This window comes from Zobellella aerophila (assembly GCF_039539325.1).
GTDB lineage: Bacteria > Pseudomonadota > Gammaproteobacteria > Enterobacterales > Aeromonadaceae > Oceanimonas > Oceanimonas aerophila.
Genome location: NZ_BAABCX010000004.1, coordinates 115,344 through 173,014 on the forward strand (window position 1 = coordinate 115,344; position 57,671 = coordinate 173,014).

48 protein-coding genes (1 of these 48 only partly in view) are annotated in these 57,671 nt (G+C 61.0%); 19 read left to right on the forward strand and 29 right to left on the reverse strand.

What is annotated here, in order from left to right; genetic code table 11:
• Nucleotides 1-92: 92 nt before the first annotated feature.
• Nucleotides 93-698 carry a glycerol-3-phosphate 1-O-acyltransferase PlsY gene (plsY, locus tag ABD806_RS14155; RefSeq protein WP_344959125.1) on the reverse strand — a complete coding sequence of 202 codons (606 nt, stop codon included), beginning with the start codon at nucleotides 696-698 and terminating at the stop codon, nucleotides 93-95.
• A gap of 110 nt (nucleotides 699-808) precedes the next feature.
• Here plsY and folB point away from each other — a divergent pair, with 110 nt between their 5' ends.
• Both folB and ABD806_RS14165 read left to right on the forward strand, forming a co-directional pair.
• Entirely contained in the window at nucleotides 809-1,177 is a 369-nt protein-coding gene (gene folB / locus ABD806_RS14160) for a dihydroneopterin aldolase (RefSeq protein WP_344959390.1), read from the forward strand.
• A 70-nt stretch (nucleotides 1,178-1,247) separates the two neighbouring features.
• The gene (locus ABD806_RS14165) at nucleotides 1,248-2,051 is read left to right on the forward strand and encodes an undecaprenyl-diphosphate phosphatase (RefSeq protein WP_344959127.1); all 804 of its coding nucleotides are present in this window, start codon (nucleotides 1,248-1,250) and stop codon (nucleotides 2,049-2,051) included.
• Here the strand turns inward: ABD806_RS14165 and ABD806_RS14170 are convergent.
• Together ABD806_RS14170 and putA are read right to left on the reverse strand one after the other, a co-directional pair.
• On the reverse strand, nucleotides 2,023-3,282 hold the full coding sequence (locus ABD806_RS14170) for a multifunctional CCA addition/repair protein (protein WP_344959129.1): 1,260 nt from the start codon (nucleotides 3,280-3,282) through the stop codon (nucleotides 2,023-2,025). The genes ABD806_RS14165 and ABD806_RS14170 overlap by 29 nt on opposite strands.
• Before the next feature lie 96 nt (nucleotides 3,283-3,378).
• Entirely contained in the window at nucleotides 3,379-6,549 is a 3,171-nt protein-coding gene (gene putA / locus ABD806_RS14175) for a bifunctional proline dehydrogenase/L-glutamate gamma-semialdehyde dehydrogenase PutA (RefSeq protein ID WP_344959131.1), read from the reverse strand.
• A 550-nt stretch (nucleotides 6,550-7,099) separates the two neighbouring features.
• On the opposite strand from putA, the gene ABD806_RS14180 reads away from it, so the two are divergent.
• Entirely contained in the window at nucleotides 7,100-7,237 is a 138-nt protein-coding gene (locus ABD806_RS14180) for a hypothetical protein (RefSeq protein ID WP_344959133.1), read from the forward strand.
• 158 nt (nucleotides 7,238-7,395) lie between these two features.
• Here the strand turns inward: ABD806_RS14180 and ABD806_RS14185 are convergent, their stop codons facing one another.
• The 3 genes from ABD806_RS14185 to ABD806_RS14195 form a co-directional block, all read right to left on the reverse strand.
• Nucleotides 7,396-8,010 (reverse strand): TIGR04211 family SH3 domain-containing protein, encoded by a 615-nt coding sequence (locus ABD806_RS14185; protein WP_344959135.1) that lies wholly within the window; start codon nucleotides 8,008-8,010, stop codon nucleotides 7,396-7,398.
• A 91-nt stretch (nucleotides 8,011-8,101) separates the two neighbouring features.
• Entirely contained in the window at nucleotides 8,102-9,367 is a 1,266-nt protein-coding gene (locus ABD806_RS14190; RefSeq protein ID WP_344959137.1) for an inorganic phosphate transporter, read from the reverse strand.
• Between the two features lie 25 nt (nucleotides 9,368-9,392).
• A complete protein-coding gene (locus ABD806_RS14195) occupies nucleotides 9,393-10,073 on the reverse strand; it encodes a TIGR00153 family protein (protein WP_344959139.1) in 681 nt (226 codons plus the stop codon).
• Nucleotides 10,074-10,240: 167 nt separating this feature from the next.
• Between ABD806_RS14195 and ABD806_RS14200 the strand changes: the two genes are divergently transcribed.
• Entirely contained in the window at nucleotides 10,241-11,764 is a 1,524-nt protein-coding gene (locus ABD806_RS14200) for a CYTH and CHAD domain-containing protein (protein ID WP_344959141.1), read from the forward strand.
• Nucleotides 11,765-11,872: 108 nt separating this feature from the next.
• Here ABD806_RS14200 and ABD806_RS14205 read toward each other — a convergent pair whose 3' ends face one another.
• The 3 genes from ABD806_RS14205 to ABD806_RS14215 are packed head-to-tail and all read right to left on the reverse strand — an operon-like array spanning nucleotide 11,873 to nucleotide 13,261.
• The gene (locus tag ABD806_RS14205; protein WP_344959143.1) at nucleotides 11,873-12,211 is read right to left on the reverse strand and encodes a hypothetical protein; all 339 of its coding nucleotides are present in this window, start codon (nucleotides 12,209-12,211) and stop codon (nucleotides 11,873-11,875) included.
• Nucleotides 12,208-12,837 carry a hypothetical protein gene (locus tag ABD806_RS14210; RefSeq protein WP_344959145.1) on the reverse strand — a complete coding sequence of 210 codons (630 nt, stop codon included), beginning with the start codon at nucleotides 12,835-12,837 and terminating at the stop codon, nucleotides 12,208-12,210. The genes ABD806_RS14205 and ABD806_RS14210 overlap by 4 nt, the downstream gene beginning before the upstream one ends.
• 10 nt (nucleotides 12,838-12,847) lie before the next feature.
• Nucleotides 12,848-13,261, reverse strand: coding sequence for a YjfI family protein (locus tag ABD806_RS14215; protein WP_344959147.1), 414 nt, complete (start codon nucleotides 13,259-13,261; stop codon nucleotides 12,848-12,850).
• 183 nt (nucleotides 13,262-13,444) lie between these two features.
• Between ABD806_RS14215 and glnE the strand changes: the two genes are divergently transcribed.
• Nucleotides 13,445-16,312, forward strand: a complete 2,868-nt coding sequence (gene glnE, locus ABD806_RS14220) for a bifunctional [glutamate--ammonia ligase]-adenylyl-L-tyrosine phosphorylase/[glutamate--ammonia-ligase] adenylyltransferase (protein ID WP_344959149.1) — start codon at nucleotides 13,445-13,447, stop codon at nucleotides 16,310-16,312.
• Between the two features lie 92 nt (nucleotides 16,313-16,404).
• Here glnE and lpxL read toward each other — a convergent pair whose 3' ends face one another.
• Entirely contained in the window at nucleotides 16,405-17,328 is a 924-nt protein-coding gene (gene lpxL, locus ABD806_RS14225) for an LpxL/LpxP family Kdo(2)-lipid IV(A) lauroyl/palmitoleoyl acyltransferase (protein WP_344959151.1), read from the reverse strand.
• A gap of 136 nt (nucleotides 17,329-17,464) precedes the next feature.
• On the opposite strand from lpxL, the gene hldE reads away from it, so the two are divergent.
• Entirely contained in the window at nucleotides 17,465-18,889 is a 1,425-nt protein-coding gene (hldE, locus tag ABD806_RS14230) for a bifunctional D-glycero-beta-D-manno-heptose-7-phosphate kinase/D-glycero-beta-D-manno-heptose 1-phosphate adenylyltransferase HldE (RefSeq protein ID WP_344959153.1), read from the forward strand.
• Between the two features lie 471 nt (nucleotides 18,890-19,360).
• Here the strand turns inward: hldE and nirD are convergent, their stop codons facing one another.
• The 9 genes from nirD to tolC all read right to left on the reverse strand — a co-directional run bounded on the left by nirD (nucleotide 19,361) and on the right by tolC (nucleotide 32,473).
• Nucleotides 19,361-19,681: a nitrite reductase small subunit NirD gene (gene nirD, locus ABD806_RS14235; RefSeq protein ID WP_344959155.1), complete on the reverse strand. Its 321-nt coding sequence runs from the start codon at nucleotides 19,679-19,681 to the stop codon at nucleotides 19,361-19,363.
• A complete protein-coding gene (gene nirB, locus ABD806_RS14240; protein WP_344959157.1) occupies nucleotides 19,678-22,194 on the reverse strand; it encodes a nitrite reductase large subunit NirB in 2,517 nt (838 codons plus the stop codon). Before nirB ends, nirD begins: the two co-directional genes overlap by 4 nt.
• A 356-nt stretch (nucleotides 22,195-22,550) precedes the next feature.
• The gene (gene cobA, locus ABD806_RS14245; RefSeq protein WP_344959159.1) at nucleotides 22,551-23,312 is read right to left on the reverse strand and encodes a uroporphyrinogen-III C-methyltransferase; all 762 of its coding nucleotides are present in this window, start codon (nucleotides 23,310-23,312) and stop codon (nucleotides 22,551-22,553) included.
• Nucleotides 23,313-23,583: 271 nt separating this feature from the next.
• Nucleotides 23,584-24,399, reverse strand: a complete 816-nt coding sequence (locus ABD806_RS14250) for an ABC transporter ATP-binding protein (RefSeq protein ID WP_344959161.1) — start codon at nucleotides 24,397-24,399, stop codon at nucleotides 23,584-23,586.
• Between the two features lie 10 nt (nucleotides 24,400-24,409).
• Nucleotides 24,410-25,378 carry an ABC transporter permease gene (locus tag ABD806_RS14255; protein ID WP_344959163.1) on the reverse strand — a complete coding sequence of 323 codons (969 nt, stop codon included), beginning with the start codon at nucleotides 25,376-25,378 and terminating at the stop codon, nucleotides 24,410-24,412.
• Nucleotides 25,379-25,387: 9 nt separating this feature from the next.
• Entirely contained in the window at nucleotides 25,388-26,755 is a 1,368-nt protein-coding gene (locus tag ABD806_RS14260; protein ID WP_344959165.1) for a CmpA/NrtA family ABC transporter substrate-binding protein, read from the reverse strand.
• Between the two features lie 402 nt (nucleotides 26,756-27,157).
• Nucleotides 27,158-29,770 (reverse strand): nitrate reductase, encoded by a 2,613-nt coding sequence (locus tag ABD806_RS14265; RefSeq protein ID WP_344959167.1) that lies wholly within the window; start codon nucleotides 29,768-29,770, stop codon nucleotides 27,158-27,160.
• A gap of 220 nt (nucleotides 29,771-29,990) precedes the next feature.
• Nucleotides 29,991-30,854 carry an MBL fold metallo-hydrolase gene (locus ABD806_RS14270; RefSeq protein WP_344959169.1) on the reverse strand — a complete coding sequence of 288 codons (864 nt, stop codon included), beginning with the start codon at nucleotides 30,852-30,854 and terminating at the stop codon, nucleotides 29,991-29,993.
• Nucleotides 30,855-31,162: 308 nt separating this feature from the next.
• Nucleotides 31,163-32,473: an outer membrane channel protein TolC gene (gene tolC / locus ABD806_RS14275; RefSeq protein ID WP_344959171.1), complete on the reverse strand. Its 1,311-nt coding sequence runs from the start codon at nucleotides 32,471-32,473 to the stop codon at nucleotides 31,163-31,165.
• Nucleotides 32,474-32,669: 196 nt separating this feature from the next.
• Here tolC and nudF point away from each other — a divergent pair, with 196 nt between their 5' ends.
• From nudF to parC, 6 genes are all read left to right on the forward strand, one after another.
• Complete coding sequence (nudF, locus tag ABD806_RS14280; protein ID WP_344959173.1) at nucleotides 32,670-33,320, forward strand: ADP-ribose diphosphatase; 651 nt, start codon at nucleotides 32,670-32,672, stop codon at nucleotides 33,318-33,320.
• Nucleotides 33,321-33,372: 52 nt separating this feature from the next.
• Nucleotides 33,373-33,816: a DUF1249 domain-containing protein gene (locus ABD806_RS14285; RefSeq protein WP_344959174.1), complete on the forward strand. Its 444-nt coding sequence runs from the start codon at nucleotides 33,373-33,375 to the stop codon at nucleotides 33,814-33,816.
• A 56-nt stretch (nucleotides 33,817-33,872) separates the two neighbouring features.
• Complete coding sequence (gene cpdA, locus ABD806_RS14290) at nucleotides 33,873-34,655, forward strand: 3',5'-cyclic-AMP phosphodiesterase (protein ID WP_344959392.1); 783 nt, start codon at nucleotides 33,873-33,875, stop codon at nucleotides 34,653-34,655.
• A complete protein-coding gene (locus ABD806_RS14295) occupies nucleotides 34,655-35,224 on the forward strand; it encodes a YqiA/YcfP family alpha/beta fold hydrolase (RefSeq protein WP_344959176.1) in 570 nt (189 codons plus the stop codon). Before cpdA ends, ABD806_RS14295 begins: the two co-directional genes overlap by 1 nt.
• 130 nt (nucleotides 35,225-35,354) lie before the next feature.
• Nucleotides 35,355-37,250: a DNA topoisomerase IV subunit B gene (gene parE, locus ABD806_RS14300; protein ID WP_344959178.1), complete on the forward strand. Its 1,896-nt coding sequence runs from the start codon at nucleotides 35,355-35,357 to the stop codon at nucleotides 37,248-37,250.
• A gap of 9 nt (nucleotides 37,251-37,259) precedes the next feature.
• Nucleotides 37,260-39,509, forward strand: coding sequence for a DNA topoisomerase IV subunit A (gene parC / locus ABD806_RS14305; protein ID WP_344959180.1), 2,250 nt, complete (start codon nucleotides 37,260-37,262; stop codon nucleotides 39,507-39,509).
• A 77-nt stretch (nucleotides 39,510-39,586) separates the two neighbouring features.
• On the opposite strand, the gene mutT is transcribed toward parC, so the two are convergent.
• From mutT to ampD, 9 genes are all read right to left on the reverse strand, one after another.
• A complete protein-coding gene (gene mutT / locus ABD806_RS14310; protein ID WP_344959182.1) occupies nucleotides 39,587-40,003 on the reverse strand; it encodes an 8-oxo-dGTP diphosphatase MutT in 417 nt (138 codons plus the stop codon).
• Entirely contained in the window at nucleotides 39,993-40,184 is a 192-nt protein-coding gene (gene yacG, locus ABD806_RS14315; RefSeq protein WP_344959184.1) for a DNA gyrase inhibitor YacG, read from the reverse strand. The genes mutT and yacG overlap by 11 nt, the downstream gene beginning before the upstream one ends.
• Nucleotides 40,181-40,915 carry a cell division protein ZapD gene (gene zapD / locus ABD806_RS14320; protein WP_344959186.1) on the reverse strand — a complete coding sequence of 245 codons (735 nt, stop codon included), beginning with the start codon at nucleotides 40,913-40,915 and terminating at the stop codon, nucleotides 40,181-40,183. The genes yacG and zapD overlap by 4 nt, the downstream gene beginning before the upstream one ends.
• 50 nt (nucleotides 40,916-40,965) lie before the next feature.
• Entirely contained in the window at nucleotides 40,966-41,580 is a 615-nt protein-coding gene (gene coaE / locus ABD806_RS14325) for a dephospho-CoA kinase (protein WP_344959188.1), read from the reverse strand.
• Entirely contained in the window at nucleotides 41,577-42,443 is an 867-nt protein-coding gene (locus ABD806_RS14330) for a prepilin peptidase (protein ID WP_344959190.1), read from the reverse strand. Before ABD806_RS14330 ends, coaE begins: the two co-directional genes overlap by 4 nt.
• A 33-nt stretch (nucleotides 42,444-42,476) precedes the next feature.
• Nucleotides 42,477-43,715 (reverse strand): type II secretion system F family protein, encoded by a 1,239-nt coding sequence (locus tag ABD806_RS14335; protein ID WP_344959192.1) that lies wholly within the window; start codon nucleotides 43,713-43,715, stop codon nucleotides 42,477-42,479.
• A 66-nt stretch (nucleotides 43,716-43,781) separates the two neighbouring features.
• Nucleotides 43,782-45,497 carry a type IV-A pilus assembly ATPase PilB gene (pilB, locus tag ABD806_RS14340; protein WP_344959194.1) on the reverse strand — a complete coding sequence of 572 codons (1,716 nt, stop codon included), beginning with the start codon at nucleotides 45,495-45,497 and terminating at the stop codon, nucleotides 43,782-43,784.
• 12 nt (nucleotides 45,498-45,509) lie between these two features.
• Complete coding sequence (locus ABD806_RS14345) at nucleotides 45,510-45,944, reverse strand: pilin (protein WP_344959196.1); 435 nt, start codon at nucleotides 45,942-45,944, stop codon at nucleotides 45,510-45,512.
• Nucleotides 45,945-46,184: 240 nt separating this feature from the next.
• Nucleotides 46,185-46,739 (reverse strand): 1,6-anhydro-N-acetylmuramyl-L-alanine amidase AmpD, encoded by a 555-nt coding sequence (gene ampD / locus ABD806_RS14350; protein ID WP_344959198.1) that lies wholly within the window; start codon nucleotides 46,737-46,739, stop codon nucleotides 46,185-46,187.
• Between the two features lie 78 nt (nucleotides 46,740-46,817).
• Between ampD and ABD806_RS14355 the strand changes: the two genes are divergently transcribed.
• From ABD806_RS14355 to lpdA, 6 genes are all read left to right on the forward strand, one after another.
• Complete coding sequence (locus ABD806_RS14355) at nucleotides 46,818-47,324, forward strand: retropepsin-like aspartic protease family protein (RefSeq protein WP_344959200.1); 507 nt, start codon at nucleotides 46,818-46,820, stop codon at nucleotides 47,322-47,324.
• A gap of 412 nt (nucleotides 47,325-47,736) precedes the next feature.
• Nucleotides 47,737-48,579, forward strand: a complete 843-nt coding sequence (gene nadC, locus ABD806_RS14360) for a carboxylating nicotinate-nucleotide diphosphorylase (RefSeq protein WP_344959394.1) — start codon at nucleotides 47,737-47,739, stop codon at nucleotides 48,577-48,579.
• Between the two features lie 284 nt (nucleotides 48,580-48,863).
• Entirely contained in the window at nucleotides 48,864-49,625 is a 762-nt protein-coding gene (gene pdhR / locus ABD806_RS14365; protein WP_344959203.1) for a pyruvate dehydrogenase complex transcriptional repressor PdhR, read from the forward strand.
• Nucleotides 49,626-49,687: 62 nt separating this feature from the next.
• A complete protein-coding gene (aceE, locus tag ABD806_RS14370; RefSeq protein WP_344959205.1) occupies nucleotides 49,688-52,348 on the forward strand; it encodes a pyruvate dehydrogenase (acetyl-transferring), homodimeric type in 2,661 nt (886 codons plus the stop codon).
• Nucleotides 52,349-52,358: 10 nt separating this feature from the next.
• Nucleotides 52,359-54,266, forward strand: a complete 1,908-nt coding sequence (gene aceF, locus ABD806_RS14375) for a pyruvate dehydrogenase complex dihydrolipoyllysine-residue acetyltransferase (RefSeq protein WP_344959207.1) — start codon at nucleotides 52,359-52,361, stop codon at nucleotides 54,264-54,266.
• Nucleotides 54,267-54,420: 154 nt separating this feature from the next.
• On the forward strand, nucleotides 54,421-55,848 hold the full coding sequence (gene lpdA, locus ABD806_RS14380; protein WP_344959209.1) for a dihydrolipoyl dehydrogenase: 1,428 nt from the start codon (nucleotides 54,421-54,423) through the stop codon (nucleotides 55,846-55,848).
• Nucleotides 55,849-55,929: 81 nt separating this feature from the next.
• On the opposite strand, the gene ABD806_RS14385 is transcribed toward lpdA, so the two are convergent.
• Nucleotides 55,930-56,118 (reverse strand): hypothetical protein, encoded by a 189-nt coding sequence (locus ABD806_RS14385; RefSeq protein WP_344959211.1) that lies wholly within the window; start codon nucleotides 56,116-56,118, stop codon nucleotides 55,930-55,932.
• A 300-nt stretch (nucleotides 56,119-56,418) separates the two neighbouring features.
• Between ABD806_RS14385 and ABD806_RS14390 the strand changes: the two genes are divergently transcribed.
• A protein-coding gene (locus ABD806_RS14390; RefSeq protein ID WP_344959213.1) for a patatin-like phospholipase family protein crosses the window boundary here: on the forward strand, nucleotides 56,419-57,671 show its 5' portion. 991 nt of this gene lie beyond the right edge of the window; the window shows 1,253 of its 2,244 coding nt (coding positions 1-1,253); the start codon lies at nucleotides 56,419-56,421; its stop codon lies beyond the right edge, outside the window.

Below are 57,671 nucleotides of genomic sequence, written 5' to 3' on the forward strand. Positions count from 1 at the left end.
CATCCATGGCGGTCAGTGACGCCGCCGAGCCCCAGGGACGGCGGCATGTGGAGGAAGACTTCCCTTTTCATCTTAAGTGAACGGCATTGGGCTCAGGGCCCCGGTTTTTTTAATTTGTGCAGCAGCCGCTTTTCCTCATGGTGGTAAAGCCGGCTGATATTCTGATGGTGGCGCAAGACGATCAGGCAGGACAGCAATGCCACCGCCAGTGTGTATTCGGGCTTGATAAAATAGACATAGAGTGGGGCCAGCAGGGCGGTGATGATTGACGCCAGCGAAGAATAGCCGAATAACCCCAGGCTGAGCAGCCAGCTCAGCAGCAGCAACCCGGCCATGTCCATCCCCAGGGGCAGCAGTGTACCCAGTGCCGTGGCCACTCCCTTGCCGCCTTTAAAGTGAAAAAACAGCGGAAACATATGGCCCAGGCATGCAGCCATGCCGATCAGGGCCAGATACAGGGGGCTGATATCCAGAAACCAGGCGAGGTAAACCGGCAGGGTGCCCTTGAATATATCCAGCAACAGTACCCAGGCGGCGGCGCTGCGGTTGCCGGTACGCAACACATTGGTCGCGCCCGGATTGCCTGAGCCATGCCGACGCGGGTCGGGCAGGAGATAGAGACGGGATATCAATACGGCGCTGGAGACAGAGCCGCCTAAATAGGCAAAGATGATCATCAAGACTGTGATGGCCGTCATCTAATCGGTTTATACCCCTGGGTCATTCGGTTATTATGACGGCCAAGTTCAGGACACTGTAACAGTGCCACGCGCCGCAGCTCGCCACAGCTTAACAGAAGATATTGATGATGGATAAAGTGTTTGTACAAGGTCTGGAAGTGCTGACCACCATAGGTGTCTATGAGTGGGAAAAGGGAATTCGCCAGAAAATCCGGTTTGATTTGGAGATGGGATTTGATAACCGTCCAGCTGCTGCCGATGATGATATCCACAAGACGCTCGACTATGCGGCCCTGTCCCAGAAGGTCTCGAGCTATAGCGAGCAAAACCATGTGGAACTGGTGGAAACCATGGCCGAGCGCATTGCCCAGCTGATCCTCAATGAATTCCCGGTATTATGGGTCAAGGTGCGGCTGACCAAGCCGTCCGCCGTGGCCAATGCGGCTGGGGTCGGTGTTGAAATCGAGCGTTTCGCTGCCCGCGTGAGCAAATTGTAACGCCGGTCATTAAAGTGTCATCCCCCGCCATTAGCATCCTGATTTCGCAGGGGCTTGGAGTATTGATATCATGGAAGTACACGCGGTGCTGCTGGCCCTGATCCAGGGCATAACCGAGTTTTTGCCGATTTCCAGCTCGGCACACCTTATCTTGCCCTCGGTCTTGCTCGGCTGGCCGGATCAGGGCTTGGCCTTCGATGTGGCCGTGCATCTGGGCAGCCTGCTGGCGGTCATCTATTACTTCCGGGGGGAAGTGATGGCCATGGCCTCGGCCTGGTGGGCTTCGCTGCGGGGAAAAGGGCTCAATGCGGAAGGCCGGCTGGCCTGGTGTATCCTGCTGGCCACCATTCCCGCCTGCGTGGTCGGCCTGTTGTTCGGGGAGCTCATCGGTCTTTATTTGCGCTCCGGCTGGGTGATTGCGGTCGCCACCATCATCTTTGGCATCCTGCTGTGGTGGGCCGATCGCATGGCCCGTTTACAGAAGGATGAATATCAGTCCGGTTGGCGTGGTGCCTTTATCCTCGGTTGTGCCCAGGCGCTGGCGCTGATCCCCGGCACCTCGCGCAGCGGCATCACCCTGACCGCCGGCCTGATGCTGGGACTGACCCGGCAGGCCGCCGCCCGTTTTTCCTTCCTGATGTCGATTCCCATCATCTTCCTGGCGGGCAGCCATCAGGCCAAGGGGCTGTCCGCCGTGGATATGACCATGGCCTGGTCTGCGGTGGGGTTGGGGGTGCTGGTTTCCTTTATCAGCGCCTTGGCCTGTATTCATCTGTTCCTTTCGCTACTGGCCCGTATCGGTGTGCTGCCCTTTGTGCTTTACCGCTTGGGCCTGGGGGCGCTACTTATCTGGGTGATGTCGACCCAGGCCTAACGGAACAAGCCAACAACTCGGCCAGTTTCTGCCTGCGGGCCGCCTCAATGGCCGCGCCGATGGCGGGGCCTTTCAGTCCCTGGGCGACGAACGGACGGGCCACAATGGTTCTTAACTGGGTCAACAGCTGCCATAAGCGTTCGCGCTGGGGAAAGGGCAATTGCCTGAACCCGGTACGGCCCTGCCAATCCGATTGCACACAGATCAACAGCTCGGCAAAGCGCGTCGGCTTGCGCCAGGCATCGGTGCCGTTGAACAGTTGCAGGATAAGCTCAACCTGGGCCGGGCCGGGTTCGGTCAGTTGATGGAACAGGATATGCCAGCGGCTCATCAGGACCGCCAGCTCCCGGTATTCGTTGGGCACTTTCAGCCGGTCGCACAGGCCATGGATGGGAACCAGTCCCAGTTCCCCATGCTGATGGTGGCTGGGCCATTTTTCCGGAGGTGTCAGGGCCTTGCCGAAATCATGGCAGAGCGCGGCAAAGCGGCAGGCCAGGCTGGCCCCCAGCTCTACACTGCGCTTGAGTACCATCAGAGTGTGCAGCCCGGTATCGATTTCCGGGTGCCATTTCTTCGGGCCCGGCACCCCAAACAGGGCATCCAGTTCGGGAAACAGCGGCTTGAGGGCTCCGCATTGACGCAGGATATCGAAATAGACTTGCGGGTCGTCGCTGGCCAGGGCTTTTTCGGTCTCCCGCCATACCCGCTCGGGAGTGAGCAGCTCGAGTTCTCCGCCGGCGGCGATCTGGCCCATCAGTGCCAGGGTTTCATCTGCAACTACAAAACCTAGGCTGGCAAAACGGGCGGCAAAGCGGGCGACCCGCAGGACCCGCAGCGGATCTTCGGCGAAGGCGACAGACACATGGCGCAATACCCGGGCTTCAAGGTCGGCTTGGCCGCCATAGGGGTCATGCAGTTTACCTTGCCGATCCCGGGCGATGGCATTGATGGTCAGATCCCGGCGGAGCAGGTCGTCCTCCAGGGTGACATCGGGGCCGAAGTCGCAGATAAAGCCGGTATAGCCCCGGCCCGACTTGCGTTCGGTGCGGGCCAGGGCATATTCCTCCCGGCTTTGGGGGTGCAGGAATACCGGAAAATCCCTGCCCACCTGGGTATAACCCAGCTCAAGCAGTTGTTCCGGGGTGGCGCCCACCACCATATAATCCCGTTCCTTGACCTCCAGGCCCAGCAAGTCATCTCTTACCGCACCACCGACCAGATAGATCTCCACGCCGCTCTCCCCGGGTTATAAAGGGAGACATTATAGCGGTTCCGCACACAAAAAGGCGGCGAAGCGCCTTTTTGTGTATCGTTGCAAAATAAACCCTTAACCTTCGCCCAGTGACAGCAGGGTGGCGTTGCCGCCGATCGCCGTGGTGTTGTTGGTGATGGCCTTTTCGGTGATAAAACGGGTCAGGTAGTGGGGACCGCCCGCTTTGGGACCGGTGCCGGACAGGCCTTGGCCACCGAACGGCTGGACGCCGACCATGGCACCGATCTGATCCCGGTTGATATAGGCGTTACCCGCATCTATGCCCTGGGCCACATACTCGGCAAAGGACTCGTTACGGCTGTGGATCCCCAAGGTCAGGCCGTAGCCGGTGCCATTGATATCATCGATCACCTTGTCGATGTCTTTGGCCTTGAAGCGTACCACGTGCAGTATGGGACCGAACTGCTCCTTTTCCAGCTCGCTGATGGCGCCGATTTCCAGCGCCGTGGGCTTAATATAGAAGCCCTTGTCGCAGCCCTTGCCGAGCCTGGCCTGGGCGATAACCTTTTTGCCGGCGGCGATCAGCTTGGCTAGGTGGGCCTCCAGGCCAGCCTTGGCGTCCTGGTCGATCACCGGACCTACATCGGTAGACCAGAGTGCGGGATCGGCCACACTCAGCTCATTCATGGCCCCCTGCAGTATTTCCAGAACCCGTTCGGCGATATCTTCCTGCAGGTAGAGCACCCGCAAAGCGGAGCAACGCTGGCCGGCGCTCTGGAAGGCGGCACGCACCACGTCCCGCACCACCTGCTCGGGCAGGGCGGTGGAGTCGACTATCATGGCGTTCTGGCCGCCGGTTTCGGCGATCAGCGGTATGATGGCGCCCTGCCGTTTAGCCAAGGTCTGGTTTATAAGCATGGCGGTTTCGGTTGAGCCGGTAAAGCAGACGCCACCGATGCGCGGATCCGCGGTCAGCGTCGCCCCGACGGTGGCGCCGTCGCCGGGCAGCAGCTGCAGCACATCGGCAGGAATGCCGGCCTTGTGGGCCAGGGTGACCGCCAGGTGGGCAATTAGGCTGGTTTGTTCGGCAGGCTTGGCCAGCACCGTATTGCCGGTGGCGATGGCGGCGGCCACCTGACCGAGGAAGATTGCCAGCGGGAAGTTCCAGGGGCTGATACAGACGAAGGGGCCGCGCCCCTGGGCGAACAACAGGTTCAGTTCGCCGGTATATCCGGGCAGTTTCTGGGGGTCGGCCATCAGTCTGCGGGCCTCGACGGCATAATAGCGACAGAAATCCACCGCTTCACGTACTTCGTCGATACCGTCCTGCAGCAGCTTGCCAGCCTCCCGGGTACAGAGAGAAATAAACTGGGTATGGTTTTCTTCCAGCAGATCCGCCAGTTTTTCCAGTGCCTGGGCACGCGCCTCCACCGGGGTATTGCGCCAGCCTTTAAAGGCGGCCTGCGCCTTGCCGACGGCCAGCTCGACCGTGGCCTGGTCGGCAAAATAAATCTGACCGACCCGTTGGCCTTGATCCTGCGGGCTGAGCACCGTATTGGCGTTCCCCGTGGTCAGGAACCGGCCGCCGACGATGGGGCCGCCCTGCCAGGTTTTGGTGGCTAATTCCTTCAATTCATCAAAGAAAGGTGCACGAATGCCCTCGATGTTCATATTCAGGCCCCGCGAGTTGATTCTGTCCGGGAAAATGGCCAGGGGCAGGGGGATCTTGTCGTTGGCCAGGCGGTCATATTCCGCCAGGCTGGTCAGCGGATGGGTGATCAGGGTATCGATCGGTGTTTTGGGATCCACCAGCTTGTGCACGAATGAGGTATTGGCGCCGTTTTCCAGCAGGCGGCGCACCAGATAGGGCAGTAGATCCTTATGGGCGCCGACGGGGGCATAGATGCGGCATACCAGCCCCGGGTTTTCGTTCAGCACCGCGTTGTACAGCTCTTCGCCCATGCCGTGCAGACGCTGAAATTCGAAGTTCCGCTCACCGGCCATGGCCATGACCGATACCACGGTATGGGCGTTATGGGTGGCGAACTGGGGATAGATGGCCCCCTTGGTGGCATCGCTCAACAGGTAGCGGGCGCAGGCCAGGTAAGATACATCGGTACCGGCCTTGCGGGTATAGACGGGGTAGCCATCGATACCCCCCTGCTGACAGTGTTTGATCTCGCTGTCCCAATAGGCGCCCTTCACCAGCCGTACCGGAATTTCATCGCCCTGGCTGCGGGACAGCGCGGTCAACCAGCACAGCACTGGCAGGGCGCGCTTGGAGTAGGCCTGGATCACCAGCCCCAGGCCGCCCCAGCCATTGTTCACGTCCGAGCGGTAAAGGGATTCGAACAGATCGAGTGACAGCTCCAGCCGATCCATTTCTTCCGCATCTATGGTGATAAACACATCTAGCTTACGGGCTTGCTCCAGCAGGCCGAGTACGGTGCCGTGCAGCTCGTTTAGTACCCGCTCCCGGTTGGCTTCTTCGTAGCGGGGATGCAGGGCCGACAGTTTGATGGAGATGGAGGGCCGGGGCACCTTGGGGTTGTTGAGCTGCTCGGCCCCGACGGTATCAATCGCGTTGGCGTAGTCGCCGCGGTATTTTTCCGCATCTTTGGCGGTCATCGCCGCTTCGCCCAGCATGTCGTAGGAATGGGTATAACCGAGTTCACGGGACTTGCGGCTGGCCTTGAGCGCCTCCTTGATATCCCGGCCCAATACAAACTGCTTGCCCATGATCTTCATGGCGGCATACATGGCCGAACGCACCATGGGCTCGCCCAGGCGATTGATCATGCGGTTCAACACATTGGCCGGGTTGCCATCCAGCTTCTTGTCCATCCGCACTATCTTGCCGGTCAGCATCAGGCCCCAGGTGGAGGCATTGACCAGGGTGGAGTCACTCTGGCGGAAATGCTTGGCCCAGTCGGCACCGGAGAGTTTGTCTTTAATCAGTTCATCGGCGGTATGGCTGTCGGGGATGCGCAGCAGGGCCTCGGCCAGGCACATCAGGATAATACCCTCCTGGGTATCCAGGCTGTATTGCTGCAAAAAGGCATCTATGCCGTCACCACCACCGCTTTCTTCACGTACCTTGGCCACCAGGCGGCGGGCCTTTGCATTGAGCTGTGCCAGATCCTGGCCGGTGGCGGGCACCTGCTCCAGGAGCGAAGCCAGATAGGCATTCTCGTCGACGATATAGTTATGGGTAATGTCCCGGCGCAGAGCCTGGAGATCCTTGGGTGCATAACCCGGAGCAAAGACGGTAGCGGCAGTAAACATAACGATACTTCCTGATGTTGCTTGGGATGATGGCAGCCCAGGCGGGCAGGCCGTTCAAGAACTGGAAATGTATACGATATTAATGACTTAAAAAGCCAATCTGGCTTTTTAAGTCATTAACGCCGATTTTTACGCAAAAACCCATTATTTCTGGTTTTTATGAGATGCATAGGCTGATTTCACATACCCTTCATATCTTGTAATTCATTATCAATATAGTCGAACTATCGGCCCGGGGCGGCGACATCATCATTGTTACTGGGTGTTCCCGTTCGGGGAGCCGGTATTCACCGCTACGTATCTCAAACGGGGCTCAATGGATAGGGGAGCCCGCTTTACTTCGGTCATAAATGGCCCGGTTCGCTGCAAGAACCACCAGACGACCCTCATCGCCTTGCCAGCGGATCCCGCCTCCCTGTAATGCCCGCTCATTCCTGTCTGTGGTGAACAAGCAAAGTGCACTATCAACGCCTTCCAAGGGCCCGTTTGCCCTGACCGTGGTTTACCTGATCACCGGCGCCTCCACCGCCGCTTCCATGGTTTTTCCCTGTTGCTGTTCCGTGCCAAGGAAGCCGTCGCCGGCCTGCTGGAAAGGCCGTTACATGAAATGGAAGAGAGCTTTCACTGGCTGCAACAGGACGGCATCGTCTATCGCAAGCCGAACCGGCATTTCGCCCTGAATCAGTAAGGTTAAGGGCGGGGATTGGGGAGCGGGGATTGGAACAATATCAAGAGCGTCATGTTTGCGGATACTGTCTCGCCGACGGTAATAATTTGGCGTCGGCATAACAAGGCCAGGAAATGGGGAGGGACTAAGCCAATCCCCAATCCCTGTTGTTAGGGGTCTTAGTTCATCCAGCGATCCCTGCCGCGCCTGCGGCGCAGGGGGATCAGCGGCAGCAGCAGGCCGAACAGGGCGCCGGCACCGGCCACCAGGCCACCGCGCAGCAGCCAGTCCATGCGCATGTTGTGTTCGCGGTCATCTACATGGCTGGCAAGCCGGCGATTTTCCTCAACCAGTCGCTCACTGTCCTGGCGCAATTCACCCAGTCGGGCGCGCAACTCGTTCAGCTCGGTCCGTTGTTGTTCGATCAGGTTGAGCTTGTCGGCCACATCCTGGCGATGGCTTTCATCCAGGCCTGCCAGCTGCTGTTTCAATACGCTCAGCTCTTGTTCCAGCCTGGGGGTGCGGGATTTGAAGCTCTCCTCTGCCTGGATGAAGTCGGCGTCGATCCAGCCGGTGCGACCGTCCTGATCGCGGATCTGAACATACTGGCTATCGGCGTCCTGGGTTAGGAAGGTCACGGCTTCACCGGCGTTGATGGAGCCCATGATCCGGTATTTATTGCTGGGGCCGGTATGCATATAGGTATACACATTGTCGGAGATATAACGAGTTTCGGCGATGGCGTTGAGCCAGGGCAGACTGCACAGCAGCGCCAGCAGGAGTTTTAATTTCACCTGGATTTCCTTCGAAGCGGGTCAGATTGTCGATGGTAATGGCGTCCGCTGCGCAGGACAAGAAGCAGGAAGGGGGCCTAAGCCCCCTTTATCAGCTGAACGACCACTGAATAATATAGAAGAAGACAATGGCCAGTATGGCACCGGCGGGCAGGGTGACTATCCAGGACACGGCGATATTACGCAGCACATTCAGGTTCAGGGCGGCGATACCGCGCGCCAGGCCTACCCCAATTACGGCACCCACCAGGGTCTGGGTGGTAGAGATGGGCAGGCCGGTGCCGGAGGCGATCACCACTGTCGCAGCGGTAGCCAGTTGGGCGGCGAAACCACGGCTGGGAGTCAGGTGGGTAATACCGGTGCCGACCGTGGCCATCACTTTATGGCCTAGGGAGGCCAGGCCGATCACGATGCCGACGCCACCCAGCGGCAATATCCACCAGGCGATGGCCGACTTGCTGGCGATCTGGCCGGCGCTTTCCACCGTGTTGACCACGGCGGACAGGGGGCCGATGGCATTGGCCACGTCGTTGGAGCCGTGGGCAAAGGCCATGGCACAGGCGGTGATGACCATCAGGATGCCGAATACCTTCTCCACGTTGGAAAAGTGCATGTCGGCATCATCTTGAGGATTATATTGTTGCCGCTTGATATAGACGGCGCTCAATGCGGCCAGCGCTATGGAAACAAGCACCGACAGGCCCCAGCTCTCCATATCGGTCATTTCCAGGCCTACATGCTTGAGTCCCTTCTTCATGGTAACCAGGCAGACCACCATGGCGGTAAAGAAGATATACAGGGGCACATAGCGTTTGGCGGCTTCCAGCGGATTGTCGGCATTGAAGATCAGCCGCTGAACGCTGATAAAGGTAAAGTAGGCCAGCACACCGGACAGGGCCGGGGTGATTATCCAGGAGCCGATGATGCCGAGCACCATATTCCAGTGGATGGCTTCCGCTCCCAGGGCCACCAGGGCAAAGCCGACGATGGCACCGACGATGGAGTGGGTGGTGGATACCGGCCAGCCGAAGCAGGAGGCCAGCAGCAGCCAGGTGCCGGCCGCCAGCAGGGAGGCGATCATGCCGAACACCAGCAGGTCTGGATGACCGTTAAAGGCCTCCGCGTCTATGATGCCGCTGCGGATGGTGGAGGTGACCTCGCCTCCGGCCAGATAGGCACCGGCGAATTCGAAGATCATGGCGATGATAATCGCCTGTTTGATGGTCAGTGAGCGGGTGCCCACCGAGGTGCCCATGGCATTGGCGACGTCGTTGGCGCCGATACCCCAGGCCATGAACAGGCCGAAAACGGCGGCGACCAGGATCAGCGAGGTGCCGTAGTTAGCGATGATATCCATTATTAATAGTTGCCTTGTTTTTCGCTTAGGAACGGGACAGCATCAGCTCTAAACGGGAACCAACCCGCTCGGCCTGATCTGCCAGGTCACCCACCCATTCAAGGATGTTATACAAGAAGATGACATCAATCGGGTTATAGCTGCCCTCGATGGCCTGCAGCTGTTTGCGCAGTTTGGCCTGCATCACATCGGTATCGTCTTCGATCAGATCGAGCTGATGGATCATTTCGCCGACCAGATCCATCTCCCGGCCCTTGAAGCCGGTTTCCAGCAGCTCGTCCAGCTCGTCGATGGCCTTGGTCGCCTGGGCGGTGGCGTCGATGCAGCGGTTGAGGTAAGCCATAAAGGCGGTTTTCAGCTCGGTGGGGATTTCCATCTGGCGACCAATGATACGGCCGGCGATGTCTTTGGCCTTATTGGCAATCTTGTCCTGCTGGGTGAGCAATTCCAGCATATCGGTCCTGGCCACCGGCATAAACAGGCCCCGGGGCAACTTGAGGCGGATTTCGCGCTTGAGGGTATCGGCTTCCTTTTCCAGGTGCGAGATACGCAGCTGGATCTGTTCGGCTTTTTCCCAATCCTTCTCCCACATGGCGTCGAAGAAGGGGACTAATTGCTGGGCCGCTTCATGCACTTTCATAACATGCTTCTGCAGCGGTTTGATCGGGGACTTGGCAAAGAGTCCCAAAATAGTATTTACTGGCATAGCCAATCCTGTGTCGGTGAAAAAACACTCGATACTTCAATGTGGCGCGAATGGTAACTTAACTACCAAGGCAAGAAAACCGCATTTTCATCAAACTGCCATATATGCCTGTTGCTAATTTCGGCATTTACTATTAAATCAAAAGGTTGGTAACATCGGATACCCTTATGGATACAGAAATAGAGATCAAGTTTCTTGCCGTAGATGATATATCGGGCCGCCTGCCCGTGCTGTTGAAAAATTACAATATCCTTAAGCAGGATCAGTTTCACCTGTCCAATACCTACTATGACACCGCCGATCTTGCCCTGCGCCGGGCCGATGCCGGCCTGCGCATCCGCAGCAAGGATGGGGTACTGGAGCAAACCGTCAAGCTGGCGGGCAGCCAGATCGGCGGCCTGCATCAGCGGCCCGAGTATAATGTGGGGCTGGCCGATCACAGCCCTGATTTAGGCCTGTTTCCCGCCCATATCTGGCCCGAGGGGCTGGCACTCGATGCGCTGCAGCAGGCGCTGTTGCCCCAGTTTTGCACCGATTTTGTGCGCCGCCGCTGGCTGTTGAGTTGCGATGACGGCAGCGAAATCGAGCTGGCCTTCGACATCGGCGAAGTGCGCGCCGGCGAGGCCAGTGAGCCGATTGCCGAGCTGGAGCTGGAGCTGTGCCGCGGAGATGCCTCGCAACTGTTCGAACTGGCGGAAGTCCTGATCGCCCAGGGCGGGTTGCGCCTGGGGGCCGTGTCCAAGGCACAGCGAGGCTATCAGTTGGCGGGCTTGAGTCCACTGCCCGGCCTGCGACCGCTGGAGCATGTACCGCTGGCGGCGGCGGACTCCTGCGAGCAGGCCATGGCGCGCATGCTGCATCAGGGGATGGCACACTGGCAGTATCATGAAGAATCCTGGCTGGCCCAGCCCGCCATCGAATTGCTGGTGCAGTTGCGGGAGGGGGTCTCCCTGGTGCACCAGATCCTGTTGATGTTCGGCCCTCTTATCTCGCACAAGGTCAACAGTAGCTGGATAGACGACTTGTTGTGGCTACAGCAACAGTTGTCCTGGCTGGACCGGGCCCAGATGCTGGCCCAGCTGAGCCTGGAGAAGGGCCATTACCTGCGCAAGCTGGACTGCCAGAAGGAGGTGTTGCGTCGGCTGCAGGAGCAGGGCAACTTTCTGCCCGATGAGGATAAGCTGCAGCAGCTGTTTTACAGCGCCCGTTATGCCCGGCTGGTGTTGAGACTGACCCACTGGCTGTATCGCCAGGACTGGCGGGCAGGGGTAAGTCAGCAGCAACAGGTCGGGCTGGCCGCGCCGGTTCAGGGGCTGGCCGATCGGTTGGTCGATGACAGCTGGCAGACCCTGCGCCAAAGCGCCCTGGGCAACCCCGAGCTGAGCCGGGCCGAGTATATTCAGCAGAAAGGCAAACTCAGGCGCAACCTGATGGTGGGCCTGTGCTTCGGCGATCTGTATCCGGAGGCAGAGCGACTGGCGTTCCGCATGCCCTGGCTGGATATACTGCGCGGCATCGAGGATCTGGACATGCTTACTCCCCTGGAAGAGGCATACGACCAGCTGGATCCCGAACAACAGCAGGAACTGACGCTCTGGCTGGACCGTAAACAGAATTTCCTGCTGGAGGCGCTGGAACAGTCCCGGGACCAGGCGTTGCAACAGCAGCCCTATTGGTTGGCGACCGAGTGACATCCATAAGGCCGGGATCCTATCGGTCGGTTGCTTGTCGAGGCGCGTCCTGGCGCCGAAAATTCATGCTCGACCCGGGGGCCGAGGCCCGCCGTCGGGTGGTGACGCTCACTGCCCGCGCTTGCCGGCTTGCCGGCTGTGGGCAAGCAGCTCGTCCATCACCCTGTGCTTGATTTCCAGCTGTTGGCCTGGCTCAAGGCCGTAGCGCTCAGCCAGGTAGACATAGTCCTGCGGGCTTAAGGACACCGTCAACCTGGGCCGCTTGGGCTTGGTGGGGGTGGGCAGGGTAAGGATATGGCGGATCTGATCCGAGGGGCTCAGACCATTATCCAGGGCTTGTCGCCGAATATGGTACTGCAGCGCTTCGTCCATATCGAACGCCACCTGCACCGCCTTGGCTGCCCTTACCGAACTCTGCCATTTTTCCGGCAACTTGCGCTGAGTCATGAGCGGGCGTCCAGTTGTCGCCGCAGGCGATCCAGTACCTGCTCGACACTATGGGAGTGGACCGGCGCATTGTCGCATCGCTCTTCGGCCTCCTGCGCCAGGGCTTGCTCCCGGGCCCGTATCTGCCGCACCGCCTGCCTGGCGTTGAGCAGTTTCACCTGGGGATGGCGGCGGATGGCGGCCATGGTTTTCTGTACACAGGAGGTTGCCTTGGCCATCGACAGCTGGCGGCAGAGATCGTGGTAATGGCGTTCGGCCTGCAACCGGCGGCGTTGATAATAATCGAGTTGCCGCTGGCTAGTGGTCTGCTCGGCCCGGCCGTTGGCCAGCCGGTCTTCCAGCTCTGCCACCCGGGCCGCCAGTTGCCTGGCCTGCTCCTGGGCTTGGGCATTCAGGGCGGCGAGTACAGCCTGTTCCTGCCGGCTGATCGCTTGTTGCAGCTCCGCCCGGCCGGTGTCCAGCGCCGCCTGCTCCCGGCGTAGCTGCCGGCACTGACGCTCCAGGCCCGCCAAGTGCTGTTCCGCATGGCGGCAGGCGCGTACCAGTTGCACGCACACCTTGTCCGGGTCCAGGCGACCATCCTGTGAGTCCTGCAGGCTGCGCAGTATCTGGCCCAATACGCTCATATCCCCATCCTCACAGTAAAAACTCGACCATGTCCTCGATCACCTCGAGGCAGTTATCGCTCAGCACCACCAGCTCATGCTCGATATCGGCGAGGCTGGCGTGGCGCGACAGGGCGCCGAACACCACGTACCAGTCATCCAGTCGGGCAAAGGCCGACAAGGGCATGGGAATATTCATATCCAGCATGGCTTCCAGCATGCCTTGTCGCAGCCCGGGATTGACCTGGCTTTCATCCCACAGGTAGCTGATGCAGAGGATCTGATCATCGGAGATGGACACGAACAGCGGCAGCTCTTCGCGACCGCCCACGGTGACCCTTAATACCTCTACGTCACCGGGGATTGGCAGGCACTGAAAGGCAAAACCGGTACTGGTATTGTCCCCCAGCTGTTCAAGATGGCGGCCAATAACGGATAGTTCCATAAAAATATCCTGACATAATAAGTCATACAGACTAATCAGCCGCCGCCGCCAGTGCAAGTGCTCACTGGCCGACGATGGCTCAAACCCTCGGGCCGAAGGGGGGCGAACTGTGCGAATCCCCTCTGTTCAAGCGCGTTAACAGTGGTAGTCTGAAGCCAAGCAATTACCGATAAGGATATGTAGATGGTCGAGATGCCCGCCCTGTTGAGTGCCGAAGCCGATAAACACTGGATCCGCTTTGAGGAAAGAGCGGCCGAGCTGCTGCCGCGGCTGTCCGCCGGCCGTTGTGTGCAACTGAAAGCCCTGTTTGCCTGCAGCGATTTTGCCGCCGACAGCCTGTGCCAGCAGCCGGAGCTGGCGCTGACCCTGGAGCAGGAGGCGGATCTCAACTGCAGCGACAGGGCCGGTCGTTATCGTCCGACCCTCGCCGGTCAGCTGGCCGGGGTTACCGACGAACCCGGCATGATGCGGACCCTGCGCCGGTTCCGCCGGCGCGAACTGCTGCTGATCGCCTGGCGGGAAATGCTGCAGGGCGCCGAGGTGGAAGAGAGCTTCGTGCATATCTCGGCCCTGGCCGACGCCCTGATCATGGAGGCCTATCGCTGGCTGTATCAGCGTCAATGTGCCGAACTGGGCACGCCCACCGATGCCGAGGGCAAGGCGGTGCCCATGCTGATCCTGGGGATGGGCAAGCTGGGCGGTTTCGAGCTGAATTTCTCCTCCGATATCGATTTGATATTTACCTTTCCCCACAACGGCGTCACTAGGGGTGGGCGCAAGGAGTTGGCCAACCAGCAGTTTTTTATCCGTCTCGGGCAAAAGCTGGTCAATGCCCTCAATCAGACCACGGTCGACGGCCAGGTGTACCGGGTGGATATGCGGTTGCGGCCGTTCGGTGAATCGGGGCCGCTGGCGGTCAGCTTCGCCGCCATGGAAGATTACTACCAGCATCATGGCCGCACCTGGGAGCGTTACGCCATGGTCAAGGCGCGAGTCCTCAATGACGAGGGAGAATACAGTCGCGAGCTGAAGGCCATGCTCAAACCCTTTGTATTCCGCCGTTACATTGACTTCGGGGTGATCGATTCATTGCGCCAGATGAAGGCGATGATCGCGGCCGAAGTCAGGCGCAAGGGGCTGAAGGACAATATCAAGCTGGGCGCCGGCGGCATTCGAGAAGTGGAGTTTATCGCCCAGGTATTTCAGCTTATTCGTGGTGGCCGGGAGCCGGCGCTGCAGGTGCGCCATCTGCCCGATGCACTGTCGGCAACATGTGAGGCTGGCGCCTTGACGGCGGAGGTCGCGGCCCGGCTGCATCAGAGTTATCGCTTCCTGCGGCGGGTGGAGAACTTCCTGCAGGCCTTTGCCGATCAGCAGACCCAGACCCTGCCCCAGGACGAACTGAACCGCACCCGTCTGAGCTGGTTGATGGGCTTCGCCGGCTGGGAGGACTTTTACCTGGCCCTGAGTGACGCCATGGCCCGGGTGCATGAGCAGTTCATCGGGCTGATCGGTGACACCACGGAAGCCGAGGAAGAAGGCGTCGCCCAGATCTGGATCGACATCTGGCAGACCGAATGGGAGCCGGATGAACTGGATTCACTGCTGCGGGAGCAGGGGCTGGAGGCGGACAAGGCCGCTCGGCTGGCGACCGCCATCCTCGCCCTCAAGGAGGAGTGCGGCCGGCGGCCGGTCGGTCCCCAGGGGCGGCAGGCACTGGAAAAACTGGTGCCGGTACTGCTCGACAAGGTCAACCAGTCGGCCAAACCGGGCATACTGTTTGAGCGGCTGCGTCAGCTGCTGAGCCGTATCATCACCCGCTCCGCCTACCTGCAGTTGCTGGTGGAAAACACCGGCGCCCTGACCCAGCTGGTCCGCTTGTGCGAGGCCAGTTCGTTGGTGGCCGAGCAGTTGGCCCGTTATCCGATCCTGCTCGACGAGCTGCTGGTGCCCCAGTTGCTCTACAATCCGATGCCGCTGGAGGCTTATAAGGACGAGCTGCGGCAGTTCCTGTTGCGGGTGCCGGAAGAGGACATGGAGCAGCAGATGGAGGCGTTGCGCCAGTTCAAGCAAATCCAGCTGTTGCGCATCGCCGCCGCCGACATCGCCGGCGCCCTGCCGCTGATGAAGGTGAGCGATCACCTGACCTGGCTGGCGGAGGCGATAGTGGAAGAGGTGGTCAACCAGGCCTGGGCGCAGCTCACCGCCCGGCACGGCGTGCCCGAGTGTCTGGCCGACAGCAGCAACAAGGGATTCGGGGTGTTGGCCTACGGCAAGCTGGGCGGCATAGAGCTGGCCTACAGCTCGGATCTGGATATGGTGTTTGTCCACGACAGTGCCATCAAGGGCCAGACCAACGGCGCCAAGCCCCTAGACTACCGGCAGTTCTATCTGCGCTTGGCCCAGCGGATCATCCATCTGTTCGGTACCCGTACCGCCAGCGGCATCCTTTATGAGGTGGACATGCGGCTGCGGCCCAGCGGCAATTCCGGACTGATGGTCAGCCCGCTGGATGCCTATCACGGCTACCTGCAGCAACAGGCCTGGACCTGGGAGCATCAGGCGCTGGTGCGCAGCCGTATGATAGTGGGTGACCAGGAATTGTTTGAATCCTTCGATGGGATTCGCCGGCAGGTGCTCAGCCAGCAAAGGGACAAGGCTGCCCTGGCCGAAGAAGTAGTCAAGATGCGCGAAAAGATGCGCAGCCACCTGCTCAAGGGGACGGCTGAGGAGTTTGATCTCAAGCAGTCGGCCGGTGGCCTGGCCGATATCGAGTTTTTAACCCAGTATCTGGTGCTGGCTTACAGCCATCAGCATCCGGCCCTGACCCGCTGGTCGGATAATATCCGCATCCTGGAGGCGGCGGTGGAGGTCGGGCTGTTGACGGAAGAAGAAGCCCTGCGGCTGAAGACCGCCTATTGCGCCATCCGTGACCGGGGCCATCGGCTGAGTTTGTCGGATCTGCCCGGTCGGGTGGACAATGGCGAGTTGCAGGCCGAACGCCAGTGGGTGATCGACAGCTGGCACGAGTGGCTTGCCGTTGGGGATTAGTCGTAGGTCGGCCCTTGGGCCGACAATAATATACGGGAGAAACATCGGGACGAAGATTGTCGTGCCGAGGCACGACCTACGGTCTCATGCCCTTAATACCGGTAGGCCACGCCCTCGGGGGTGGTCTTAAAGCGCCGGTGCAGCCACATGTACTGGCCCGGCGCCATGCGGATGGCGGCTTCCAGCACCCGGTTGCTGGCGAGGGCGTCCTGCACATCATCCCCAGTGGGGAAATTAGCCATGGGCGGCTGGATGATCAGCCGGTAGCCCCGGTTGTCGCGCAGGGTAAAGCAGGGCAGGGTGATGGTGTTTTTCACCCGCGCCAGGGTCGCGGTGCCGGTGATGGTGGCGGCGTCCGTCACCGCAAAGAAGGGCACGAACACGCTGGCATGGCTGCCATAGTCATGATCCGGCGCATACCAGAGCGCATCCCCCTGACGCAGCGCCCTGAGCATGCCCTTGATATCCAGCCGGTCCACCAGGTATTTGTTGGAGCGGCAGCGGCCATGGACCTGGGCATATTCCAGCACCGGATTGGTGTTGGGCCGATAGACGCCGACTCCCGGACGATACAGGCCGAACTGGCGGGCATTAAGTTCCAGGGTCAGGAAATGGGCCGACAGCAGCAGCATGCCCTGGCCCCGCCCGGCCGCCGCGTCCACATGTTCGGTGCCTTCCATCCGGGTCAGGGCCCGCATGCGCCAGTCGGGCCAGAACCAGGCCATGCCGGTCTCGAAGATGGCGCAACCCACGCTTTCGAAGTTTTCCCGCAGCAGATATTCCCGCTCGGCCAGGCTCAGCTCGGGCAGGGCCAGCTCCAGGTTGCGGCGTGCCACCCGGACCCTGGATTTCAGTGGCCGCATCGAGCCCCGCCCCAGGGCACGGCCCAGGGCCATCTGTGTACGCCAGGGCAGCAGGGTGACCAGCAGCCATAACAGGCCCAGGCCACACCAGGTGAACAGGTATTTGGGATGCAGCAGTCGCCTGCTGAATGGGGGAAGCCATGAGTCGCGCATAGGGTCTGGTCGCCGTTGGAAATGGTTGAATTCTAATTAACTACGGCCGGAATGACCACCGACAGGCAGCCGACGGGTGCGATTCTCGGCGGCTGTGATAAAATTTGGCCTCTTTCATGTCACAAGAGTCTAGGCGATGAAGATAAAGTTACCGGAGTTTGAGCAGGCAAGGGTACTGGTAGTCGGGGATGTGATGCTGGACAAGTACTGGTCCGGCCCCACCGGACGTATCTCCCCCGAGGCGCCGGTACCTGTGGTCAAAGTCGAGCACAATGAAGAGCGCCCGGGCGGGGCGGCCAACGTGGCCTTGAATGCCGCGGCCCTGGGCGGTCATGCCCGCCTGTTGGGGCTGACCGGCGATGACGACGCCGCCAATACCCTGCAGGACAAGATGAGCGGGGTCGGGGTGGTATGCGACTTCGCACGCCTGAAGACCCATCCGACCATCACCAAGCTGCGGATCATCAGCCGCCATCAGCAGCTGCTGCGACTGGACTTTGAAGAAGGCTTTGCCGGCGAGGACGCCGCGCCGCTGCTGGACAAGACCCGCAATGCCCTGGCCGACGCCGGTGTGCTGGTGTTGTCCGATTACGCCAAGGGGGCCCTGAGCCAGGTACAGGCCCTGATCCAGGCCGCCAACCAGGCGGGGGTGCCGGTGCTGGTGGATCCCAAGGGCTCGGATTTTGAAAAATACCGGGGCGCTACCCTGCTCACCCCTAATATGAGCGAATTTGAGGCGGTGGTCGGCAAGGTCAGGGACGAGCGTGATCTGGTGGCCAAGGGCCTGGCGCTGGTGGCGCGCTTCGAGTTCGATGCCCTGCTGGTGACCCGCTCGGAGCACGGCATGACCCTGATCCGTCCGGGCCAGGACGAATTGCACCTGCCGGCCCAGGCCCACGAGGTGTTCGACGTCACCGGTGCCGGTGACACGGTGATCGCCACCCTGGCCACCGGCCTGGCCGCCGGCCTGCCGCTGGACGAGGCCTGCGCCCTCGCCAACGTGGCCGCCGGCATAGTGGTTGGCAAGTTGGGTACTTCCACCGTTTCCGCCATCGAGCTGGCCAATGAACTCTATGGCGCGCCCGAGTCCGGCATGGGGGTGGTGACCGAACAACAGCTGAAATACGTGGTGGACGCGGCCCGTCGCCGGGGCGAGAAGATCGTGATGACCAATGGTTGCTTCGATATCCTGCATGCCGGCCATGTCTCCTACCTCAACCATGCCCGCCAGCTGGGCGACCGGCTGATCGTCGCGGTCAATACCGATGCCTCGGTGCGCGCCCTCAAGGGCGAGGGCCGCCCGGTCAACACGGTGGACAGGCGCATGGCGGTGCTGGCCGGCCTGGGCGCGGTCGACTGGGTGGTGCCCTTTGCGGAAGACACCCCGCGCCGGCTGATCGCCGAAACCCTGCCGGACGTGCTGGTCAAGGGTGGTGACTACGAGCCCGAGCAGATCGCCGGCTTCGAGGAAGTGACCGCCAACGGCGGCGAGGTGAAGGTGCTCAACTTCGAGGACGGTTGCTCCACCAGCGCCATTATCGAGGCGATCCGTACCCGCTGAGTGTTTGCGCATAAGAGCCTGTTTGAAATCTTTTGTACCCGGCCAAAGCGCACTACTCCGCCGACTCGCCATAAACCCCTCCCTGGGGGCTCCGCCGCGCCGGTATCGCGGAAACAGCTCTTGTCGCTACGCTGTGACTTGCCACTGGCAACTCGGTCGCGGCGCCAAGATGCTGTACTAGGCGCTTCGCGCCCCCTGGCGCGGAGGGTCTGTTTCGCTGCCCCCTTTGTTTTCCCCCAAGCTCGCTGTCGCCTGTGGGCGCGACCTTCAGACAACGGCGGAGCCTGGAAGAAGCAGCCCTGTCGACTCTTTGTTTGAGCCGTTACAGACAAGCTTCATAAAGATCGTAAACAGCTGCCAACAAAAACGGTGCCAATGCGGCACCGTGTGATTATTTAAGGTGGACGCGGGGCGGGTTTCCGGCTCCCCTATTTCCGTTGGCCCAATCCCGCGTCCTTATCCCGTCAGGGATTACTGCTCAAGCCAGAGCTGGCCGTCCTTGGCGACCAGGGGCCAGACCTTGACCTTGACGTCCTCCTGCTCCAGGCAGCGGCCGTCGCGCAGGGAGTAATGGTGTTTGTACAGGGGCGAGGCGACACAGGGTTCGCCCTTGATGTCGCCCAGGATGCCCCGCGACAGCACTTGCGCCTGGCCCAGGGGGTCCCAGTTGTCGAGGGCGAAGTAGCCCAGCCCCGGCAGGTTGAACAGGGCCAGCTGCTGATCCTCGACGAGGGCGGCCATGCCGCCGTATTCCGGCAGCTCATCCAGTTGGCAAAGACGGGTAAGACTCATGATAACTCCTTGATTTCAATCATTTCAACGGGGCGGATCTGGCCGCGCTTACGGTCGAAGACGATGCTGTCGTCGGCCTGTTCGGTGTTGACGAAGCTGCGGAAGCGCTTGAGCTTTTCCGGACTCTCGAGGGTCGTCTTCCATTCACACTGGTAGCTGCCGATAACGTGGGCCATGCGCCCTTCCAGCTCTTCTGCCAGGCCGAGGGAATCGTCAATGACCACCTGTTTCAGGTAATCCAGGCCGCCCTCCAGGTTCTCGGTCCAGACCGAGGTCCGCTGCAGTCGATCGGCGGTGGCCACATAGAACATCAGCAACCGGTCGATGTAGCGGATCAGGGTATCGGTATCCAGATCGGTGGCGAACAAGTCTGCATGGCGTGGGCGCATGCCGCCATTGCCGCCGAAATACAGGTTCCAGCCTTTCTCGGTGGCGATCACGCCCACATCCTTGCTCTGGGCTTCGGCGCATTCGCGGGTACAGCCGGACACGGCAAACTTGAGCTTGTGGGGCGAGCGCAGACCCTTGTACCTGTGCTCCAGGGCCACCGCCATATCCAGCGAGTCTTGCACGCCATAGCGGCACCAGCTGGAGCCAACGCAGGATTTGACCGTACGCAGCGACTTGCCGTAGGCATGGCCGGTTTCAAAACCGGCGTCGATCAGTTCCTGCCAGATCAGTGGCAGCTGCTCCAGGCGGGCACCGAACAGGTCGATGCGCTGGCCGCCGGTGATCTTGGTGTAGAGGTCGTAGCGCTTGGCAACCCGGCCGATGGTTAGCAGTTGATCCGGAGTTATCTCCCCCGCGGGTACCCTGGGCACCACCGAGTAGGTACCGTTTTTCTGGATATTGGCGAGAAAGGCGTCATTGGTGTCTTGCAGGCCCGCATGTCTGGGCTCCAGCACATGCTCGTTCCACAGGGAGGCAAAGATGGACGCGACTGCCGGCTTGCAGATATCGCAGCCCAGGCCATGACCATGCTTGGTCAGCAGCTCATCGAAGCTCTTGATCTGGCCGACCTTGATCAGGTGGAACAACTCCTGACGGCTGTAGGCAAAGTGCTCACAGATACTCTTGTCGGCGGTGATGCCCTGTTCTTCCAGCGCCTGGTTGACCACCTGGCCAAGCAGGCCGCTACAGCCGCCACAACCGGTGCCGGCCTTGGTGCAGGCCTTGACCGCGGATACATCGCAGGCGCCGCCCTGAACTGCCTCGACGATGGCACCCTTGGTGACGTTGTGGCAGGAGCAGATGGTGGCCGTCGCCGGCAGGGCTGCCTTGGAGGATGCGCCACCCTCGGCTCCTTCCGGTACCAGCAGGGCCAGCGGGTGATCGGGCAGCGGCATGTCGTTGAGATAGGTTTGCAGCAGGCTGTCGTAGTCGCCGGTGTCACCCACCAGCACGGCGCCGAGCAGGCGATCACCCGCTTCGTTCAGCACCAGTTTCTTGTACAGATCCTTGCTCCTGTCGAGCAGCAGCACTTCCTGGCTGCCCGGGGTCTGGCCGTGGGCGTCACCGATGGCGCCGACTTCCACTCCCAGCAGCTTGAGCTTGGTACTCATGTCGGCACCCTGGAAGGCACCTTCGCTGCCCAGCAGCTGAGCCGCGGCCACCCGTGCCATCTGATAGCCGGGGGCAACCAGCCCGAACAGCTTGCCGTCCCACAGGGCACATTCGCCGATGGCAAAGATGGCCGGATCCGAAGTCTGGCACTGGTCATTGATGCAGATGCCGCCGCGCTCGCCAAGCTCGAGGCCGGCGCTGCGTGCCAGGGCATCCTGGGGGCGGATACCGGCGCTGAACAACAGTACATCGGTTTCCAGTACGGCACCGTCGGCAAATTCCAGGCGGTGGAGGGCGCTTTCGCCATCAATAATGTGGCGGGTGGCTTTTTCGGTATGAACCTGCACCCCCAGGCGCACGATTTTTTCCTTCAGCAGGGTGCCGCCCTGCTCGTCCAGCTGTACCGGCATCAGCCGCGGGGCAAACTCCACCACATGGGTTTCCAGGCCGAGCAGACGCAGGGCGTTGGCGGCTTCCAGGCCGAGCAGGCCACCACCGATTACTACCCCTGTCCTGGCCTTCTGGCAGGCAGCCTGGATTTCGGCCAGATCGTCCAGGGTACGATAGACAAAGCAGTTGTCTCTGTCGTTGCCGGGAATGGGCGGCACAAAGGGAATCGAGCCGGTGGCCAGTACCAGTTGGTCATAGTTCAGGCTGTGGCCGAGAGAGGTGGTCAGGATTTTAGCTGCCCGATCGATACCGGTGACTTCCTCGTTGAGGCGCAGGGTGACGCCATTGTTGGCATACCAGTCGGCGCCGGCCATGGACAGCTGGTCCGGGGTCTTGCCATCGAATACTTCCGACAGGTGCACCCGATCGTAGGCGGCATGTTTTTCTGCGCCGAATACGGTGATCTCGTAATGCTCCAGACCCTGCTGATCAACCAACTGCTGTACCAGGTGGTGGCCGACCATGCCATTGCCGATTACGATAAGTTTTTGCTTCATCATTACTATCCTTAAGCCACCCTGGACTTGCTGGTGAATTGACCGATCTTGTCGTGACCCGTTGCTGCCGGCTTATCGCTTTATTGAGCGCTGATGCCGGTGCATCTGGTGCTTGAATAGATATAATCAAGATACATGCCATAATTTATGTAATTGATTGCAAATGGGTTTTTTATATGGGAGGAAAGGCTCTGCCCATTTCGAGGGCAGCGGTTTCACCATGATGATGCGGCTGGCATGAGCCGGGAGATGCGCATGACCACGTGGCCATATAAAACACCGGAGCATGTTGAACGCAGGGCCCGGATAGTATTCCGGGCCCTGGCTTTGCGTGGGGGAGCAGGCTGGGGAAGCGCGGATCAGGCCACCGCGAGGGAATCCAGGGTGGCGGTCAGTTCGGCGCGCAGGCGGACCACTTCGCCGATCATCATCAGCACGGGACCGGTTGGGGTCAGGGAGTCGGCGGTACGGGTCAGGCGGCCCAGCCCGGTGGTGGTGATCCGCTGTGTGCGGGTGGTGCCCGATTCGATCAGCGCGACCGGCAGAGTTGCGGGGCAGCCTTCGGCCAGCAGCTGCTGCTGGATCAGGGAGGCCTGCTCCAGGCCCATGTAGAACACCAGGGTCTGTCCGGCCTGGGCCAGGGCGGACCAGGCCCTGAACTCGCCGCCCTGTTGCAGGTGGCCGGTAACCAGGGTGACGGCGCGTGCCAGGCCGCGGTGGGTGAGGGGGATAAGGCTGGAAGCGGCGCAGCCCAGGGCGGCGGTGATGCCGGGCACCACGCTGAAGGGGATCCGGTGTTGCTGCAGGTAGAGGGCTTCTTCGCCACCGCGGCCGAAGATAAAGGGATCGCCGCCCTTGAGCCGCACCACCTTGTTGCCGGCCCTGGCCAGACGGACCAGTACGGCGCAGATGTCCTCCTGGCGGGCGCTGGTCTTGCCACAGCGCTTGCCCATCTCGATGCGTTTCACCCCGGCCGGGATCAGGGCCAGGATCTCGGGGCTGACCAGGCTGTCGTACACCACCACCTCGGCCTGCTCGATGGCGCGCATCGCCTTCAGGGTCAGCAATTCGGGATCGCCGGGGCCGGCACCTACCAGGGTTACATGCATGGATTTGTTCATCACTTTATCTCCTTGAGGCTGTCGCGGCAGGCCCCGAACAAAGGCATTGGTTTATCTGCGTGTCCTGCCCGGCGGATGGCGCGGCGGGTGGAAGCACTTAACTTGTATTAGGCAAAACCTGTGCCAGAGTGAATATTCTTGTTAATCATGTGGTTGCACATGGGATGTGCAAGCGGGGTGCACAATCATAAGGCAATGGCAACAAGATGGTGCACCGGGGCGGCGCTATGGGGCGGCGCTATGAGGCCGCCCCGTGGCTTGCCGTCGGCGGTCAGGCGACGTTGGCCTTCCCGCCCAGCTGGCTGACCTTGTTATGGCCTTCGTACAGGAAGCTGAGCACCCGCCGGCGCAGTTGGTGGTAGTGGGTGTCGTCGCTGAGCAGGACCCGGTTGCGCGGGCGTTGCAGGGGAATGTCCAGGATTTCCCCTATGGTGGCCGAGGGACCGTTGGTCATCATCACGATGCGATCCGACAGCAGTACGGCCTCGTCCACATCGTGGGTGATCATGATCACCGTGTTGCCCAGTTCGGCCTGGATCTCCATCAGCGAGTCCTGCAGATGGGCCCGGGTCAGGGCGTCGAGGGCGCCGAAGGGTTCGTCCATCAGCAGCACCTTGGGATCCACCGCCAGTGCCCGGGCTATGCCCACCCGCTGCTTCATGCCGCCGGAGATCTCGCCGGGCAGCTTGTGGGCCGCATGGTTCATGTGCACCAGAGCGAGGAAATGGGCCACCCGCTCCCTGCGCTCGGCCTTGCCGTGCCGGGTAAAGGTGTTGTCCACCGCCAGGGCGATGTTCTGCTCCACCGTCAACCAGGGCAGCAGGGCATGGTTCTGGAACACCACGGCCCGCTCGGGGCCGGGGCCGTCAACTTCCCTGCCCTCCAGGATAACGCCGCCGGTGCTGGCGGTGTACAGCCCGGCCACCAGGTTGAGCACAGTGCTCTTGCCGCAGCCAGAGTGGCCGATCAACGACACGAACTCGCCTTTCTTCAGCCTGAGGTTGATGTTCTTCAGCGCTTCGAATTCGCCCTTGTCGGTGCTAAAACGCATGTCGACACCGCTCAGCTCCAGGTAATGTTTGCTCATTTCGGTCTCCTTAGCGGTGGTTGCCGGTCTTGTCCCAGGACAGTTGTTGCTGCAATGCCAGCATCAGCCGGTCGAGCAGGTAGCCGATCAGCCCGATAACCACCACCGCCACCATGATGCGGGCCATGGAATCGCTGCTGCCGTTCTGAAATTCATCCCATACGAATTTACCCAGGCCCGGGTTCTGGGCCAGCATCTCGGCGGCGATCAGCACCATCCAGGCGACCCCCAGGGACAGGCGCAGGCCGGTGAAGATCATGGGGATGGCGCTGGGCAGCACGATTTGGCGCACATGGGTCAGGCCGCGCAGACGCAGCATCTTGCTGACGTTGACCAGGTCCTTGTCCATGCCAGCTACCCCCACGGCGGTGTTGATGAGTGTCGGCCACAGGCTGCACAGGGTGACGGTGACCAGGGAGATCAGGAACGACTTGGACACCAGCGGCTCGGGGGTCACATAGAGGGCGCTCACCACTATGGTCACCAGCGGCAGCCAGGCCAGGGGGGACACCGGCTTGAGCAGCTGCACCACCGGGTTCATCGCCTGATACAGGTTCTTGTTCAGTCCCAGGGCGATACCGGCCGGAATGGCGATGACCATGGCCAGCAAAAAGCCGGCGGCCACGGTTTTCAGGCTGGTCAGGATCTGGTCGAAGAAGGTGGGGCGGCCGGTAAAGGCGCGTATCCGCACTTGGGCGTCGGGATTCTCCGCCTTGATGGTCAGGTTGCGGGCGATCTGGCGGTCATAGAAAGCCCGCTCCCGGCTCCGCTCGGCCTGGTGCTCCTGCACCAGGTTGACCAGCTGCTGGCCGGTTTGCACCGGGCCGGGCAGGGTACCGAGGGAGGTGGTGACCTGGGCCGCCAGCAGATGCCAGATCAGCAGGAAGCCGGTGATGCCCAGCATAGGGATCAGGGCCCTGGACAGCCGGCGCGGCGAAGCCAGGCCTGAAAGTCGGGACAGGGGGATGATGTTCATCATGATGCCTCCTTAGAGCTGGCTGTCGCCGGTCAGGCCGATGGCGAACTGGTCAATGTAGGCGTTGGGGTGGTGGCCGTCGTAAGTCTTGCCGTCGATAAAGGCGCTGGTGGCGGGGCGGAAGCCGTCGCGGCTGTCCAGGCCGGGGAAGTCGTCGGCAGACAGTTTGCCGTCGGCGATCAGCGCCTTGGCGGCCCGGGTGTAGATATCCGGGCGATAGACACGTTTGGCCTGTTCCAGATACCAGTCATCGCTCCGTGCCTGGGGGATCTGGCCCCAGCGGCGCATCTGGGTCATAAACCAGATGGCATCGCTGTAGTAGGGATAGGTGGCGTTATGGCGGAAGAAGACGTTGAAGTCCGGCGCCGGGCGCACATCCCCCTGTTCGTATTCAAAGGAGCCGGTCATGCTGGCGGCGATCACCTTTTGGTCGGCACCCACGTAGTAGGGCCGGGACAGGATATCGACCGCTTCCTGGCGGTTGCCATTCTGCTCCGCATCCAGCCAGTGGGCGGCGCGCAGCAGCGCCTTGACCAGGCGGAGATGGGTGTTGGGATTGGCGTCGCTCCAGGCCTTGCTCACCGCGAAGACTTTTTCCGGGTTATAGGGCCAGATATCGTGGTTGGTGATCACCGGCACGCCTATCTTCTTGAGCACCGCCTGTTGGTTCCAGGGCTCGCCCACGCTGTAGCCGGCTATGGTGCCGGCCTCCAGGGTGGCCGGCATCTGCGGCGGCGGGGTCACCGACAACTGCACTTCGGCCTGTAACAGACCACTGTTGTCGCCCTTGTGCGGGGCGTAGAAGCCCGGGTGGATGCCGCCGGCGGCGAGCCAGTATCTCAGTTCGTAGTTATGGCTGGACACCGGGAATACGGTGCCCATCTGCAGCGCCTTGCCGGCCTGCTGGTATTGCGCCAGGGCCGGCTTGAGCGCGGCGGCGGAAATGGGGTGCTGCGGCTTGCCGGCTTCGTCCAGCTTAAGGTTGGGCTTCATCGCCTCCCACAGCGCGTTGGAGACGGTGATGGCATTACCGTTCAGGTCCATGCTGAAGGCGGTGACCAGCTCGGCCCGGGTGCCGATGCCGAGGGCGGCCCCGATCGGCTGGCCAGCCAGCATATGGGCACCGTCCAGCTCGCCGGAAATGACCCTGTCCAGCAGCACTTTCCAGTTGGCCTGGGCTTCGAGGGTGACATACAGGCCTTCATCCTCGAAAAAGCCCTTGTCGTAGGCGATGGCCAGCGGGGCCATATCGGTCAGCTTGATAAAGCCGAGGGTCAGCTCGTCTTTTTCTGCCGGTCCTATGCTGGTCTCGGCCGGGGCCTGGGATGCCAGGCTGAGGGTGAGTGCCCCGACCAGGGCGGATTTTTTCCATAACGTCATCTTGAGAGCTCCCTGTTTTTTTAAATTCGGTACCGCGTCAAGCGGGCTGCTAGATAAGCAACATCAAGATACGTGCCAAAAGTTATGATATTGATTTTTAAGTGTTTTTATTTGCTTATGGAAGGTCAGCTCCGCCATGGGGGAAGCCACTTCACCAAGATAAGGCAGGGCTGCACTAAGGCCGGGCCATCGGTGCCTCGGGAAGGGAGATTTGCTCGCCTTGCGAATATTAAGGAGCAGGTGGTCGAGCGTCCCTAGGAGAAAGTGGTCAGCTGGCTGGCAACCGGACAAAAAAACTCCCATTCAGGGATGGGAGTCAGCCAAATGGCAGAGGACTGGAGAAACGTAGTATATGGTGGTCCGGGTCGCCGGATAAGCGCCCACCATGATGGCAGGCCTGGCTTACAGCTTTTCTCCCAGCGACTGGCTCTGAGATGCCTCTAGTAGCTGTTTTAATTCGGGGATGCAGGAGCCGCAGCGGGTCCCGCATTTCAGCTGCTGCTGCAATTCTTCAAGTTGTTCGACCCCCTCTTCGATGGCTTGGCGGATGCGCTTTTCGGTCACGCTCCAGCAACTGCACACCAGTCGGCCAGTGCCGGCCAGGGCCTGGCTCAGTTGGCCGAGCAGCAGGCTGGGTTGCAGCGTGCTGCCCAGCAGGGAGGCCAGCGCCTCGGGATTGATCTGCCAGGGCGACTGGCCGAACAGCAGCAGTCCCTGGATCTTGCCCGCTTCCAGCCCGACCAGCAGCCGGCCCTGGGGAAGCGGCCAATCCAGCCAGCTGCCTTCGCGGGTCAGGGCGGTCCTGGCCTCAGCCAGCGAGGTCTGCGAGTCGATCAGGCTCCAACACTCGCCGCTGGCCAGAGGACGCCGGCTCCACCATTCCGGCAGCCAGCGAGGGGCCTCCAGACCTATCCAGCTGGCCTGCCATTGATGGCGTACTGCCACCACCTGCACCGGGTTTTGCTTGAAGGCTGGTTGACCCGAGGTGGGGCAGCCGCGGGCGCTAACCAGATCGTTGACCCGGCCACCCGAGCTGAATTCACCGCTCCAGTGCATGGGCACGAATACTTGGCCGGGGGGTATGCTTTCGTCTGCTACCACCCGCAGCAGGGTATGGCCGCGCTCATTGTGCAGCTGGAGCAGCAGCGCCTGGTCGAGGCCGCCCCGGCTCAGTGTGCTCGGATTTATCTGCGCCTGGGGCTCGCTCGTCGCCGCCATCAGCCGGGCCACATGCCCGGTGCGGCTCATGGTATGCCACTGATCCCGCAGTCGGCCGGTATTGAGCAGCAGGCGGGCTCCGGCCGGCTCGGAGCGCTCCCGGGGGGAGGCCGGGTGCAGGCGGGCCTTGCCGTCCGGGGTGGCGAAATGGCCGTCGCCGAACAGCCGGGCCGGACCGGTTTCCCGACCGGCCAGGGGCCAGCTGCGCGGTGTCATTTGTTGATACTGCTCATCGCTCAGGCCGCTCAGGGCCGAGATATCGAACAACCGTTCGCCGCCGTTCTCGAAGCCGGACAGGGCCGCGTGCTCGCGGAAGATGGCGGCGGGCGAGTCGAAGCCGAATGCCTGCTCAAAGCCCATGGCCTGGGCCACCTGGCAGATAGCCCACCAGTCTGGCCTGGCGGCGCCGGGCGCCGGCTTGAACGGGCGCTGACGGGAAATGGTGCGGGCCGAGTTGGTCACAGTGCCGTCTTTCTCGCCCCAGCCGGCGGCGGGCAGCAAGACCCTGGCCAGCCGGGCGGTATCCGTGTTGGGACTGATATCCGACACCACCAACAATTCGCACTTTTCCAGGGCGCGGCGGGCACGGGCGCTGTCGGGCAGGGATACCGCCGGGTTGGAGCCCATCACCCACAGTGCCTTGATGTCGCCCCGCTCCAGTGCATCTATCATCTCCATGGCCTTTAGTCCCGGGCCCGGGGCCAGCCGATCGCTACCCCAGAAACGGGCCACCTTGTCCCGGTTGCCGGGGGCGAAGTCCATATGGGCCGCTAGCTGGTTGGCCAGGCCCCCTACCTCTCGGCCGCCCATGGCATTGGGCTGGCCGGTAAGGGAAAAGGGGGCAGCCCCCGGCTTGCCGATGCGGCCGGTGAGCAGGTGGCAGTTGATGATGGCGCCGGCATTGTCGGTGCCCTGTTCGGACTGGTTGATGCCCATGCAGAACAGGGTCAGGGTCTTGGGAGTATCGAGGAAGGCCTGGTAGAAACGATTCAGCTCGGCGATGGTCAGGCCAGTGGCTTCGGCCACCTTATCTGTCCGGTATTCGGATCCGCCCAACGTCAGGCTCAGCTCGGCAAAGCCGGTGACGTGCTGCTCGATAAAAGCCCGGTCCATGCTGGCGCTGTCCAGGATTCGGCGGGCCAGTCCGTTGAATAGCAGCAGGTCCGAGCCGGGTTTTATTTGCAGGTGCAGATCCGCCTGCTGGCTGGTGGCCGTGCCCCTGGGATCTATCACTATCCACCGCTGAGCGGGGTTGGCGGCCCTGGCCTGCTCCAGCCGGCGAAAAAGTACCGGGTGGGTCCAGGCGCTATTGGCCCCCACCATGACCACCAGCTCGGCTTCGGCCAGATCCTCATAACCGGCGGGCACGGCATCCTCGCCAAAGGCGCGCTGATGGGCGGCGACGGCGGACGACATGCACAGGCGGGAGTTGGTGTCGATATTGGCGGAGCCGATGAAGCCTTTCATCAGCTTGTTGGCCACATAATAGTCTTCGGTCAGCATCTGGCCCGAACCGTAGAAGGCCACGGCCTGGGGGCCATGCCGTTTAATAATCTCGGCAAAGCCGGTGGCGACGGTGGCGATGGCCTCGGGCCAGTCCAGCTGCCTGCCATCTACCCTGGGATAGAGCAGGCGATTGGGCAGGGTCTGGCTTTCGCCCAACGCCATGCCTTTGACACAGAGGGCGCCCCGGTTGGCGGGATGAAGCTGGTCACCGGTGACGGCACCCTGGCCGTCGATCTTGACGCCGCAGCCAACGCCGCAGTAAGGGCAGGTGGTATGGATCGAAGCTGTCATAATGGCCTTGTGGTTAGATGCGTTTATATCTATCAAGCAAGGCCTGTGCCATTGATGTAGTTTATTATTAATCAGGTGGTTAGAGTGCCGATGAGGCAAATCTTTGCACAATAACAAGGCAAGGGGGCCAAGATGGTGCAGGCCTGGATCGGGCCGGCGAAGCAATGCGGTGATGGCATTAGGTATACCGTTATTTCGGTCACTCTAGGCGGAGGGCGGCTCAGAATCGGTTAACCGGCACCTTCAGATACACCCGGCCGTCATCTTCCGCCGGCGGCCACCGGCCGGCCCGCATGTTGACCTGTACCGAGGGCAGCAGCAGCCGGGGCGTGTCCAGCTTGGCGTCCCGCTCGCGGCGCATGCGCACGAATTCGTCCTCGGTAATGCCCTGGTGAATATGGAGGTTGTGCAGGCGCTCTTCCTCCACCGTGGTCTGGCAGGCATATTGCTCCCGTCCCGGGGCCTTGTAATCGTGACACATAAAGAGGCGGGTCGAGGCGGGCAGGGCAAAGATCTTGTGCACGGAGCGGTAGAGGCTGGCCGCGTCGCCGCCGGGAAAATCGCAGCGGGCGGTGCCATAGTCGGGCATGAACAGGGTATCACCGACCCAGGCGGCATCGCCGAATACATAGGTCATGCAGCCGGGAGTATGGCCCGGTGTGTGGATGGCATGGCCTTCGAGCGCGCCGATGGCGATGGGGTCGCCGTCGGCGAACAGCCGATCGAACTGGCTGCCGTCCCGGGCAAAGTCGGGGCCGGCGTTGAACAGTGCCCCGAAGGTCGTTTGCACCTCGGTGGTGAGGGCGCCGATGCCGAGCCTGGCCCCGGTTTTTTGTCGAAGATAAGAGGCGGCCGACAGATGATCGGCATGGACATGGGTTTCCAGGATCCATTCGGTTATCAACCGGGCCTTGTTAATAAAGGCCAATATTTCGTCGGCGCCGGTGGTGGCAGTGGTACCGGAGGCGTAATCGAAGTTCAGCACGGGATCGATAATGGCGCAGCAGCCAGAGCCCGGATCTTGAACGACATAGCTGAAGGTGAAGGTCGAGTCATCGAAGAAGGGCGTGACGAGCGGTTGCATATCGCCTCCGGCGCATTCATTTCAAAAGAAGTTGCTGATATTTTGTTAAGTTTAAATAACTGTTCCTAATACCGCTACATCGACCGGGTCGCGCACGCAGACACGCCATGCACCCGTCCCTGAGTGCTCCGCTGGGCTATCCCTGACACAGGGGATCTGCTTAGCTATACCCGGTCGCTGTCTTGAGTGAGCTACTATTCGGAACCGCAATTTAATCTAGATAGGGCATAGGGCGCGTATTTCTGGGGGACTTCTAGGGCGGGTGGGAGTGATGTCAGGAGGCCGGCCCTCACTCCCTGGGTTCCTGGCTATTTCTTCAGTCCGGCGTTAATCTCCAGCAGATCCTGCTCGGTCAGGTTGCCGGCGGCCTGCTTCAGCTGCAGCTGACTGAGGATATAATTGTAGCGGGCCTCGGACAGCTTCTGCTTGGCGTCATACAGCTGGCGGGTGGCATTGAGTACATCCACTATGGTGCGGGTACCCACCTCGTAACCGGCTTCGGTGGCGCTGAGCGCGCTTTCCGCCGATACCACCAGCTGCTCGAAGGCGCGTACCGAGCCGAGTGCGCCGTTGACATCATTGAAAGAGGAATATACCTGGCTCTGCACCGAGCGGAAGCTGCGTTCGAGCCGCTCGCTGGCGGCGACATAGTTGTGCTGGGCCTGTTTCACCTGGGAGCTGGTGGCGCCACCGGAATACAGCGGCAGGGAGAAGGTCAGCCCGACCGTCCCCTCATTGATGCTGCCGTCGTTGTTGGCGCTGAAGCCGGTCTGCTTGGTATCGGTATAATTGCTGTTGAGCCCCGCGTTCAGATCCAGGGTCGGTTGATGGCCGGCCTTGGCCAGGCTGATCTGCTCGTTGGCGATATCCTTGAGGATGCGTTGGCTGTGCAGTTCCAGATTCTGATCCAGGGCGATCTCCAGCCAGGTACCGGCGCTGTCCACCGGTTTCTGCGGGCTGAAGGTGTCGGTATCGAGTGGCAACAGTTTGGAATAACTCATGCCGGTCAGCTCACGCAGCACTTCCTTGCTGTTGTTGAGCTGGTTTTCCGCCACTATCTCGTCGGCCAGGGCCTGGTCATACTGGGCCTGGGCTTCGTGCACGTCGGTCATGGCGCTCAGGCCCACCTCGAAGCGCTGCCTGGTCTGCTCCAGCTGGCGGCCGACCGCTTCCTTGTTGGCCTGCACAAAACTCAGGGTGTCTTCCGCATTGAGCACATCGAAATAGGCCTGGGTGGCACGGAGGATCAGTGCCTGCTGGATTTGCTTATAGGAGACTTCGCCCTGAGCCGCGGTTTTTTCGGTGATATCCAGATTGACCCAGCTGGAACGGCGGTACAGGGCCTGGCTCAGGTTGGCGCCCACATTGGCCGAGCTGCGGGTGGTCCTGTCGTCGTGATTGCTTTTGGTATAGTTGGTACCGGCGTCCAGGTTGATCTGGGGCAGCAGGGGCGCGCGGGATTCATTGATTTTTTCAAAGGCGGCGTCCCGGTTGGCTTTGGCCTCTCGCACCAGGGGATCGTTCAGGGTGGCCTGTCGATAGATATCCAGCAGATCTTCGGCCTGGGCCGTGCCTGTCGCGACCAGTAATACCAGGGTAGATAAAAGCGATTTTTTCATCTGAAAGTAGCCTTAATTGTGAAGCTCTACCGTGCGAGCGCCGACTGTCGGCAGGCACCGTATTTTTAGCGTGTTCAGTATAGCGATAACATAGCAGGAGATGCCTGTTATTCGACCTGGGATTGAATGTAAATGAACGTTCATTCATTTCCGCTAGTCTAAAATCTGCTGTTTAAATGTCAAGTCAGGAGTCAATATGACAGGGAAAGATCAACCCAAAGCCACCGCCTTCGGCCGGGAGGATATACAGATAGTCGCGCAGGAAATCGCCTATCAGGGTTTTTTTCGCATGCTGAGGCTACGCCTGAAACACAGGCTCTTCGCCGGTGGCTGGAGCCAGGTACTGACCCGCGAATTGTTTGAGCGGGGTCATGCGGTGGCTGTGTTACCCTATGATCCGGTCCGTGATGAAGTGGTGCTGATAGAGCAGTTCCGGGTGGGCGCCATTGAGCACACCGCCTCGCCCTGGCTGCTGGAAATAGTGGCCGGCATTGTAGAGCCGGGCGAGTCGGAAGAAGAGGTAGCCCGGCGGGAGGCCGAGGAAGAGGCGGGCCTGACCATCACCACACTGACCCGGGCGCTGAGTTATCTCTCGAGCCCGGGTGGTTGCAGCGAGCGCATCAGCCTCTTTGTTGGTGAGGTGGACGCGGCCCAGACGGTAAGCCATGCGGGTCTGGCCAGTGAAGGTGAGGACATCCGGGTGCTGCGGGTATCCCGTGCTCAGGCCATGGCCTGGCTGCAGGCTGAAAAAATTGATAATGCCGCCAGCGTGATCGCACTACAATGGTTGGAGCTGAACCGTCACCGGCTGTGGCCGGAGATGAGGGAAAGTGGTATTGGGGATTAGGTGGTGAGTGCTGTTGAGCGGCCACCACCCGTTGAAGAGGAGGAATAAGCGCTTGGTGACTACCGCAACGGCACGCAGATATGTGCCGGATTTAAAGGCGTTGCAGCGCACCTGTGATACCAACTATCTGGCGCTGATGAAACTCTTGCCCTCTGGAGCCATGGTGGGCGAGAGCCGGTCCGTGGGGATCAACGATCAGCTGCTGTTTGTGATCAAGGTGTTGGAGATGGCCCCCTATACCTGGCATGTTTCCGTGGAGCAGTGCAGCCCGAACCTGCCCTGTTTTATGCGCATGCGGGTGAAAGTCCGCCTGTACCACGATGTGCGCATGGCCGAAGTGTGTGCCAGCCAGCAGATTTTTATGCTCAAGCCAAGCTATCATTACCCCAATAAAAACATGCATCATCCTAATGAAAAAGAACAAGTTAACTTCTTTCTCGCCGAATGGCTGAGATGTTGCCTACACCACGGATTCAGCACGGTTAAACAAGTTTGAACGACGCCTTTTGCCTTAACACTGCATACGCTACCGCCCACAGAGCAGACGGGGTGATCGAACTGCTGCAGATCACCGATACCCATCTGTTTGCCGATAAAGATACCGATTTGCTGGGGATTGCTACTTGGCACAGCTGCCGGGCCGTGGTGGATGCGGTGCGTTCTGATCCGACTCCCCGAGATGCGATCCTGGCGACCGGTGACCTGTCCCAGGATCACAGTCCCGAATCTTATGCCCACTTTACCCGCTTGATGAGCGAACTGAGTCTGCCGGTCTACTGGCTGCCGGGTAACCATGACGATGCCCCCGTGATGCAACAGATGCTGGATCTGGCCGGGATCAGCGATGTCAAGCACCTATTGTTCGACCATTGGCAACTGCTGTTGCTGGATACCCAGCTCAGCGGCAAGGCCCATGGCGAACTGTCCGCCGGTCAGCTTGCCCTGCTGGAGCAGGCGATCATCCAATACCCCCGACATCACCTGCTGGTGGCCGTGCACCATCAGGCGGTGCCGGTGGGCTGTGCCTGGCTAGATCAGCATGATCTGAAGAATGCCGATGCTTTCAAGGCTCTGTTGGCTCGGCATCAGTCCAGCACGATCGTGCTGTTCGGCCACGTGCATCAAGGCTTTGATGAAGTGCATGAGGGAGTCCGTTATCTGGCCAGTCCCTCCACCTGCATCCAGTTCAAGCCCTTGTCAGATGAGTTTGCCCTGGATACCACGGCGCCCGGCTGGCGGGCCCTGTCTCTTTATCCCGATGGTCGCCTCAGTACCCAGGTTTGGCGATTGCCGCCGGCGGCGTTCGTCCCCGATTTCAGCGCCAAGGGGTACTAATGGCCGCCCTGTTATATTTGCATGGCTTCAATTCCTCGCCCAACTCGATCAAGGCGACCCAGCTGAAACACCATGTGCAGCAGCACAGACCCGATCTCACCTTTATCTGTCCCCAACTGGCGGCCACCCCGGCGACTGCTTGGGCGCAGATCGCCGCCCTCTGTGATGGCATGGCGTCGCCGTTCGGGGTGGTGGGCAGCTCGCTCGGCGGCTTCTGGTCCACCCGGGTGGCACAGTTGTATGGGGTGCGTGCCGTGGTGATCAACCCGGCGGTCAATCCCCATCTCCTGTTGCAGGACTATCTGGGCGAGCAGCAAAATCCCTACACCCATGAGCATTATCTGCTGACCGGCCAGCATATGGCCGAGCTGGCGGCGCTGAGGGTGCCCGAGCCTGCTAACCCCGAACGTATCTGGCTGCTGCAACAGCAGGAGGATGAGGTGCTCGACTATCGCGAGGCGCTCGACTACTACCGCTTCGCCCGGGTCTGCATTCAGAAGGGTGGCGATCATTCCTTTGTCGGCTTCGAACATTACTGCGCCCAGGTGATCCGCTTTTTGGGGATCTGACGGGGATTGGGGACCGGTGTTCGGTAATGGCTTCCCCGGCACAAATTCCCAGTCCCATCCTCTGTGACTTTGAGCTTACGGCCGCAGATAGTAAGATGCCTCCAGTTTCAACCCATCACCGAAGGTCAAAATGACATCGAGTCAATATACTGCCGATGCTATTGAGGTACTCAATGGCCTTGAGCCGGTGCGACGTCGCCCCGGCATGTATACGGACACCAGCCGTCCCAACCATTTGGGCCAGGAGGTGATCGACAACAGCGTGGATGAAGCCCTGGCGGGCCATGCCAGCCGGGTGGAAATCATCCTGTACCCGGATCAGTCCCTGGAGGTCATCGACGACGGCCGGGGCATGCCGGTGGATATTCACCCGGAGGAAGGGGTGTCCGGGGTCGAGCTGATCTTCAGCAAGCTGCACGCCGGCGGCAAGTTCTCCAATAAAAACTATCAGTTCTCCGGCGGCCTGCACGGGGTAGGCATCTCTGTGGTCAATGCCCTGAGCAGCCGGGTGGACGTCACCGTCCGTCGTGCCGGCCAGGTATATGAAATGGCCTTCGAGCACGGCAACAAGGTCAGTGAACTGACCGTGACCGGCACCTGCGGTCAGCGCAACACCGGCACCCGGGTGCAGTTCTGGCCCGACGCCGGTTATTTCGACTCGCCCCGGTTTTCCGCCAGCCGCCTGCGACACCTGCTCAAGGCCAAGGCGGTGCTTTGTCCGGGGCTGACCATACGTTTTGTCGACAAGGTCAACGACGAAACCCAGGAGTGGTGCTACCAGGACGGCCTCAAGGATTATCTGGTCGAGGCGGTGAAAGAGTTCACCTGCCTGCCGGAGCAGCCCTTCGTCGGCAGCTTCGCCGCCGAACATTCCGCGGTGGACTGGGCGCTGACCTGGTTGCCCGAAGGCGGCGAGACCTTGGGTGAAAGCTATGTCAACCTGATCCCCACCGCCCAGGGCGGCACCCATGTCAACGGCCTGCGCCAGGGATTGCTCGACGCCATGCGCGAGTTCTGCGAGTTCCGCAACCTGCTGCCGCGCGGTATCAAGCTGACCCCGGACGACATCTGGGAACGCTGCGCCTACATACTGTCGGTGAAGATGCAGGATCCCCAGTTCGCCGGCCAGACCAAGGAACGCTTGTCGTCGCGCCAGAGCGCGGCCTTCGTGTCCGGGGTGGTGAAGGACGCCTTCAGCCTGTGGCTGAACCAGCATATCGAGCTGGCAGAGCAGCTGGCGGAGCTGTGCATCAGCAGCGCCCAGCGCCGCCTGCGCCAGGCCAAGAAGGTGGTGCGCAAGAAGGTCACCCAGGGCCCGGCGCTGCCCGGCAAGCTCACCGACTGCGCCTGCTCCGATCCCATGCAGGGCGAGCTGTTCCTGGTAGAGGGAGACTCCGCCGGCGGCAGCGCCAAGCAGGCGCGGGACCGGGAATTCCAGGCCATCATGCCGCTGCGCGGCAAGATCCTCAACACCTGGGAAGTGGAATCCGGCCAGGTGCTGGCCTCCCAGGAAGTGCACGATATTTCGGTGGCCATCGGCCTGGATCCCGACTCGGAGGACTTGTCCGATCTGCGTTACGGCAAGATCTGCATCCTCGCCGACGCCGACTCCGACGGCCTGCACATCGCCACTCTGCTGTGCGCCCTGTTTTTGCGCCATTTCCGTACCCTGGTGGAGCAGGGCCATGTGTATGTGGCCATGCCGCCCCTGTACCGGGTCGATGTGGGCAAGGAAGTGTTCTACGCCCTCGATGAGGATGAAAAGGACGGCGTGTTGGAACGCATCAGGGCCGAGAAGAAAAAGGGCAAGATCCAGGTAACCCGCTTCAAGGGCCTGGGTGAAATGAACCCCAAGCAGTTGCGCGAAACCACCCTGGATCCCAACACCCGCCGCCTGGTGCAGCTGACGGTGGACGATGCCGATGCCACCCTGCAGCTGATGGACATGTTGCTGGCCAAGAAGCGCGCCGGAGACCGCCGGGAATGGCTGGAAACCAAGGGCAACCTGGTCGATCCCCTGGCCTGAGGATAACTAATGAGCAATAACGATTTTACTATGGAAGGCGTCGAGCGCCTGCCGCTGCACACCTTTACCGAGCAGGCCTACCTCAACTATTCCATGTACGTGATCATGGACAGGGCGCTGCCCCATATCGGTGACGGCCTCAAGCCGGTGCAGCGGCGGATCATCTATGCCATGAGCGAGCTGGGCCTGTCGGCCCTGTCCAAGCACAAGAAATCCGCCCGTACCGTGGGCGATGTGCTGGGCAAATATCATCCTCACGGGGATTCCGCCTGTTACGAGGCCATGGTGCTGATGGCTCAACCCTTTTCCTACCGTTACCCGCTGGTGGACGGTCAGGGCAACTGGGGGGCGCCGGACGATCCCAAGTCGTTCGCCGCCATGCGTTACACCGAGGCCCGGTTGTCGCGCTTCTCCGAGCTGCTGCTGTCCGAGCTGGGTCAGGGCACGGTGGACTGGACGCCGAACTTCGACGGTACCCTGAAAGAGCCGCGCATGCTGCCGGCGCGGCTGCCCCATATACTGCTCAACGGCATCACCGGCATCGCCGTGGGCATGGCCACCGACATTCCGCCCCATAACGTACGCGAGCTGGCCAATGCCTGCGTGCATATGCTGGAGCATCCTAAGGCGACCGTGGCCGAGCTGATGGATTTGGTGGCCGGTCCCGATTACCCGACCCGGGCCGAGATCATCACACCCCGGGCCGATATCCAGAAAATTTATGAAACCGGCCGGGGCAGCATCAAGATGCGCGCCGTCTACCAAGTGGAGCAGGGCGACATAGTGATCAGCGCCCTGCCGCACCAGGCCAGCGGCGGCAAGATCCTGGAGCAGATCGCCGCCCAGATGCAGGCCAAGAAGCTGCCGATGGTGGCGGATCTGCGCGACGAGTCGGATCACGAGAACCCGACCCGGCTGGTGATCATCCCCCGTTCCAACCGGGTGGATGTGGAGCAGTTGATGCAGCATCTGTTCGCCAGCACGGATCTGGAGAAGAACTACAGAGTCAACCTGAACATGCTGGGGCTGGACAACCGCCCCCAGGTCAAGAGCCTGGATACCATTATCGGCGAATGGCTGCAGTTCCGCCGGGAAACGGTACGGCGCCGGCTGCAGTTCCGGCTCGACAAGGTCGAGGCCCGGCTGCACATCCTCGCCGGCCTGCTGATCGCCTTCCTCAATATCGATGAAGTCATCCACATCATCCGCAGCGAGGATGAGCCCAAGCCGGTACTGATGGCCCGTTTCGGGCTGACCGATACCCAGGCCGAAGCGATTCTCGAGCTGAAGCTGCGTCACCTGGCCAAGCTGGAAGAGGTGAAGATCACCAGCGAGCAAAGTGAACTGGCGGCGGAGCGCGACAAACTGGCTCAGTTGCTGGGCTCCGAGCGCCGGCTCGCTACCCTGCTCAAGAAAGAGATCCTGGCCGACGCCGACAAGTACGGCGATGACCGCCTGTCGCCGCTGGTGGAGCGGGAAGAAGCCCGGGCGCTGAGCGAGAAGGAGCTGATTCCGAGCGAGCCGGTCACGGTAGTGTTGTCCGACAAGGGCTGGGTACGGGCGGCCAAGGGCCATGAGGTAGATGGCACCACCTTGAGTTACAAGGCCGGTGACAGCTTTATCGATGCCGCCAGCGGGCGCAGCAACGAAGTGGCGGTGTTCCTGTCAAGCCAGGGGCGGGCCTATGCCCTGGACGCCCACAGCCTGCCCTCGGCCCGGGGCCAGGGTGAGCCGCTGACCGGACGCTGCAGCCTGAGCCCGGGCGAGCAGGCTCGCTATGTGGTGATGGGCGAAGACGAGCGGCTGTACCTGCTGGCCTCCGATGCGGGTTACGGCTTCGTCTGCCGTTATGGTGACATGGTCAGCCGCAACAAGAACGGCAAGGCGCTGCTGACGGTGCCGGCCGGTGGCGAGGTGTTGAAGCCCGGCTTGGTGGGGGCGCTGGCCACGGACCTGTGTCTGGCGGTCACCAACGAGGGGCGTATGCTGCTGTTCCCGCTCAGGGATCTGCCGGTATTGGGCAAGGGCAAGGGCAACAAGATCATCGGTATTCCCGGTGCCAAGGTGCAGGCCCGCGAAGACTTCATCAAGCAGCTGACGGTGGTGCCGGAAGGTGCCAGCGTGACCCTACTGGCCGGCAAGCGCAAACTGACCCTCAAGCCGGCCGATCTCGAGCACTACAAGGGAGAGCGTGGCCGCCGCGGCGCCCTCCTGCCCCGGGGTTTGCAGCGGGTGGACAGCATCGAGCTGGAAGCCTGAGTAAAAAAGCTTAAGGCTGGAAGCGGGGAGAGTTAAGCTGTTCCAGCTTCCAGCTTCCAGCTTCCAGCTTCCGGTTTCTAGCTTTCGGCGTCCGCCCGCAGCTTGTTGACTATGGGGCCGTTGGCGGCGGGGAACTCGTAGTCATGCAGCTCGGCCAGCGGTACCCAGCGGCTGGGCTGGCCTTCCAGGCCGTGGGGAGTGCCGTTAAAGGCGGTGACCTTGCGGATATCCAGGATCACCAGCTTGTCGCCATAGTCATGCTCTATACGCATAAAGGGCTGGCAGGCCAGCACCTCTATGCCGATTTCTTCGGCCAGTTCCCGGGCCAGGGCCTGGGGCACGGTTTCTCCCGCTTCCACCTTGCCGCCGGGAAACTCCCATTTATAGGCCTGATGCTGGCTGGCGCCGCGCCGGCAGATAAAGAGCTCGCCGCGGGGGTTTTCGACCACGCCTACTGCCACCAGCACCGATTTTTTAACGGTCTCAGTGGTCATTTTCGCCGTCCTCCTCAGGCAGCCAGGCGGGATCGCCGGGAATGCGTTTTTCCTCGTCGGCCCATTCGCCCAGGTCGATCAGCTGGCAGCGCTTGCTGCAGAAGGGGCGGAATGGGCTATGTTCATCCCATACCACCGGGGTTTGGCAGGTCGGGCAGGAAACAATCAGGGGTTTGCTCATTTGATATTGGCCAATTCAAAGTCCAGGTTGCCGATCTCCATGTCGTCGACCGGCATAAAACGTATGGTAAAACGGTATTTATTGCCGCTGACCACGGGATAAACGGCGAGTTCGGCGGGCAGGCGCAGGCGGATCATCTCGGTCTGCTCCGCGTTGTCCTGATAGAAACCGGTCATGGCCCGCTGGGAGCGGAACTGGCCGGCTTCCCGCCACAGGGTCAGCAGCAGCGCCAGGCTGTCCTGCAACAGCTGAGTATGGCTGAGCCAGCCGTCGATATCCTGTTGCTGCCGCTCGAGCGGCAGATTCAGCCAGTAATGCAGCTGGGGTACATCGAAGGCGCACAGACCGCCGGGAATGGCGAAGCGACTGCGAATGGCCGTCAGGAACTTGTCTTCCCGCAACAGTTGCCCGAGGCGTGGGGTCCGGGGCAGGGCGTGGCTCAGCCTGGCCAGTTGCTCGCTCAGCTGCGCCAGGGCTTCGACATCGACACCGGGCACCTGGGACCAGGCCTCCAGCCTGGCTTGCTGGGAGGACAGGTCTTTGGCCAGCTCGGTGCGCAGATCGCAACGCTCCAGCAGCTCGAGCACATCCAGCTGGGCCTTGAACAGCGCCACCGCCTGACCCGCCGAGCCCAGCGCACGGCATGACTGCAGCTGCTGAAATAGATCATTGAGACGCAGATAGCTACGACATTTTTCGTTAAGCGGAAATTCATAAAGCAGTGGTGACATAGGACTCCGGCCGACACGCTGTTACGACAACAGTGCCCAGAGTGTACCCGCTAAGGACGTCCATGTTGAGCGCTAAGGGCCAGATATTGCCGATGCAGGGCTTCAATCGCCGCCACCAAGGCATTTTTATCCGGGGCATTGTTATCCAGTACGTCATCCGCTGCCGCAAGGCGTTGCTCCCGGCCGGCCTGGGCGGCCATGATGGCCTTGATCTGGGTTTCATCGGCGCAGTCCCGGGCCATGGTGCGGGTTAGCTGCAGCTCCGGGTCTACGTCCACCACCAGTACCCGCTGGACCAGCCCGGTCAGGTTGTTTTCCACCAGGAGGGGCACCACCAGCAGGCAGTAGGGAGAGCGGACGGCTTTGCTGGCCGCGACCATGCGCTCCCGGATCAGCGGGTGCAGCAGGGCATTCAGCCAGTCCTTGTGCTCCGGATGCTCAAAGACCCGCGCCCGCAGGGCCCGCCTGTCGAGACCGCCGTCGGCATTCAATACCGCCGTGCCGAAGTGTTCGGCGATGGCCGCCAGGGCAGGCTCACCCGGCGCGACCACGTCGCGGGCGATCAGATCCGCATCCACCACCTCGACCCCCAGGCCGGCGAACAGGTCGGCGACCGTGCTCTTGCCGCTGCCGATGCCGCCGGTCAGTCCTACAATAAAGCTCACAGCGTCAGGCTCCAGTACAGTTTCATCATTCCCGGCCCCCATAGCAGATACAGGCCGCCGGCCAGGGCCAGGGCCGGGCCGAAGGGCAGTACCCTGTCCTGGCCGAGTCTGCGGCTGGCCATCAGTGCCAAGCCGGCCAGGGCCCCGCTAAAGGAGGCGAGCAGCAGGATCGGCAATAGCGATGGCCAGCCGAGCCAGGCTCCGAGCGCCGCCAGCAGTTTGAAGTCGCCGTAGCCCATGCCTTCCTTGCCGGTGGCAAGCTTGAACAGCCAGTACAGGCTCCAGAGGACGCCGTAGCCGAATACGGCACCGAGCACGGCGTCTTCCAGGGGCACGAACAGGCCATTGATATTGACCAGCAGTCCCAGCCACAGCAGCGGCAGGGTCAGGTTGTCGGGTAGCAGCAGGTGATCCAGGTCGATCAGCGTCAGGCACAAGAGGGTCCAGCCCAGCACCAGGGCTCCGGCCAGGGCGGGGCTGACGCCGAAGCGCCACAACGCCAGCGCGGCAAGCCCGGCGCTGGCCATCTCCACCAGGGGGTAGCGGCGGGAGATGGGCCCGCTGCAGTGGCGACAGCGTCCCCTGAGCCACAGCCAGCTCAGCAGTGGAACATTGTCCAGTACCCCCAGTTGATGCCGGCAATGGGGACAGCGGGAGCGGGGCTGGCACAGGCTGAGGGCCGGCTCGTCTTGCGGCGTTCCGCCGCTGAACTCGGCGCATTCCCGTCGCCATTGGCGTTCCAGCATCAGCGGCAGCCGGTGGATCACCACGTTCAGGAAGCTGCCCACCAACAGGCCCAGCAGCGATATCATAAAATAAAGTTCGGCGTTGTTGCCGGTGCTCCATTGGCTCAATTCAGCCATCTGTCTTCCTTGTTACCATTCCCCATTCCCCTGCTATTTAATTACACTACCCAGGTTAAAGATGGGCAGATACATGGCGATCACCATGCCGCCGACCAGTATGCCCAGCACCACCATGATCAGCGGCTCGATCAGGCTGGTCAGGCCGTCTACGGCGTCATCGACTTCCTGCTCATAGATAGTGGCGACCTTGTTCATCATATCGTCGATGGCGCCGGATTCCTCGCCGATCATCACCATCTGCACCACCATATCCGGAAACAGCCGGGTGGCGCGCATGGCCAGGTGCATCTGGATGCCGGCGATCACCTCATCGCGCATGCCCAGTACCGCCTGGCCGTACACCGCATTGCCGGCGGCGCCCGCCGAGGATAGCAGGCCTTCGACCAGCGGGATACCGGTGGAGAAGGTGGTCGCCAGGGTGCGGGCAAAGCGGGCGACCGCCGCCTTGTGCAGTATCTTGCCCACCACCGGGATGCACAGGATAAAGTGATCCGTCGCATCGCGCACCTTCTGGGAGTGGCGCCAGGCCCGCACATAGAGGAAGACGCCGGCGATGACCGCAGCCAGCAGATAGAGCCACCAGGCCTGCAACCAGCGGGACAGGGCGATCACCAGCTGGGTAAAGGCGGGCAGGGGGGCACCGAAGCCGGCGAAGATCTCCTCGAACTGGGGGATCACGAACAGCAGCAGGATGGCGGTGACGATAATGGCCACCAGCATCACCATGGCCGGATAGAAGAGCGCCTTCTTGATCTTGGACTTGAGTGCCTCGGCCTTTTCCCGGTAGATGGCGATGCGATCGAAGATAAGCTCCAGGGAGCCGGTCTGCTCGCCGGACTGCACCAGGTCGCAATAGAGCTCGTCGAAGAAGCGGTGATACTTGCTCAGCCCCTCCGACAGCGGGGTGCCGGACTCCACGTCGGAGGCGATCCGTCCGACCAGCTCGCGCACGCTGGACTTGTCATAGGAGCGGCCGATCATCTGCAGGGTCTGAACCAGGGGCACACCGGCACCGAGCATGGTGGCTATCTGGCGGGTGATGATGGCGATATCCACCGGCTTGACCTTGTCGCGGGAGCGGAACAGGCCACCCTGGCCGCCCCGCCGTATCCTGGTTGCCTTTACCCCCTGGCGTTGCAGCTCCCGTTTGACAGCCTGGTTGTTGACCGCCTGGATAAAGCCGGAGATCTTCTGCCCCCGGCGGTTTACCCCTTCCCATTTATAGGAGTGGATCTTGTGGGTTTTTGCCTGGTTTGCCGCCGCCATCATGATGTCCCTATTATGAGCTTGAAGCTTGAAGCTTGAAGTGCCTTCCGGTTTCCGGCTTCTCGCTTGTTAGCCGGTAATCCGGTTGACTTCCGCCAGGCTGATCAGCCCTTGCCTGGCCTTTTCCAGGGCCGAGCGGCGCAGGGTCATCATGCCGTCCGCTTCTGCCGCCCTGGCCAGAGCCAGGGAGCTGGCGCCTTCCATGATCAGGTTGGCCAGGGTTTCGGTCATCGGCATCACCTCATAGACGCCGATGCGGCCCTTGTAGCCGTCGGTGCACTGATCGCAGCCCACCGCCTTATGCAGGCTGACGCCCTTGTCCAGCTGGGCCTGGCTGAAGCCCAGGGCCCGCAGCTGTTCCGCGGGCACCTGCTCCGGTGTCTTGCAGTGTCCGCAGAGCTTGCGCGCCAGCCGCTGGGCGATGATCAGGCTGACCGATGAGGCGATATTGTAGGCGGGCAGGCCCATGTTGTTGAGCCGGGTCAGGGTCTCGGCGGCCGAGTTGGTGTGCAGGGTGGACAGCACCAGGTGGCCGGTCTGGGCCGCCTTGACGGCAATCTCGGCGGTTTCCAGGTCGCGGATCTCGCCCACCATGATGATGTCCGGATCCTGCCGCAGGAAGGCGCGCAGGGCATGGGCGAAGCTCAGCCCCGCCTTGGTGTTGATCTGTACCTGGTTGATGCCCGGCAGGTTGATCTCGATGGGATCCTCGGCGGTGGAGATATTGGCGGTGACCGTATTGAGGATGCTCAGGCCCGTATAGAGGGACACCGTCTTGCCCGAGCCGGTGGGGCCGGTCACCAGTATCATGCCCTGGGGTTTGCGCAATGCGCCGAGATACAGCTGTTTCTGCACCTCGTCGTAACCCAGCTGGTCGATGTCCAGCCTGGCGCCCGAGCTGTCGAGGATGCGGATCACTATCTTTTCGCCCCACTGGGTGGGCAGGGTGTTGACCCGCAGGTCCACCGAGCGGTTGCGGGTCAGCTTCAGCTTGATGCGGCCGTCCTGGGGCAGGCGGCGCTCGGCGATATCCAGCCGGGCCATGACCTTGAGCCGGGCGGCGAAGCGGCCGGCCAGGTTCGCCGGCGGCGAGGCCACCTCGTGCAGCAGGCCGTCGATACGGAAGCGGATGCGGTAAAAATGCTCGTAGGGCTCGAAATGCAGATCCGAGGCCTCCCGGCGCACCGCATCCAGCATGATCTTGTTGATATAGCGTACTATGGGGGCGTCGTCCTCGCCCCGGCCGAATTCGTCATCCTGGGCGGGCTTGTCCTGGCCCAGCTCCAGCTGCTCGATATCGGCGTCATCGATATGATCGAGATCCAGCATGGCCGAGCCGCCGCCCTGCTGCAGCCGCAGTATCAGTTGCGCCAGCTTGTGTTCTTCCACCAGCAGCACGTCGGTGACCAGGTTAAAGCGGAAGCTGAAGTCTTCCAGCGCCGCCACATTGGTGGGATCGGGCATCGCCAGGTACAGTACCCGCCCCTGCGTATAGACGGGCAGCGCATGGTGGCGCTCGATCAGGTCCAGGTTCAGGTACTGGGGCGGCAGCTGTTCGGGTTGAAAGTCGTCCAGGTCGAGCAGCGCCAGGCCGTATTCCTGTTCGCAGTAGCGGGCCAGATCCAGGCTGGTCAGCATATGGTGCTCCACCAGCACGGTGCTCAGCGGCTTGCCTTCCTGGCGGGTCAGGGTCAGCGCCTGCTCCAGCTCTTCGGGCAGCAGCAGCGAAGAGGCGGCCAGGCTTCTGGCCAGGCCGCTCCTTTCCTGGTGAATGGCTTGGGTCATAAGGGCGTGGGATTAGCAGAAGCCAGCAGCTATGCAAGTAGAGCTAGATACAGGTTGATCCCATGTTACCCTGCCGTTAGCTCCTGTTCCCAGCATAACAAAAGTTTTAGACTCCACGGGAGTCTTACCTGTTGCTGTTACGGTCCAAGGACCGGTGGCTTCAGTTCCGGTAACAGCCACGGAAGCCACATTATCTGTCGCCACTGAACCAGAAGCAGCATTGGTTCCAGCTGTTGTACAGTTTGTTGCACCTGACTGGAAACATACCTCTATCGCTGTTTTCGCGGATCCGGTTGCCGCTATCACCTCACTAAACTTGGCTTTTTTGGTATAGGTCTGATAGGCCGGCAAGGCCACCGCCGCCAGGATCGCCACTATCGCCACCACTATCATCAGTTCAATCAGAGTAAAACCGCCCTGGCGGCTGTTCACTGGATTCTTGCTCATAATCATCATCCTTGCTTTGAGAAGAGGCAGTCTTGTTATTTTCAAGGGGCGTTAATTGAAGCCCGCGTAATACCTATAGCAAGGACTTATACTTTTGCCCAATGAATCGGCAGAAATTTTGAGATCGATCGGCGGCAAAATAGCTCAGATTTGTCTAATTTTTAACCTTGTTGTTTTCGGGCCTCTGGACTAAACAGCTGTCCCTGATAGGGCTCATGGCGAACGGCTCGGCTCCCTGTCTCAGAGTCGCTCGATAAATCCCCAGTCAAAGCCGGTGCCCGGATCCGTCTTACGGCCCGGGGCGATATCGTTGTGGCCCACGATGCGCTCCCGAGTGATGGCCGGATAGGCGGCCATCAACAACCGGCTTACCCGGATCAGCCGTCGATACTGGGCGGGGGTGAAGCGCCCGGTATCCGTGCCCTCCAGCTCGATACCGATTGAGAAATCATTGCACTTTTCTCGGCCCTCGAAACAGGACAGGCCCGCGTGCCAGGCCCGCTTATTGAAGGGCACGTACTGCACCAGCTCGCCGTCCCGGCGGATCAGGCAATGGGCCGACACCCGCACTTGGTGGATCTCGGCAAAGTAGGGATCCGCGGCGGGATCCAGCTGTCCCAGGAACAGCTGATCGATATAGGGGCCGCCGAAACGGCCCGGCGGCAGGCTGATGCTGTGCACCACCAACAGCGAAATTTCCCCTTCCGGGCGCTGATCGCAATGGGGTGAGGGACAGTGGCGGGCCGGGGTCAGCCAGCCGTCGGTGCTTAGACCTAAGGGCGGAGTCGGGGACATATTTGCACGCAGGGTGGGGGGGCTTGTAGGTATACTAAAAGCGATAAGGGCAAAGGGGCAAGCCCCGGGGAAGGCGGCATGGACAAGGAAACCAATACTCAGCGCAGGCTGGGCCGCATCATGTGGCTGCTGGTATGGGGGCTGGGGCTGGCGCTGCTGACCTGGTATTTTCAGCAAAAACTGGAGCAGGAGTACAATCCTAACCGGCAGGTGCAGCTGGTGGATGCCCAGACCATAGTGCTCGAGCAGAACCGTCAGGGCCATTACCTGGCCAGCGGCGCCATCAACGGCGAACCCGTGGTGTTTTTGCTGGATACCGGGGCCACCCAGGTGGCCATCCCCCAGGCGGTGGCGGCCCGGCTGGGCCTGGTCGTGGGCCAGCCGCTGCGGCTGAGCACGGCGGCGGGGTCGGTGACCGGTTATCGCACCCGGGTAAAAACCCTGTCTTTGGGTCCTTTCACCCTGTACGATCTGCACGCGGTGATCATGCCCGGCGATAACGACGAGATCCTGCTGGGCATGAATGCCCTGCGCCAGTTTGAACTGATCCAGCGGGGCGAGCAGATGACGCTGAGGTATTACTGAAGCGTTAAGCCGTAAGCCAAGAAGTCTGACTCTTCTTCATAAGTCTGTCTGCATTCCCATGCGCAGCCTGGGAACCGGTGGTGAGCGGTGCAGGATCTTGAATAACAGCCCACTCGGGATGGGTAACAAGGGATTGGCCCCACCGACCGTGACATGCCAGGGATGGCATGTCCGAGCCTACATGGATGTACTTGTGGCGTGTCGGCGGAGCTGGCCCCTTTGCCCAAGTGCAAACACTTGGCTACAACGCGAGCCTGCATTCCCACGCAGAGTATGGGGATGAGAATTGATCAAGAGATAGGCTTTAAGCGCCGAGTTGCTTTGGGGTATGCAGAAGGCCCGATCATCGTTTCTGGACAAACAGATCAAATATTAAAGGTTGGATAAAAGGCTGAACAAGATGCTGGATTCTATGCTGGAACAAGAAATTCGTTTTAACGTGACCGCGGCCCTGACCGAAGATCTGGGCGGTACCCTGGATCCCTCCCGGGATATCACCGCCCAGCTGTTGCCCGAGCGGCAGCAGGTGGTGGCCCATCTGATCACCCGTGAAGAGGGTATCTTTTGCGGCCGGGCCTTTGCCGAGCAGACCTTCCTGCAGTTGGGCGGTGAGGTCAAGCTGGAATGGTTTGTCGCCGACGGCGAGCGTATCGCTGCCAACCAGCGGCTGCTGACCCTGAGCGGTCCGGCCCGGGCGCTGATGACCGGCGAGCGCACCGCTCTGAACTTTATCCAGACCCTGTCGGGGGTGGCCACCGCTACCCGCCACTATGTGGATAAGCTGGCCGGCACCCGCTGCCGGCTGCTGGATACCCGCAAGACGGTACCCGGCCTGCGCCAGGCGCTGAAATACGCGGTCACCTGCGGCGGCGGCCAGAACCATAGAATGGGTCTGTATGACGCTTTTCTTATCAAGGAAAACCATATCTTCGCCTGTGGCGGCATCGACAGGGCGGTGGCGGAAGCCCGCCGGCTGCAGCCGGAAAAACCGGTGGAGGTCGAGGTGGAGTCCCTGGCCGAGCTGGAGCAGGCGCTGAGGGCTGGCGCCGATATCATCATGCTGGACAATTTCAGCACCGACGATATGCGCACCGCCGTGGCCACCAGCGCCGGCCGGGCCAAGCTGGAGGTCTCCGGCAATGTCACCCTGGATACCATCGCCGACTACGCCGCCACCGGCGTGGACTTTATCTCGGTGGGGGCGTTGACCAAGCATATCCGCGCCCTGGACTTGTCCATGCGGGTACAGGCCTAAAAACCGGGACCGGGGCGCAGGGAGTGGCAACGGGCCGCCCCCTGCGGCCTGACTCCCACTCCCTCCCTTTCTCCCATTCCGTTATCCTTTCCTTTTGGTCTTACCAATTTAGTTTCCTTGTGATCTTAGTCACCCTGGCCTATTTTAGTGATCCAAGGCTCATCTATCCTCCCGATTTGTCTTTTTTGTACCCAATTTATATGAAAATAATGGACATTCATCCCATCCTCTGATACCTTTTTTTAACACTGTTAATTGGTCTTACCAATATTAAGCCGGACAAGATGTCATATCAGCAGATTAAACAGCCGAAACTCGCCGACACCATCGCCGCCAAGCTGGAGCAGATGATAGTGGAAGGCAGCTTGCAGCCGGGTCAGCGGCTGCCTCCTGAGCGGGAACTGGCCAGTCAGTTTGCGGTATCGCGTCCATCGGTGCGGGAGGCCATCCAGCAGCTGGAAGCCCGGGGGCTGGTGTCCCGTCGCCAGGGCGGTGGTACCTATGTGCAGAACGCCCTCAGCAAGGGGCTGGCCGATCCCTTGTTCCAGTTGCTGGCCGAGCACCCGGAGTCGCAATACGACCTGCTGGAGTTCCGCCATACCATGGAAGGCATTTCCGCCTTTTATGCCGCGATGCGTGGCACGGAAGCGGATTTTGATGCCATCCGTGAAGCCCAGCAGGCGATTGCCAAGGCGCAGGAAGCCGGGGATCTGCCGGCCGAGGCCAAGGCCGCCGCCGATTTTTATCTGGCGGTGGCGGCGGCGGCACACAATGTGGTGCTGCTGCACCTGCTGCGCGCCATCCAGCCGATGCTGGAGTCCAGTATCTTGCGCAATATCAAAATTCTTAACCGGCGCGCGGGTATGGTGGAGCAGATCCGCAAACACAGGGCGAATCTGATCCAGACCATACTGGCCCGCGAGCCGGAACAAGCCAGGGATGCTTGTCACGAGCACCTGGCCTTTATTGAAGAAACCATGCTGGACATACAGCGGGAAGACACGCGCATACAGCGGTCTTTGCGCCGTACCCGACAGCAGGAATAAGAATGCCAACCGGCAATGACAAAACCCATGGGCATGAGCCCCAAACGAGATAGGAAACAGCCATGTCTGATATCCTGAATAACGATATGGATTCAATAGAGACTAGAGAGTGGTTGGACGCTCTCGAGTCCTTGATCCGCCAGGAAGGTCCCGAACGCGCTCAATACATCTATGAGCGCCTTACCACCAAGGCTATCCAGTCCGGTGTTGCCGTCGCCCGTAATGCCCACTCGGATTACGTCAACAGCATCTCCACCGACGAAGAGCCGGAATATCCGGGCAACTGGGATCTGGAACGGCGGATCCGCGCCATTATCCGTTGGAACTCAGTCATGATAGTGCTGCGCGGCTCCAAGAAAGACTTGGATCTGGGCGGCCACATGTCTTCCTTCTCGTCCAGTGCCACCATGTACGAAGTGGCCTTCAACCATTTCTTCCGCGCGCGCAGCGACAAGGACGGCGGTGACCTGGTGTTCTTCCAGGGACATATTTCTCCCGGTGTCTATGCCCGCGCCTTCGCCGAAGGCCGGCTGACCGAGGCCCAGCTGGACATGTTCCGTCAGGAAGTGGACGGCAAGGGCATTCCCTCTTATCCCCATCCCAAGTTGATGCCGGATTTCTGGCAGTTCCCGACCGTATCCATGGGTCTGGGTCCGATCAACGCCATCTATCAGGCCCGCTTCCTCAAGTACCTGACCGACCGCGGCCTGAAAGACTGCTCCGAGCAGCGGGTCTACGCCTACCTGGGTGACGGCGAGATGGACGAGCCGGAATCCAAGGGTGCCATCACCATCGCCGCCCGGGAGAAGCTCGACAACCTGTGCTTTATCATCAACTGCAACCTGCAGCGCCTCGATGGCCCTGTGGTGGGCAACGGCAAGATCATCAACGAGCTGGACGGTATGTTCACCGGCGCCGGCTGGAACGTGGTCAAGGTGATCTGGGGACGTCGCTGGGACGATCTGCTGGCCAAAGACAAGACCGGCAAGCTGGTCCACCTGATGAACGAAACCCTGGACGGCGACTACCAGACCTTCAAGTCCAAGGATGGCGCCTATGTGCGCGAGCACTTCTTCGGCAAATATCCCGAGACCCGAGATCTGGTCAAGGATATGACCGACGACGAGATCTTCGCCCTCAACCGCGGTGGCCACGATCCGGCCAAGATGTTCGCGGCCTATAAAAACGCCGCCGACACCAAGGGCAAGCCGACCGTTATCCTGGCCAAGACCATCAAGGGTTACGGTATGGGCGACGCCGCCGAAGGCAAGAACATCGCGCACCAGGTCAAGAAGATGGACATGTCTTCACTCAAGCACTTCCGCGACCGCTTCAACATCGAAGTCAGCGACGAAGAGCTGCCTAACCTGCCTTACCTCAAGATTGAAGAAGGCACCCGCGAGCACGAGTACCTGCATGCCCGTCGTGATGCCCTGAAAGGCTATCTGCCGACCCGTCTGCCCCAGACTACCGTCAGGCTGGATATCCCCACCCTGAGCGAATTCCAGCCATTGCTGGAAGAGCAGAAGCGGGAGATCTCTACCACCATGGCCTTTGTCCGTTCGCTGAATATCATGCTGAAGGACAAGTCCATCGGTAAGCGCATCGTGCCGATCCTGGCCGATGAAGCCCGTACCTTCGGTATGGAAGGCCTGTTCCGCCAGATCGGTATCTACAACCCGCACGGCCAGCAGTATGTTCCGCAGGATCGCGAGCAGGTCGCCTATTACAAGGAAGACAAGCAGGGTCAGGTGCTGCAGGAAGGTATCAACGAGCTGGGCGCCATGTCCTCCTGGCTGGCGGCTGCGACCTCCTACAGCACCAACGACTGCCCGATGATCCCCTTCTACATCTATTATTCGATGTTCGGGTTCCAGCGGGTCGGCGATCTGTGCTGGGCGGCCGGTGACCAACAGGCCCGTGGCTTCCTGCTGGGCGCCACTTCCGGTCGGACCACCCTCAACGGCGAAGGCCTGCAGCACGAGGATGGTCACAGCCATATCCTGGCGGGCACCATCCCCAACTGTATTACCTATGATCCGACCTTCGCCTATGAAGTGGCGGTCATCGTGCAGGACGGCCTGCGTCGCATGTACGGCGACAAGCCGGAAAACGTCTACTACTATCTGACCACCCTCAACGAGAACTATCATCAGCCGGCCATGCCTGCCGGTGCCGAGGAAGGTATCCGCAAGGGTATCTACAAGTTGGAAAGCGTGGCCGGCAGCGAGGGCAAGGTACAGCTGATGGGCTCCGGCTCCATCCTGAACTGTGTGCGTGAGGCGGCCCAGATCCTGGCCGCCGAATACGGCATCGGCTCCGATGTGTACAGCGTGACTTCCTTCAACGAGCTGACCCGTGACGGTCAGGACGTGGAACGCTGGAACATGCTGCATCCGACCGCCGAGCCCAAGGTGCCCTACATCGCCCATGTGATGGGCAAAGAGCCGGCTATCGCCGCGACCGACTACATGAAGAACTACGCCGAGCAGGTGCGCGCCTTTATGCCGTCCGTCAGCTACAAGGTGCTGGGCACCGACGGTTTCGGCCGTTCCGACAGCCGTGAAAACCTGCGTCGTCACTTCGAGGTGAACAGCCATTATGTGGTGGTGGCCGCCCTCAACGAGCTGGCCAAGCGCGATGAGCTGGACAAGCAGGTGGTGGCCGACGCCATTGCCAAATACGGCATAGATGCTGATAAGATCAACCCGCTGTACGCATAAGGGGTAATGCATGTCTAAAGATATTCTGGTTCCGGACATAGGTGCGGACGAGGTTGAGGTGACCGAGATCCTGGTCGCCGTGGGTGATACCGTCACCGAAGAGCAGTCCCTGCTCAGCGTCGAAGGCGACAAGGCCTCGATGGAAGTGCCGGCACCTTCCGCCGGCGTGGTCAAGGAAATCAAGATCGCGGTGGGCGACAAGGTCGCCACCGGCAGCCTGATAATGGTGTTCGAAGGGGAGGGCAGTGCCGCCGCCCCGGACGCGGAGACCAAGGCGCCCGCCGCCGAAGCCAAGGCTGAAGCCGCGCCCGCCGCCACCGGCACTGTGCTGAAAGAAGTACAGGTTCCGGATATCGGTGGTGACGAAGTCGAAGTGACCGAGATTTCCGTGAGCGTGGGCGACACCGTCAGCGAAGAGCAGACCCTGCTGAGCGTGGAGGGCGACAAGGCCTCGATGGAAGTGCCCGCGCCGTTCGCCGGCAAGGTTGCCGAGATCAAGATTGCGGTGGGCGACAAGGTCGCCACCGGTACCCTGATCATGGTATTCGAAGTGGCGGGTAGCGCCGCTCCGGCTGCCGCGCAGTCCCAGTCTCAGTCTCAGTCCGAAGCTGCTCCGGCCGCCGCCACGCCTGCGGCGGCTGCCGCCAAAGAGGTGAATGTGCCCGATATCGGCGGTGACGAAGTGGAAGTCACCGAGGTGATGGTCTCTGTAGGCGATGCGGTGGCCGCCGATCAGTCGATCCTCACCGTCGAAGGCGACAAGGCCTCGATGGAAGTGCCCGCGCCGTTTGCCGGCGTGGTCAAGGAAATCAAGGTTGCCACCGGTGACAAGGTGTCCACCGGCTCGCTGGTGATGGTGTTTGAGGTGGCGGGCAGCGCAGCCGCCCCGGCCAAAGCCGAGGCGCCTAAGGCTTCCGCCCCGGCCAAGTCCGAAGCACCGAAAGCGGCCCCGACCGCCGCCACGGCCAAGGCCGGCTTCGTTGAGAACAACGCCTATGTGCACGCCACCCCCGTGGTGCGTCGCCTGGCCCGGGAGTTCGGCGTCGACCTGTCCAAGGTGGCACCGACCGGACCTAAGAGCCGTATCCTCAAGGAAGACGTACAGAACTACGTCAAGGGCATCATCAAGCGGGTCGAAAGCCAGCCCGCCGGTGTCGCCGTGGCGGGCAGCGGTTTCGAGGTGCTGGCCTGGCCCAAGGTCGACTTTGCCAAGTTCGGTGAAATCGAGGAAGTGGCGCTGACCCGTATCCAGAAGATCTCCGGTCCGAACCTGCACCGCAACTGGGTCAAGATCCCTCACGTGACCCAGTTCGACGAAACCGATATCACCGAGCTGGAAGAGTTCCGCAAGACCGAGAACGCCATCGCCGACAAGCAGAAGCTGGGTTACAAGATCTCCCCGCTGATCTTCATCATGAAGGCCGCCGCCAAGGCGCTGGAAGCCTTCCCCAAGTTCTGCTCTTCCCTGTCGGAAGACGGCCAGAGCCTGGTGATGAAGAAGTACGTGCACATCGGTGTGGCTGTGGATACGCCCAACGGTCTGGTGGTTCCGGTGGTTCGTGACGTCAACAAGAAAGGCATTCGCGAGCTGGCCATCGAGCTGGGTGAAATCTCCCAGAAAGCCCGTTCCGGCAAGCTGACCGCTGCCGACATGCAGGGCGGTTGCTTCACCATCTCGTCCCTGGGTGGTATCGGTGGCACCCAGTTCACCCCCATCGTGAATGCGCCGGAAGTGGCCATCCTGGGTGTGTCCAAGTCCAGCATCAAGCCGGTGTGGAACGGCAAGGAGTTCGCGCCGCGCCTGATGCAGCCGCTGGCTCTGTCCTACGACCACCGGGTGATAGACGGCGCCGATGGTGCCCGCTTCATCACCATGCTGAGTGGTGTGCTGAGCGACCTTCGCCGCCTGGCCCTTTAATGTGACAAGGCAGGCATAAGCCTGCCTTTTTACTTTCTTTTTACCGACAGAACAGTAAACTTTTGCCCGTTTGGTTTGGCAGTGGTCGAAATGAGTCTGGTCCGGCCAGGTGCCGCTGTTTGAACAGGGCGAAATAATCATAATAGAGGTCACCATGAGTCAAGAAGTAAAAGCTCAGGTAGTGGTATTGGGTGCGGGCCCCGCGGGTTATTCTGCCGCCTTCCGTGCCGCCGATCTGGGTCTGGAAACGGTTATCGTCGAGCGCTACGCCACCCTGGGTGGTGTGTGTCTGAACGTTGGCTGTATCCCCTCCAAAGCCTTGCTGCATATCGCCAAGGTGGTTGGCGAAGCCAAGATGATGGCCGCCCACGGTGTCAGCTTCGGCGAACCGGAAATTGATCTGGACAAGATCCGCGGTCACAAAGAGAAGGTGATCGGCCAGCTGACCCAGGGCCTGGGCGGCATGGCCAAGATGCGCAAGGTCAAGGTGGTCAACGGTCTGGCCAAATTCACCGGCGCCAATACCCTGCAGGTGGAAGGCGAAGCCGGCAGCACTACCGTGACCTTTGACAACGCCATTATCGCGGCGGGTTCTCGTCCGATTAAATTGCCCTTCATTCCCCATGATGACCCCCGTATTTGGGATTCTACCGACGCCCTCGAGCTGAAAGAAGTCCCCGAGAAGCTGCTGGTGATGGGCGGCGGTATTATCGGCCTGGAAATGGGTACCGTGTACCATGCCCTGGGCTCCAAGATCGACGTGGTGGAAATGTTCGACCAGGTGATCCCGGCCGCTGACAAAGACGTCATCAAGATCTTCACCAAGCAGGTGAAAGACAAATTCAACATGATGCTGGAAACCAAGGTCACCAAGGTAGAAGCCAAGGAAGACGGCATCTATGTGACCATGGAAGGCAAGAAGGCCCCCGCCGAAGCCCAGCGTTACGACGCCGTGCTGGTGGCCATCGGCCGTACCCCGAACGGCAAGTCGCTGGATGCCGAGAAGGCCGGCGTCAATGTCGACGAGCGTGGCTTCATCAATGTCGACAAGCAGCTGCGCACCAATGTGCCGCATATCTACGCCATCGGCGACATCGTCGGTCAGCCGATGCTGGCCCACAAGGGTGTGCATGAAGGCCATGTGGCCGCCGAAGTGATCGCCGGCATGAAGCACTACTTCGACCCGAAAGTGATCCCGTCCATCGCCTATACCGAGCCGGAAGTGGCCTGGGTGGGTGTGACCGAGAAGGAGGCCAAGGAAAAAGGCCTGAACTTTGAAGTGGCCAGCTTCCCCTGGGCCGCCTCCGGCCGCGCCATCGCCTCCGATTCGTCCTACGGCATGACCAAGCTGATCTTCGACAAGGACAGCCACCGGGTACTGGGCGGTGCCACCATCGGTACCAATGCCGGCGAGCTGCTGGGTGAAATCGGCCTGGCCATCGAGATGGGCGCCGACGCCGAAGATCTGGCGCTGACCATCCACGCCCACCCGACCCTGCACGAGTCCGTGGGTATGGCCGCCGAGATCTTCGAAGGGTCCATTACCGACCTGCCGAACGCCAAGGCCAAGAAGAAGAAATAAGGCACCCTAGCCGATAAAAAACCGACCTGATGGTCGGTTTTTTTATGGGAGGGGAGAGGTTGCATTCCCTGTTAGCTACGTTCAGCAGCGCCCTTTTTTCGCCTGGCCAGGAGGGCAGAAAGTGCCGTAGCCGTCGTGATGATGGTAGTCGCCGTCGCTGACCCGGATGGTGGCGTCACGGGTGCGAATTTCGGCATCACGCACGCCCAGGGTGGTGGTACAGGCACTCAGACCGAGCGCCATCACCACAACGGCTAATAAACTTTTCATGAGCTACTCCTTTGATGATGCGTGCCATTCTACGCCCGCCATGCGGGCGATACAGCCAAGGGTAATTCCGCTTCTGACGCCGTTCGTCGCAAGGGGGGCAAGGCGGTCATCAGGGGGAGCTTCGACCGGCACCCATGTCGCTCCAGGAAAGCGACCCGGGTCAGTGGAGGGGGTCTTGAAGGCCGGGTTTCAAGCTGAGCTCTTGTTGTCAGCACAGTTTCCGTCCCACAAAGGCAGGCTTTCCGCCTGCCGCTAGCCGCTCTACAATGCGGTTATCCCTTGTTACTTGATCACCCGCTTATGCACCGCTATCTGTTGTTGCTGCTGTTACTGTGTGGGCTGACGCCGGCCCAGGCGGAACGCCCCAAAATCGCCCTGGTATTGAGCGGCGGCGGCGCTAAGGGCGCGGCCCATATCGGTATTATCAAGGTGCTGGAAGCACAGCGCATCCCGGTGGATATCATCACCGGCACCAGCATGGGAGCCTATGTGGCGGGCATGTATGCCCTGGGGCTGGATGCGGACGAGCTGGAGCGGCAGACTCTGGCCCTGGACTGGAATCAGGGCTATCAGGACCAGGTGGCGAGGGATGAGCTGTCTTTGCGTCGCAAGCGGCAAAACGACGAATTCCTGCTGCAGACGGATATTGGCGTCAATCAGAGCTGGCAGCTCAGCCTGCCCGGCGGCTTCTTCCAGGGCCAGGCCATGGGCGCGCTGTTACGTCAGAGCACCCTCAACATCCCCAAGCTAAAGAATTTTGATCGGCTGCCCATTCCCTACCGGGCGGTGGCCACCGATATGGAGACGGTGACGCCGGTGGTGTTGAAGCGGGGCCACCTGGCCACCGCCATGCAGGCCTCGATGTCGGTGCCCGGGGTGCTGCAGCCGGTGGAGCTGAACGGCAGGCTGCTGGCCGACGGTGGTGTGGTCAACAATATGCCGGTGGATGTGGCCAAGGAGATGGGCGCCGATGTGGTGATCGCCGTGGATATCGGCGATGCCATGTTGTCCAGGGAGCAGTTGGACAGCGCCCTGGCGATGGTGGGGCAGTTGACCAATTACCTGACCCGCTCCGGCACCGAGCGGCAGAAGGCGCTGATGGGTGCTCAGGATATCCTGATCAGCCCGCCTATCGGCGGCATCGGAGTCGGGGATTTTTACCGCATGCCGGAGATCATCGCCCGGGGAGAGGCGGCCGCCCGCGCCATGCTGCCCGCCCTGTCCCGGTTATCCCTGAGCGAGGCGGATTATCATGCCTACCAGTCCGCCAAGCTGGACAGGCGTGCCCGCCTGGGCCGCTCGGATGCCATTTACCTGGACAGGATCGAGGTGGACAACAACTCCAGCCTGAGCGATGAGGTGATCAAGGAGGTGCTGGGGGTGGAACCGGGGCGGTTCCACCAGGCCCAGGAGCTGGAAAATGGCATCCGTCGCCTCTACGCCCTGGATGCCTTCGACCGGGTCACCTATCAGATCGAGGACAGGGACGATGAGCAGGTGCTGACGGTACTCACCAATGAAAAAAGCTGGGGGCCCGGCTTTATCGATTTGAA

What these genes read in the sequence shown, in the direction of transcription:
- plsY (WP_344959125.1), bottom strand. Translation starts at nt 698, where the DNA reads ATGACGGCCATCACAGTCTTGATGATCATCTTTGCCTATTTAGGCGGC.
- folB (WP_344959390.1), top strand. Translation starts at nt 809, where the DNA reads ATGGATAAAGTGTTTGTACAAGGTCTGGAAGTGCTGACCACCATAGGT.
- ABD806_RS14165 (WP_344959127.1), top strand. Translation starts at nt 1,248, where the DNA reads ATGGAAGTACACGCGGTGCTGCTGGCCCTGATCCAGGGCATAACCGAG.
- putA (WP_344959131.1), bottom strand. Translation starts at nt 6,549, where the DNA reads ATGTTTACTGCCGCTACCGTCTTTGCTCCGGGTTATGCACCCAAGGAT.
- ABD806_RS14190 (WP_344959137.1), bottom strand. Translation starts at nt 9,367, where the DNA reads ATGGATATCATCGCTAACTACGGCACCTCGCTGATCCTGGTCGCCGCC.
- ABD806_RS14195 (WP_344959139.1), bottom strand. Translation starts at nt 10,073, where the DNA reads ATGCCAGTAAATACTATTTTGGGACTCTTTGCCAAGTCCCCGATCAAA.
- ABD806_RS14200 (WP_344959141.1), top strand. Translation starts at nt 10,241, where the DNA reads ATGGATACAGAAATAGAGATCAAGTTTCTTGCCGTAGATGATATATCG.
- ABD806_RS14205 (WP_344959143.1), bottom strand. Translation starts at nt 12,211, where the DNA reads ATGACTCAGCGCAAGTTGCCGGAAAAATGGCAGAGTTCGGTAAGGGCA.
- ABD806_RS14210 (WP_344959145.1), bottom strand. Translation starts at nt 12,837, where the DNA reads ATGAGCGTATTGGGCCAGATACTGCGCAGCCTGCAGGACTCACAGGAT.
- ABD806_RS14215 (WP_344959147.1), bottom strand. Translation starts at nt 13,261, where the DNA reads ATGGAACTATCCGTTATTGGCCGCCATCTTGAACAGCTGGGGGACAAT.
- glnE (WP_344959149.1), top strand. Translation starts at nt 13,445, where the DNA reads ATGGTCGAGATGCCCGCCCTGTTGAGTGCCGAAGCCGATAAACACTGG.
- lpxL (WP_344959151.1), bottom strand. Translation starts at nt 17,328, where the DNA reads ATGCGCGACTCATGGCTTCCCCCATTCAGCAGGCGACTGCTGCATCCC.
- hldE (WP_344959153.1), top strand. Translation starts at nt 17,465, where the DNA reads ATGAAGATAAAGTTACCGGAGTTTGAGCAGGCAAGGGTACTGGTAGTC.
- nirD (WP_344959155.1), bottom strand. Translation starts at nt 19,681, where the DNA reads ATGAGTCTTACCCGTCTTTGCCAACTGGATGAGCTGCCGGAATACGGC.
- nirB (WP_344959157.1), bottom strand. Translation starts at nt 22,194, where the DNA reads ATGATGAAGCAAAAACTTATCGTAATCGGCAATGGCATGGTCGGCCAC.
- cobA (WP_344959159.1), bottom strand. Translation starts at nt 23,312, where the DNA reads ATGAACAAATCCATGCATGTAACCCTGGTAGGTGCCGGCCCCGGCGAT.
- ABD806_RS14250 (WP_344959161.1), bottom strand. Translation starts at nt 24,399, where the DNA reads ATGAGCAAACATTACCTGGAGCTGAGCGGTGTCGACATGCGTTTTAGC.
- ABD806_RS14255 (WP_344959163.1), bottom strand. Translation starts at nt 25,378, where the DNA reads ATGATGAACATCATCCCCCTGTCCCGACTTTCAGGCCTGGCTTCGCCG.
- ABD806_RS14260 (WP_344959165.1), bottom strand. Translation starts at nt 26,755, where the DNA reads ATGACGTTATGGAAAAAATCCGCCCTGGTCGGGGCACTCACCCTCAGC.
- ABD806_RS14265 (WP_344959167.1), bottom strand. Translation starts at nt 29,770, where the DNA reads ATGACAGCTTCGATCCATACCACCTGCCCTTACTGCGGCGTTGGCTGC.
- ABD806_RS14270 (WP_344959169.1), bottom strand. Translation starts at nt 30,854, where the DNA reads ATGCAACCGCTCGTCACGCCCTTCTTCGATGACTCGACCTTCACCTTC.
- tolC (WP_344959171.1), bottom strand. Translation starts at nt 32,473, where the DNA reads ATGAAAAAATCGCTTTTATCTACCCTGGTATTACTGGTCGCGACAGGC.
- nudF (WP_344959173.1), top strand. Translation starts at nt 32,670, where the DNA reads ATGACAGGGAAAGATCAACCCAAAGCCACCGCCTTCGGCCGGGAGGAT.
- ABD806_RS14295 (WP_344959176.1), top strand. Translation starts at nt 34,655, where the DNA reads ATGGCCGCCCTGTTATATTTGCATGGCTTCAATTCCTCGCCCAACTCG.
- parE (WP_344959178.1), top strand. Translation starts at nt 35,355, where the DNA reads ATGACATCGAGTCAATATACTGCCGATGCTATTGAGGTACTCAATGGC.
- parC (WP_344959180.1), top strand. Translation starts at nt 37,260, where the DNA reads ATGAGCAATAACGATTTTACTATGGAAGGCGTCGAGCGCCTGCCGCTG.
- mutT (WP_344959182.1), bottom strand. Translation starts at nt 40,003, where the DNA reads ATGACCACTGAGACCGTTAAAAAATCGGTGCTGGTGGCAGTAGGCGTG.
- yacG (WP_344959184.1), bottom strand. Translation starts at nt 40,184, where the DNA reads ATGAGCAAACCCCTGATTGTTTCCTGCCCGACCTGCCAAACCCCGGTG.
- zapD (WP_344959186.1), bottom strand. Translation starts at nt 40,915, where the DNA reads ATGTCACCACTGCTTTATGAATTTCCGCTTAACGAAAAATGTCGTAGC.
- ABD806_RS14330 (WP_344959190.1), bottom strand. Translation starts at nt 42,443, where the DNA reads ATGGCTGAATTGAGCCAATGGAGCACCGGCAACAACGCCGAACTTTAT.
- ABD806_RS14335 (WP_344959192.1), bottom strand. Translation starts at nt 43,715, where the DNA reads ATGATGGCGGCGGCAAACCAGGCAAAAACCCACAAGATCCACTCCTAT.
- pilB (WP_344959194.1), bottom strand. Translation starts at nt 45,497, where the DNA reads ATGACCCAAGCCATTCACCAGGAAAGGAGCGGCCTGGCCAGAAGCCTG.
- ABD806_RS14345 (WP_344959196.1), bottom strand. Translation starts at nt 45,944, where the DNA reads ATGAGCAAGAATCCAGTGAACAGCCGCCAGGGCGGTTTTACTCTGATT.
- ampD (WP_344959198.1), bottom strand. Translation starts at nt 46,739, where the DNA reads ATGTCCCCGACTCCGCCCTTAGGTCTAAGCACCGACGGCTGGCTGACC.
- ABD806_RS14355 (WP_344959200.1), top strand. Translation starts at nt 46,818, where the DNA reads ATGGACAAGGAAACCAATACTCAGCGCAGGCTGGGCCGCATCATGTGG.
- nadC (WP_344959394.1), top strand. Translation starts at nt 47,737, where the DNA reads ATGCTGGAACAAGAAATTCGTTTTAACGTGACCGCGGCCCTGACCGAA.
- pdhR (WP_344959203.1), top strand. Translation starts at nt 48,864, where the DNA reads ATGTCATATCAGCAGATTAAACAGCCGAAACTCGCCGACACCATCGCC.
- aceE (WP_344959205.1), top strand. Translation starts at nt 49,688, where the DNA reads ATGTCTGATATCCTGAATAACGATATGGATTCAATAGAGACTAGAGAG.
- aceF (WP_344959207.1), top strand. Translation starts at nt 52,359, where the DNA reads ATGTCTAAAGATATTCTGGTTCCGGACATAGGTGCGGACGAGGTTGAG.
- lpdA (WP_344959209.1), top strand. Translation starts at nt 54,421, where the DNA reads ATGAGTCAAGAAGTAAAAGCTCAGGTAGTGGTATTGGGTGCGGGCCCC.
- ABD806_RS14385 (WP_344959211.1), bottom strand. Translation starts at nt 56,118, where the DNA reads ATGAAAAGTTTATTAGCCGTTGTGGTGATGGCGCTCGGTCTGAGTGCC.